Annotated in this window: 49 protein-coding genes and 1 pseudogene (2 of these 50 running past the window's edge); 27 read left to right on the forward strand and 23 right to left on the reverse strand. The window is 71.5% G+C overall.

Annotation, left to right across the window (positions count from 1 at the left end):
• On the forward strand, positions 1–71 hold the final stretch of the coding sequence (locus ACFYZQ_RS05210) for a glycosyltransferase (RefSeq protein ID WP_389141722.1). It extends 1,084 nt beyond the left edge of the window; the window shows 71 of its 1,155 coding nt (coding positions 1,085–1,155); the start codon falls outside the window, past its left edge; the stop codon is at positions 69–71.
• The gene (locus ACFYZQ_RS05215; RefSeq protein ID WP_389141724.1) at positions 68–724 is read left to right on the forward strand and encodes a lipopolysaccharide biosynthesis protein; all 657 of its coding nucleotides are present in this window, start codon (positions 68–70) and stop codon (positions 722–724) included. The genes ACFYZQ_RS05210 and ACFYZQ_RS05215 overlap by 4 nt, the downstream gene beginning before the upstream one ends.
• Positions 725–771: 47 nt before the next feature.
• Here ACFYZQ_RS05215 and ACFYZQ_RS05220 read toward each other — a convergent pair whose 3' ends face one another.
• Positions 772–2,055, reverse strand: a complete 1,284-nt coding sequence (locus ACFYZQ_RS05220) for a glycoside hydrolase family 26 protein (RefSeq protein ID WP_389141726.1) — start codon at positions 2,053–2,055, stop codon at positions 772–774.
• 176 nt (positions 2,056–2,231) lie between these two features.
• On the opposite strand from ACFYZQ_RS05220, the gene ACFYZQ_RS05225 reads away from it, so the two are divergent.
• Together ACFYZQ_RS05225 and ACFYZQ_RS05230 are read left to right on the forward strand one after the other, a co-directional pair.
• Positions 2,232–3,485, forward strand: a complete 1,254-nt coding sequence (locus tag ACFYZQ_RS05225) for an ATP-grasp domain-containing protein (protein ID WP_389141728.1) — start codon at positions 2,232–2,234, stop codon at positions 3,483–3,485.
• 2 nt (positions 3,486–3,487) lie between these two features.
• Positions 3,488–4,753 carry an NAD(P)-binding domain-containing protein gene (locus ACFYZQ_RS05230; RefSeq protein WP_389141911.1) on the forward strand — a complete coding sequence of 422 codons (1,266 nt, stop codon included), beginning with the start codon at positions 3,488–3,490 and terminating at the stop codon, positions 4,751–4,753.
• Positions 4,754–5,058: 305 nt separating this feature from the next.
• Here ACFYZQ_RS05230 and ACFYZQ_RS05235 read toward each other — a convergent pair whose 3' ends face one another.
• From ACFYZQ_RS05235 to ACFYZQ_RS05245, 3 genes are all read right to left on the reverse strand, one after another.
• A complete protein-coding gene (locus ACFYZQ_RS05235) occupies positions 5,059–5,652 on the reverse strand; it encodes a chaplin (RefSeq protein ID WP_389141730.1) in 594 nt (197 codons plus the stop codon).
• A gap of 346 nt (positions 5,653–5,998) precedes the next feature.
• On the reverse strand, positions 5,999–6,889 hold the full coding sequence (locus tag ACFYZQ_RS05240) for an ABC transporter permease (RefSeq protein ID WP_389141732.1): 891 nt from the start codon (positions 6,887–6,889) through the stop codon (positions 5,999–6,001).
• Positions 6,886–9,537: a CocE/NonD family hydrolase gene (locus ACFYZQ_RS05245; RefSeq protein WP_389141734.1), complete on the reverse strand. Its 2,652-nt coding sequence runs from the start codon at positions 9,535–9,537 to the stop codon at positions 6,886–6,888. Before ACFYZQ_RS05245 ends, ACFYZQ_RS05240 begins: the two co-directional genes overlap by 4 nt.
• A 116-nt stretch (positions 9,538–9,653) precedes the next feature.
• Between ACFYZQ_RS05245 and ACFYZQ_RS05250 the strand changes: the two genes are divergently transcribed.
• Together ACFYZQ_RS05250 and ACFYZQ_RS05255 are read left to right on the forward strand one after the other, a co-directional pair.
• The gene (locus ACFYZQ_RS05250) at positions 9,654–10,070 is read left to right on the forward strand and encodes a GNAT family N-acetyltransferase (RefSeq protein ID WP_389141736.1); all 417 of its coding nucleotides are present in this window, start codon (positions 9,654–9,656) and stop codon (positions 10,068–10,070) included.
• Between the two features lie 223 nt (positions 10,071–10,293).
• On the forward strand, positions 10,294–11,112 hold the full coding sequence (locus ACFYZQ_RS05255; RefSeq protein WP_389141738.1) for a hypothetical protein: 819 nt from the start codon (positions 10,294–10,296) through the stop codon (positions 11,110–11,112).
• A 47-nt stretch (positions 11,113–11,159) separates the two neighbouring features.
• On the opposite strand, the gene mmsA is transcribed toward ACFYZQ_RS05255, so the two are convergent.
• The 5 genes from mmsA to iolC are packed head-to-tail and all read right to left on the reverse strand — an operon-like array spanning position 11,160 to position 17,289.
• Positions 11,160–12,671, reverse strand: a complete 1,512-nt coding sequence (gene mmsA, locus ACFYZQ_RS05260) for a CoA-acylating methylmalonate-semialdehyde dehydrogenase (RefSeq protein WP_389141740.1) — start codon at positions 12,669–12,671, stop codon at positions 11,160–11,162.
• A gap of 14 nt (positions 12,672–12,685) precedes the next feature.
• Positions 12,686–14,578, reverse strand: coding sequence for a 3D-(3,5/4)-trihydroxycyclohexane-1,2-dione acylhydrolase (decyclizing) (gene iolD, locus ACFYZQ_RS05265; protein ID WP_389141742.1), 1,893 nt, complete (start codon positions 14,576–14,578; stop codon positions 12,686–12,688).
• Entirely contained in the window at positions 14,575–15,399 is an 825-nt protein-coding gene (gene iolB / locus ACFYZQ_RS05270) for a 5-deoxy-glucuronate isomerase (protein ID WP_389141744.1), read from the reverse strand. The genes iolD and iolB overlap by 4 nt, the downstream gene beginning before the upstream one ends.
• 7 nt (positions 15,400–15,406) lie before the next feature.
• Positions 15,407–16,324: a deoxyribose-phosphate aldolase gene (locus tag ACFYZQ_RS05275; RefSeq protein ID WP_389141913.1), complete on the reverse strand. Its 918-nt coding sequence runs from the start codon at positions 16,322–16,324 to the stop codon at positions 15,407–15,409.
• A gap of 14 nt (positions 16,325–16,338) precedes the next feature.
• Entirely contained in the window at positions 16,339–17,289 is a 951-nt protein-coding gene (gene iolC, locus ACFYZQ_RS05280; protein WP_389141915.1) for a 5-dehydro-2-deoxygluconokinase, read from the reverse strand.
• A 125-nt stretch (positions 17,290–17,414) separates the two neighbouring features.
• On the opposite strand from iolC, the gene ACFYZQ_RS05285 reads away from it, so the two are divergent.
• The gene (locus ACFYZQ_RS05285) at positions 17,415–18,332 is read left to right on the forward strand and encodes a sugar phosphate isomerase/epimerase family protein (protein WP_389141746.1); all 918 of its coding nucleotides are present in this window, start codon (positions 17,415–17,417) and stop codon (positions 18,330–18,332) included.
• Positions 18,333–18,815: 483 nt separating this feature from the next.
• Positions 18,816–19,016 carry a helix-turn-helix transcriptional regulator gene (locus ACFYZQ_RS05290; protein WP_389141748.1) on the forward strand — a complete coding sequence of 67 codons (201 nt, stop codon included), beginning with the start codon at positions 18,816–18,818 and terminating at the stop codon, positions 19,014–19,016.
• Positions 19,017–19,057: 41 nt separating this feature from the next.
• Here the strand turns inward: ACFYZQ_RS05290 and ACFYZQ_RS05295 are convergent, their stop codons facing one another.
• Positions 19,058–20,101, reverse strand: coding sequence for a zinc-dependent alcohol dehydrogenase family protein (locus ACFYZQ_RS05295; RefSeq protein WP_389141750.1), 1,044 nt, complete (start codon positions 20,099–20,101; stop codon positions 19,058–19,060).
• 160 nt (positions 20,102–20,261) lie between these two features.
• Here ACFYZQ_RS05295 and ACFYZQ_RS05300 point away from each other — a divergent pair, with 160 nt between their 5' ends.
• The 3 genes from ACFYZQ_RS05300 (at position 20,262) to ACFYZQ_RS05310 (ending at position 23,818) form a co-directional block, all read left to right on the forward strand.
• Complete coding sequence (locus ACFYZQ_RS05300) at positions 20,262–21,146, forward strand: PrsW family glutamic-type intramembrane protease (RefSeq protein ID WP_389141752.1); 885 nt, start codon at positions 20,262–20,264, stop codon at positions 21,144–21,146.
• Positions 21,147–21,219: 73 nt separating this feature from the next.
• Positions 21,220–21,456 (forward strand): heavy-metal-associated domain-containing protein, encoded by a 237-nt coding sequence (locus ACFYZQ_RS05305; protein ID WP_389141754.1) that lies wholly within the window; start codon positions 21,220–21,222, stop codon positions 21,454–21,456.
• Positions 21,457–21,538: 82 nt separating this feature from the next.
• A complete protein-coding gene (locus ACFYZQ_RS05310; RefSeq protein ID WP_389141756.1) occupies positions 21,539–23,818 on the forward strand; it encodes a heavy metal translocating P-type ATPase in 2,280 nt (759 codons plus the stop codon).
• A gap of 696 nt (positions 23,819–24,514) precedes the next feature.
• Here ACFYZQ_RS05310 and ACFYZQ_RS05315 read toward each other — a convergent pair.
• From ACFYZQ_RS05315 to ACFYZQ_RS05330, 4 genes and pseudogenes are all read right to left on the reverse strand, one after another.
• The gene (locus ACFYZQ_RS05315) at positions 24,515–25,804 is read right to left on the reverse strand and encodes a citrate synthase (protein ID WP_389141758.1); all 1,290 of its coding nucleotides are present in this window, start codon (positions 25,802–25,804) and stop codon (positions 24,515–24,517) included.
• 212 nt (positions 25,805–26,016) lie between these two features.
• Positions 26,017–28,296, reverse strand: a complete 2,280-nt coding sequence (locus ACFYZQ_RS05320) for an ATP-dependent RecD-like DNA helicase (RefSeq protein ID WP_389141760.1) — start codon at positions 28,294–28,296, stop codon at positions 26,017–26,019.
• 39 nt (positions 28,297–28,335) lie between these two features.
• On the reverse strand, positions 28,336–28,530 hold the full coding sequence (locus ACFYZQ_RS05325) for a DUF397 domain-containing protein (protein ID WP_389141762.1): 195 nt from the start codon (positions 28,528–28,530) through the stop codon (positions 28,336–28,338).
• 8 nt (positions 28,531–28,538) lie between these two features.
• Positions 28,539–29,390: pseudogene (locus ACFYZQ_RS05330) on the reverse strand (helix-turn-helix transcriptional regulator).
• A gap of 200 nt (positions 29,391–29,590) precedes the next feature.
• Here ACFYZQ_RS05330 and ACFYZQ_RS05335 point away from each other — a divergent pair.
• Entirely contained in the window at positions 29,591–29,998 is a 408-nt protein-coding gene (locus tag ACFYZQ_RS05335; RefSeq protein WP_389141764.1) for an ATP-binding protein, read from the forward strand.
• Between the two features lie 401 nt (positions 29,999–30,399).
• Here the strand turns inward: ACFYZQ_RS05335 and ACFYZQ_RS05340 are convergent, their stop codons facing one another.
• Positions 30,400–31,323 (reverse strand): oxidoreductase, encoded by a 924-nt coding sequence (locus ACFYZQ_RS05340; protein WP_389141766.1) that lies wholly within the window; start codon positions 31,321–31,323, stop codon positions 30,400–30,402.
• Between the two features lie 79 nt (positions 31,324–31,402).
• Between ACFYZQ_RS05340 and ACFYZQ_RS05345 the strand changes: the two genes are divergently transcribed.
• The 6 genes from ACFYZQ_RS05345 (at position 31,403) to rbsD (ending at position 38,587) form a co-directional block, all read left to right on the forward strand.
• Positions 31,403–31,996, forward strand: a complete 594-nt coding sequence (locus ACFYZQ_RS05345; protein ID WP_389141768.1) for a TetR/AcrR family transcriptional regulator — start codon at positions 31,403–31,405, stop codon at positions 31,994–31,996.
• Positions 31,997–32,700: 704 nt separating this feature from the next.
• Complete coding sequence (locus ACFYZQ_RS05350) at positions 32,701–33,780, forward strand: LacI family DNA-binding transcriptional regulator (RefSeq protein ID WP_389141770.1); 1,080 nt, start codon at positions 32,701–32,703, stop codon at positions 33,778–33,780.
• Positions 33,777–35,315, forward strand: coding sequence for a sugar ABC transporter ATP-binding protein (locus ACFYZQ_RS05355; RefSeq protein WP_389141772.1), 1,539 nt, complete (start codon positions 33,777–33,779; stop codon positions 35,313–35,315). The genes ACFYZQ_RS05350 and ACFYZQ_RS05355 overlap by 4 nt, the downstream gene beginning before the upstream one ends.
• Entirely contained in the window at positions 35,305–37,254 is a 1,950-nt protein-coding gene (locus tag ACFYZQ_RS05360; protein ID WP_389141774.1) for a substrate-binding domain-containing protein, read from the forward strand. The genes ACFYZQ_RS05355 and ACFYZQ_RS05360 overlap by 11 nt, the downstream gene beginning before the upstream one ends.
• A 44-nt stretch (positions 37,255–37,298) precedes the next feature.
• Entirely contained in the window at positions 37,299–38,201 is a 903-nt protein-coding gene (locus ACFYZQ_RS05365) for a ribokinase (RefSeq protein ID WP_389141776.1), read from the forward strand.
• The gene (gene rbsD, locus ACFYZQ_RS05370) at positions 38,198–38,587 is read left to right on the forward strand and encodes a D-ribose pyranase (protein ID WP_389141778.1); all 390 of its coding nucleotides are present in this window, start codon (positions 38,198–38,200) and stop codon (positions 38,585–38,587) included. The genes ACFYZQ_RS05365 and rbsD overlap by 4 nt, the downstream gene beginning before the upstream one ends.
• A 179-nt stretch (positions 38,588–38,766) precedes the next feature.
• Here the strand turns inward: rbsD and ACFYZQ_RS05375 are convergent, their stop codons facing one another.
• From ACFYZQ_RS05375 to ACFYZQ_RS05390, 4 genes are read right to left on the reverse strand one after another with little or no spacing between them, the layout of a single operon-like run.
• A complete protein-coding gene (locus tag ACFYZQ_RS05375; protein ID WP_389141780.1) occupies positions 38,767–39,627 on the reverse strand; it encodes an MOSC domain-containing protein in 861 nt (286 codons plus the stop codon).
• Between the two features lie 36 nt (positions 39,628–39,663).
• Positions 39,664–40,464, reverse strand: coding sequence for a sugar phosphate isomerase/epimerase family protein (locus tag ACFYZQ_RS05380; RefSeq protein ID WP_389141917.1), 801 nt, complete (start codon positions 40,462–40,464; stop codon positions 39,664–39,666).
• 32 nt (positions 40,465–40,496) lie between these two features.
• Positions 40,497–41,648: a dihydrodipicolinate synthase family protein gene (locus ACFYZQ_RS05385; protein ID WP_389141782.1), complete on the reverse strand. Its 1,152-nt coding sequence runs from the start codon at positions 41,646–41,648 to the stop codon at positions 40,497–40,499.
• On the reverse strand, positions 41,645–42,796 hold the full coding sequence (locus ACFYZQ_RS05390; protein ID WP_389141784.1) for a Gfo/Idh/MocA family protein: 1,152 nt from the start codon (positions 42,794–42,796) through the stop codon (positions 41,645–41,647). Before ACFYZQ_RS05390 ends, ACFYZQ_RS05385 begins: the two co-directional genes overlap by 4 nt.
• 247 nt (positions 42,797–43,043) lie before the next feature.
• Here ACFYZQ_RS05390 and ACFYZQ_RS05395 point away from each other — a divergent pair, with 247 nt between their 5' ends.
• From ACFYZQ_RS05395 to ACFYZQ_RS05415, 5 genes are all read left to right on the forward strand, one after another.
• Positions 43,044–44,090: a LacI family DNA-binding transcriptional regulator gene (locus ACFYZQ_RS05395; protein WP_389141786.1), complete on the forward strand. Its 1,047-nt coding sequence runs from the start codon at positions 43,044–43,046 to the stop codon at positions 44,088–44,090.
• Positions 44,091–44,106: 16 nt separating this feature from the next.
• Positions 44,107–44,556 (forward strand): hypothetical protein, encoded by a 450-nt coding sequence (locus ACFYZQ_RS05400; RefSeq protein WP_389141788.1) that lies wholly within the window; start codon positions 44,107–44,109, stop codon positions 44,554–44,556.
• Between the two features lie 39 nt (positions 44,557–44,595).
• Positions 44,596–45,189: a dihydrofolate reductase family protein gene (locus ACFYZQ_RS05405; RefSeq protein WP_389141790.1), complete on the forward strand. Its 594-nt coding sequence runs from the start codon at positions 44,596–44,598 to the stop codon at positions 45,187–45,189.
• Between the two features lie 77 nt (positions 45,190–45,266).
• Positions 45,267–46,067: a sugar phosphate isomerase/epimerase family protein gene (locus ACFYZQ_RS05410; protein WP_388786572.1), complete on the forward strand. Its 801-nt coding sequence runs from the start codon at positions 45,267–45,269 to the stop codon at positions 46,065–46,067.
• Between the two features lie 97 nt (positions 46,068–46,164).
• Positions 46,165–47,382, forward strand: coding sequence for an MFS transporter (locus ACFYZQ_RS05415; protein ID WP_389141792.1), 1,218 nt, complete (start codon positions 46,165–46,167; stop codon positions 47,380–47,382).
• A gap of 50 nt (positions 47,383–47,432) precedes the next feature.
• On the opposite strand, the gene coaD is transcribed toward ACFYZQ_RS05415, so the two are convergent.
• Positions 47,433–47,867, reverse strand: coding sequence for a pantetheine-phosphate adenylyltransferase (gene coaD / locus ACFYZQ_RS05420; protein ID WP_389141794.1), 435 nt, complete (start codon positions 47,865–47,867; stop codon positions 47,433–47,435).
• 57 nt (positions 47,868–47,924) lie between these two features.
• Complete coding sequence (locus ACFYZQ_RS05425; protein ID WP_389141796.1) at positions 47,925–48,902, reverse strand: helix-turn-helix transcriptional regulator; 978 nt, start codon at positions 48,900–48,902, stop codon at positions 47,925–47,927.
• A gap of 101 nt (positions 48,903–49,003) precedes the next feature.
• On the opposite strand from ACFYZQ_RS05425, the gene ACFYZQ_RS05430 reads away from it, so the two are divergent.
• From ACFYZQ_RS05430 to ACFYZQ_RS05440, 3 genes are all read left to right on the forward strand, one after another.
• The gene (locus ACFYZQ_RS05430) at positions 49,004–49,411 is read left to right on the forward strand and encodes a DUF3224 domain-containing protein (RefSeq protein WP_389141797.1); all 408 of its coding nucleotides are present in this window, start codon (positions 49,004–49,006) and stop codon (positions 49,409–49,411) included.
• Between the two features lie 159 nt (positions 49,412–49,570).
• Positions 49,571–51,400 (forward strand): glycoside hydrolase family 3 protein, encoded by a 1,830-nt coding sequence (locus ACFYZQ_RS05435; RefSeq protein WP_389141799.1) that lies wholly within the window; start codon positions 49,571–49,573, stop codon positions 51,398–51,400.
• A gap of 107 nt (positions 51,401–51,507) precedes the next feature.
• Positions 51,508–52,128 carry a hypothetical protein gene (locus ACFYZQ_RS05440; protein WP_389141801.1) on the forward strand — a complete coding sequence of 207 codons (621 nt, stop codon included), beginning with the start codon at positions 51,508–51,510 and terminating at the stop codon, positions 52,126–52,128.
• A 13-nt stretch (positions 52,129–52,141) separates the two neighbouring features.
• Here the strand turns inward: ACFYZQ_RS05440 and ACFYZQ_RS05445 are convergent, their stop codons facing one another.
• Positions 52,142–52,534: a hypothetical protein gene (locus ACFYZQ_RS05445; RefSeq protein WP_389141803.1), complete on the reverse strand. Its 393-nt coding sequence runs from the start codon at positions 52,532–52,534 to the stop codon at positions 52,142–52,144.
• Positions 52,535–52,629: 95 nt separating this feature from the next.
• Positions 52,630–56,373: an ABC transporter ATP-binding protein gene (locus tag ACFYZQ_RS05450; RefSeq protein ID WP_389141805.1), complete on the reverse strand. Its 3,744-nt coding sequence runs from the start codon at positions 56,371–56,373 to the stop codon at positions 52,630–52,632.
• A 186-nt stretch (positions 56,374–56,559) separates the two neighbouring features.
• Here ACFYZQ_RS05450 and ACFYZQ_RS05455 point away from each other — a divergent pair, with 186 nt between their 5' ends.
• A protein-coding gene (locus ACFYZQ_RS05455) for a PP2C family protein-serine/threonine phosphatase (RefSeq protein ID WP_389141807.1) crosses the window boundary here: on the forward strand, positions 56,560–56,808 show its 5' portion. 972 nt of this gene lie beyond the right edge of the window; 249 of the gene's 1,221 nt are visible here — the first part of the coding sequence; the start codon lies at positions 56,560–56,562; the stop codon falls past the right edge of the window.

A 56,808-nucleotide genomic window follows, 5' to 3' on the forward strand; every position in this document is an offset into this window, starting at 1 on the left:
TGGACGTGTATGCAGCAGCGGTCTCCAGCCCGTCGTCGTCCCTTTCACCTCTGGGAGCAAGCCCGTCATGACCGACACACCGAAGCGTCAGCGCCGTCTGTCCCTGGCCCGGGTCAGGAGGCTGCCGTCCTGGTCGCTGCTCGCGGCCGGCGCCCTCGTCGGCGGCCTGCTCGGCGGCGCGTACGGCAAGCTGACCCCTCCGAAGTACACGGCCACGAGCTACGTCATCGTCGTACCGACCGGGCAGTCCGAGGCCGGTTCGGCCCTCGGTTTCGCGCAGGCGTACGGCCGGGTCGCCACGCAGCTCGCGGTGCTGACGGACGCGCGGTACGGGGCGGGCGTCTCGGTGCGCACGTTGCAGCGCAGCGTGCAGGCGGCCACCTCGCCGGACGCGCCGATGGTCGCCGTGTCGGCCACCTCCTCGCGCCCGCAGCGGGCCAAGGACATGGCCAACGCCGTCTCCCGCTCGCTGACCCGGCAGGCGAACGCGGCCAAGCGCAGGACCCACGTCGAGCTCGTGCAGTTCTCCAGGGCGGGCAAGCCGACGGAACCCACGTCCGCGTCATCGACGGTGACCGCCCTGGTGGGCGCGAGCGCGGGCGGGCTGCTGGGCGGCCTGGTCCTGCTGGCACGGCCGAGGCGGCCCCTGCAGGGCGACGAACCCGCCCCCGCCGCGTCGGTGCCCGGTCCGGCGGCCGCCGCCGATGTGAAAGGCAAGCGGTGACGCCGGTGCGTCCGACCGGGCTCGTGGGTGGGCCGGCCGGTGTGCTCTCACCAGTGGAAGCTGATGCAGAGCCGTCCGCCGAGCCAGTCCTCCACCCAGTCACCGAGGTCCACCGACGCGCAGTCCGGCGGGGACGGCGGGGCGGGCGGGGTCGGCTGCGGTGTGGGGTGCGATGTGGGCGTGGGGTGCTGGTGCGGCTGGTCGGTGCGGCCGTAGAGGAACGCCCGGTAGACGCGGGAGGACCTCGGGTTGGCGTCGCACTGCCACACACCGTGCGGGCAGTAGTCGGTCAGCGTGTTGTAGAGCGGATGGTGCGCGTCCATCCACGCGAGCATGCGCCCCATGTACTGGGGGTTGTCGCCGTTCCGGAAAAGCCCCCATTCGGGGTAGGAGATGGGTTTGCGGTGGGCCTTCGCGAAATCCACGTGTGCCTGGAGTCCGTAGGGCTCCGTCACCTGCTGGTCGAACGACAGCCCGGCCGGCTGGTCGTAGGAATCCATGCCGATGATGTCGACGGCGTCGTCCCCCGGATAACACTGCGTCCACGGAACGGCGTCCCGGCCGCGGCTCGGTGCGAAATCGAACCGGAACCTCTGGCCCGGCACCGAACGCATGGTGGCGACGATCCTTCTCCAGTACCTCTTCCAGGACTCCGGGTCCGGCCCGCAGCGGTGGGTGTAGGTGACGCCGTTCATCTCCCAGCCGAGCACGAGGACGGTGTCGGGCACCTTCAGGCGCACCAGCCGCTCGGCCAGGGCGCGGAAGTGGTGGTCGAACTCTCCTGCGGCGCCCCGCCGCAGGAGTTGCCGGACCTCGACGTCGGAGACACCCGCCTCGTTGCGTTCCTGCAGGGGAACGTTGAGGACGAGCATCCGGTCGGCCCTCTCGTCCCGCCAGCGCGCCCAGGCGTCGAGGAAGCCGAGGGCGCCCTCGATGTCGCTCCAGCGGTTGCCGGGCAGGTAGGTGTGGCCGACCCGCAGGTCGGCGCCGCCCAGCCAGCGACTGAGCTCGCGCATCCGTGCGATGCCGCTGGCGTCGGAGCTGAGGAAGGCCCCGAAGGCCGGGCGCTCCACCAACGGCGGAAGCGACGGCGGCTTCGGCAACCCGGGGACGGCCGGCGGATGAGGGACCGGCGGTGTGACGGTGGGTGCGGGAACGGCCGGGACGCTCACCGCGGGTCTCGGCGGAGGCGGCACCGGAGCCGGGGCACGGTCGTCGTCCGGCACCTCCACCCTCGCCGAGAGACCGGAGGCCAGGACGGCGGACACGGCCACCGCCACCGCGCCCAAGGCCAGCAGGCCGCGCCGGTGCCGCCTGTGCTCTGGGGCCATGCCCGCACCTTTCTTCGCTGTCGTCCGGACTTGTCGTCAAGTGCGCGTTTTTGACGCCCTGTCATTTGAAGTGAGGCACAGGAAAGCCGGCGGCGCCACCGCCGTTACGGCTTTCGAGTACAGCGCTCGCCCATGCGGGTGAGCCGATCTGAAGAAACCTGAAGAAAAGAGAATTCATGTCGCTGCTCGACACCCGGGTCCCCGCAGTACTGCTGCGGACCGACCGCAATCCCTTTCACCACGGAACACTCGGGGCCGTACGTTCGCTCGGCAGGGCGGGCGTGGAGGTCCATGTCGTCGCCGACGCGGTGGGAAGTCCCGTCCGCAGGTCCCGTTACGTGAGCCGGATGCATCCCCCACCACCCCCGGACGCCTCCCCGGACGACATCCTCGCCGTGCTGCGCCGGGTGGCCGACCGGATCGCCCGTCCCGCCGTGCTGGTCCCGATGGACGACGCGTGCGCGATCGCCACGGCACGGATGCGGGACGCACTCGCGCCCTCCTACCTCCTGCCGGCGATGCCGGGCGCACTGGCCGAACGCGTCGCCGACAAGGCGGAACTGGCCGCCGTGTGCGCCACCGCGGACGTCCCGCACCCGGTGACCCTGGTCCCGGACGGCCCGGCGGCGGTCGACGACGCCGTGCGGCGGCTCGGGCTGCCGTTGGTGGCGAAGTGGAGCCGGCCCTGGCTGCTGCCCACCGGCAGCGGACTGCGCAGCACCGCGCTGGTGCACACCGCACAGCAGGCCCGGGAGCTGTACCTGCGCACCGAGGAGGCGGGCAGCGCTCTGCTGCTGCAGGCGTACCTGCCGCCCGGACCGGACCGGGACTGGTTCTTCCACGGCTACGCCGACCGGTCGGGCGCCGTCCGCGCGGGCGGGCCGGGCCGCAAACAGCTCGCCTGGCCACGTGGCGCGGGCCTTACCGCGGTGGGCTGCTGGACCCCCAACGCACAGGTGCAGACGTCGGCCGAGCGCCTCGTCGGCGAGCTGGGCTACCGCGGCGTCTTCGATCTCGACTTCCGCCGCTGCGGCACGACCGGCCGCTACCACCTCCTCGACTTCAACCCGCGCCCCGGCGCCCAGTTCCGGCTGTTCTCGGACAGCGCGGGGCTCGACGTCGTACGCGCCCTCCACCTGGACCTGACGGGCCGCCCGCTGCCGGACGGGATCCCGACGGCCGGGCGGGCGTTCGTGGTGGAGAACTACGCGCCGTTCGCCGCGCTGCGCCCGGCACCGGGCGGACGCGAACTGGCCTGGTACGCCCGGGACGACCGCGTTCCCGGATGGGCGATGTGGGCCCTGTGGTGCCGCCATGTGTCCCGCCGACTGCGGGAACGGCTGGGCGCGACGACACCGGCACCGGCGCAGCTTCCGACCCCCCGGGCGGCCTCCTCCGCCCTGACCGACGATGAGAAAGCGAGCAGTTGATGATGTACGACCTACTGGTGGTGGGGGCAGGCCCCTACGGCCTGTCGATCGCGTCCCATGCCGCGGCCGCCGGGCTGAACCTCCGCGTGTTCGGCCGGCCCATGGCCTCCTGGCGGGACAACATGCCCCGCGGCATGTTCCTGAAGTCGGAGCCGTGGGCCTCCAACCTCTCCGACCCGGCCGGGCGCTGGCGGCTGGAGGTGTACTGCGCCGAGCACGGCATGACGGCACGGCACGCCGAGCCGATCCCGGTCGAGGCGTTCGCGTCGTACGGCCTGTGGTTCGCGCGCCATGCCGTACCGGAGGTGGACGAGCGCATGGTGACCCGGGTGGCGTCCGTTCCCGGCGGATTCACCGTGGTGACCGAGGACGGGGAGGCGCTGCACGCGCGGACGGTCGCGCTCGCGGTCGGTGTGATGCCGTTCGTGGAGGTACCGCAGGCGCTGCGCGGACTGCACCCCGCGCTGGTGACGCACAGCAGCCACCACAGCGACCTGGACCGTTTCCGGGGTGGTGACGTCACGGTGATCGGCGGTGGCCAGGCGGCCCTGGAGACCGCGGCGCTGCTCGCCGAGCAGGGCACCCGGGTACGGGTGCTGGCACGGGCGGACCGGCTGGTGTGGAACGACGTGCCGCCGCCCTGGGAGCGCCCCCTGTGGCAGAACATCCGCTCCCCGCACAGCGGCCTCGGCCCCGGCTGGCGGAACTGGTTCTACTCCGAGCGCCCGGGCTACTTCCGGCACCTGCCGGAGCAGACCCGGCAGCGCATCGCGGCCACGGCGCTGGGGCCGGCGGGTGCGTGGTGGGTGCGCGACCGGGTGGAGGGCGCGGTGGAACTGCTGCCGGGCCACCAGGTCACCGCGGCCCGTGCGGTGCCCGGCGGGGTACGGCTGGACATGACGAGCCGCAACGGCGGACCGCGCACGCTGGAGACCGAACACGTCATCGCCGCCACGGGGTTCCGGGCACGCTGCGACCGGCTCGGGCTGCTCTCCGAGGAGTTGCGCGGAACGCTGGCGGCGCTGCCCGACGGCTCCCCCGCGGTCGGGCGTGAGTTCGAGTCCTCCCATCCCGGCCTGTTCATGGCGGGTCTGGTCACCGCCTCCGGCTTCGGGCCCGCCATGCGCTTCGTCCACGGCGCGACCTTCACGGCCTCGACCCTCGTACGAGGGGTACGCCGTCGGCTGCGGAAGACCCCGGCGGGCGGGACGATCCCCGTGCCGGGAGCCGGCAAGCGGGAATGGGCGCCGACGCCGGTTCGTCGCTGACCAGGCACCGTGCGCGGGCAATGCTGGGCCGCTGACGGTGAGCCGGCCGTCAGCGGCCCTGGCCCTGGGGGGTGCGGGTGCCGTGCGCCGGAGGCCGGAGTCCTGGTCCTGCCCGGAGCCGGCTCGCTGCCGGGCGGGCCGGCCTCGTCGCCGCCGGCCGAGCGGACGCAGGGGTGCGGTGCGGTCCCCGTCGCGGCCCGGACCCCGGCTGCGCCGCACCGGCTACGGCGCCGCCGTGGCGTTCCGGAGCATGCCCGGAGTGCTCGCCGTGGACTGCGGGACGGGGTCCGGCACCCCGGACCCTGCTAGCGCCGGGCGGCGGCGCGGCCGCGGCGGTACATCAGCACCCCGCCGGCGAGCAGTGCGGCGCTGGCGGCCGAGGTCGCCAGCATCGTCTTGCTGCCGGTCTCGGCCAGCTGGGGCGGTTCACCCTGCTGCTGCTCGTCGGCCGGAGGCGTCGCCGTCCTGGTCCGCGTGGGCGGGGTCGTCGGACGCGGCTTCTCGACGACGCGCGTGGGGGGCGGCGGAGTCGCGGTGGGGGTGGTGGACGGCGTGGGCGTCGGGCAGTCGTCATCGTCGTCGCCGGGCGAAGATGTCTCGCCCGTACCCGACGACGGCGGCGTGTGGGCGTCCTCGTCGGAGGATGCCGTCGACCGCGAGCCGTTGCCGCAGTCGTTGCCGAACGCCGCGTTGAGCGCCGCGAGCCCGCTGATGGTGTTGCCGCAGATGTTCACCGGCGCATGGATCGGAACCTGCACCACGTTCCCGGCCAGCACGCCACCGGAATCCTTGGTGCCGCCCGCCGCGTCCGCGTCGGCGATGGCGGCGCTGCAGGACAGGGACAGAATGCCCGTGGCGGCGGTCGCCGCGAACACTCCCCTGCTCAGGGTCTGTCGCAATGTGGTTATCTTCCTGCTTGAAGAACTGGGAAAGCCGGCCTCGGAACGGAGAACGACGTCCAAGGCCGGCCATGACACGGTGGGGGAGGTTGGACCGATCCGCCGTCAGGCCGACCGGAATACGGAAAGCCCGCCAAGAAAGCCCCTGTGACCGTGGCGGAGCAGCGAACCCGGCCCGTTATCGCCGCCGATGGCGAGCGCCGTGGGAGCGGCTGTCACCGGCATACCGAGGGCAGAAGCTCTTGAGCACTGCGCGTTCCTTTCTCGTGGCGTCGCATGCCCCACTGCTTCATCAACCCGGCGGCGGAGAATTGGTTGCGGGGATTCACCCGGTTGGCGGGCTCCGCTACGACACGATGTCTTTCCGGGCGAACCCGCGAAAGGCCAGGGCGAACAGCACCAGGGCGTAGGTGACGGATATCGCGGTGCCCTGGATCATGCCGGACCACTCGGGGCGTGACTGGACGGCGTCGGCCCAGGCGAACTGCCAGTGCGCGGGCAGGAAGTCGCGCCAGTGCCCGAGGGCGGTGACGGCGTCGAGGACGTTGCCGACGATGGTGAGTCCGACCGCGCCGCCGACCGCGCCCAGCGGGGCGTCCGTCTTCGTCGACAGCCAGAACGCGAGCCCGGCGGTGACCAGTTGGGACACGAAGAGGTACGCGACGACCACCAGCAGGCGCTGGGCCGCCGTCCCCGAGTCGAGCGCGCCGCCGGTGGGGATCTGCAGCGGCCCCCAGCCGTAGGCGGCCGTGCCGACGACCAGCGCCACCACCGGCAGCAGTACCATCGCGGCCAGGCTGAGCCCGAGCCCCACGACGAGCTTGGACCACAGCAGCCGGCCCCGGGGCACGGGCGCGGCGAGCAGATAGCGCAGCGAGGACCAGCTCGCCTCCGAGGCCACCGTGTCCCCGCAGAACAGGGCGACGGGGATGACCAGCAGGAAGCCCGCCGACACGAACAGGTTCACCGCGGCGAAGTTGGCGCCGGACGAGGTCGCCGTGTCCATCAGCGTGACCTGGTTGTTGCGGCCCCCGGGGTCGCCGCCGACGGCGAAGGCGATGACCAGGACGAAGGGCAGGACGGCGAGGATCCCGCCCATGATCAGCGTCCGGCGCCGCTTGAGCTGCCGGACCAGCTCCACCCTCAGGGGCAGGGTGCGGCCGGCCCGGTAGCCGGAGGCGGTCTCGACGGGCTCCGGGTGCGGGACGGGCTCCTGCTGCTCGGCGAGCGTGCTCATGCCGTGCCTCCGATCAGGGTGAGGAAGGCGTCCTCCAGCCGGCGGTGGGGGCCGACGGACTCCACCGGGATGTCGAGCCGGACGAGTTCGGCGACCAGCCGAGGGACGCTCGCCTCGGTTCCGAGGCGGACGAGGAGCCCGCCCTCGGCGCGGACGGCCGAGGCGACACCCGGGAGCGCGGCCACCTTCTCCACGACCGGCTCCTCCACGGGCGCGGCGGTGCCGACCAGCAGGGTGTCGCCGGAGCCGACGATCTCGGCCACCGGCCCGGCCTGGACGAGCCGGCCCCGGTCCATCACCACCAGGTGCGTGCAGGACTGTTCGACCTCCGCCAGCAGATGGCTGGAGACGATCACCGTGCGCCCGGCGGCCGCGTACCGGATCATCACCTCGCGCATCTCACGGATCTGGGGCGGGTCGAGGCCGTTGGTGGGTTCGTCGAGGATGAGCAGATCGGGCAGGCCGAGCATGGCCTGGGCGATGGCCAGGCGCTGGCGCATGCCCTGGGAGTAGGTGCGCACCGCGCGGGCGAGCGCGTCACCGAGGCCCGCGATCTCCAGGGCCTCCTCCAGGTGCGCGTCCTCGGCGGGACGGCCGGTGGCCCGCCAGTACAGCTCGAGGTTCTCCCGCCCGGACAGGTGCGGCAGGAAACCCGCACCCTCCACGAACGCGCCGACCCGGGACAGCACCGGCGCGCCCGGCCGGATCGCGTGCCCGAAGACGCGGATCTCGCCGCCGTCGGGCCGGATCAGGCCCATCAGCATGCGCAGGGTCGTCGTCTTGCCCGCGCCGTTCGGCCCGAGCAGGCCGAGGACCTGGCCCTTCTCCACCCGGAACGACAGCTCCCGCACCGCGTACCGGTCCGCGGACTTCGCGTACCGCTTGCTCAGATCCGTTATCTGCAGCGGGACTTCGGCCAGCTCGGCGTCCGGTCCCGGGGCGGCCGTGCGGCGACGGCCGGTCACCAGCAGGGCCAGCGCGGCCGCCGCGCCCGCCGCGGGCAGCCACCACACCCATGCGGGCAGCGGGGCCGCCGCCGTGTCCACCGCGGGGGCCGTCGGCACGCTCAGGTCGCCCTTCAGGGAGACGGTGTACGTGGCCGGGGCCGCCGGGGAGGCGTAGCCGAGGTCGGTGGAGGCGAGGACGAGGCGCAGCCGGTGGCCCTTCTGCACCTCGTGGTCGACCGCCGGGAGCGTGACGGTGACGTCCTTGCCGGACTTGGCGCCCGCGACCCGGACCGGGGCGACCAGTTGGGAGGGCAGCACCTGCCGGCTGCCGTCGGGCGAGACGTCGTACACCTTTCCGAAGAGCACGGCGTCGTCGCTCGTGGAGGTGACGTGGACGGTGGCGGTGGGCGAGCCGGTGATCTGCAGGTCGCTGCCCACCGGGGCGGAGTCGAAGGCGGCGTACTGGCCGGGGAAGTCGAGGGACACCCCGACGCCGAGGGAGGACAACTGGGCGAGGCCGCCCGAGCCGCCCAGGCCGGGCAGGGCGGAGACACCGGGCGGGTCGGCCCCCGGCGGGTTGGTGACGTGCTGCTCGCCGCCGCGCAGCGCCATCTCCCGCCGGCCGCTCTCCAGCCCCGGATAGGTGTCCGCGGTCGCGCCCCGCAGTTGGGCGGCGCCGTCGGTGGAGTCGACGCCTCCGGTGCGAGTGCTGCGGAAGGCGGGGCCGGTGTCGACGCCCTTGTCACCCTTGAGGTAGCGGTCGAACCAGGCCGTCACACGCCCCTGCACACGGCCGGTCTCCATGTCGCCGCCGTCGTGCCCGCCCGCGATCCAGTCGACGTCGACGGGGGCGCCGTTCGCGCGGATCGCCTTCTCGGCCGCGTCGGACTGGGCGAGCGTGAACAGGGAGTCGGTCTGCCCCTGGGCCAGCAGCGTCGGCACCTTGATGCGGTCGGCCACGGCTGACGGCGAGCGCTCCTCGAGCAGTTTCCGCGCCGCCGCGTCCGGCCTGCCCGACTCGGCGACCCGGTCGTACATCCGGCACAACGCGGGTTCGAACCTGGCGCAGCCGCCACCCTCGTTGAAGAAGATCCCGGCCCAGAGCTTCTTGTACACCCCGTTCGGGAACAGGGCGTCCGCGAGGTTCCAGTAGGTGATCGACGGGGCGATGGCGTCCACCCGGTGGTCGTACCCGGCGGCCAGCAGGGAGATGGCGCCGCCGTAGGAGGCGCCGGCCATGCCGACTCGCGGGTCGCCCGTTTTGTCGAGCCGGACCTGGGGCTGCTTCGCCAGCCAGTCGATGAGCCGGGAGACGTCGACGACCTCGCCCTTGGGGTCGTTGACGCCGATCTTCCCCGTCGAGTGCCCGAAGCCGCGCGCCGACCAGGTCAGCACCGCGTACCCGTCTCTGGCGAGCTCCTCCGCCTGCTGCCGTACGTCGTCCTTGCTGCCGCCGAAGCCGTGCGCCAGCAGGACGGCCGGGCGGCGGCCGGCGGGACCGGAGGTGAAGTACGAGGTGTCGATGCGCACCCCGTCACCCATGCTCATCACCCGGTCGGTCCGGCGCACCGGGGCCGTGTCGTCGGAGGCGACGGCGGTCCACGTACCGGCACCGGCGAGCACGACGACGGCGGCCGCGGCGGCCAGCATCCGCCGCGGCCCCCGAAGCAGCCCTCGCACACCGGGCACTCGAAGATCCATGCGTCAACGGTACGGGCCGCCACCGACAACCGATGCAACCCGGGGGCCGACCTCCCGGCCCTCCCTCGGGCGTACGGGCCTCTCACCGCGTACACCAGTCGTGGTACGAGAAACCCATGGAGATTCGCCGCGCAGGCTCCGTCGCCGAGGTCGCCGCCGCCGGGCACCTCTTCGACCACGCAGTGCGCACCGAGTGGGCCGAGTGCTTCCTGACTGCTGCCGGGCACCATCTGTTCCTGGCCCACGAGGACGGCGTGGACGTCCCCGTGGGCTTCGTCAGCGGCGTCGAGACGCTCCACCCCGACAAGGGCGCCGAGATGTTCCTGTACGAGCTCGCGGTCGCGGAGCCCTACCGGCGGCGGGGCGTCGGGCGGGCGCTGGTCCTGCGCCTCGCGGCACTGGGGCGCGAGCTGGGCTGCTACGGGATGTGGGTCCTGGTCGACACCGGGAACGACGTCGCCCTCGCCGCGTATCGCAGTGCGGGCGGCAAGGGCGACGGTACGTGCTCGGTGGTGACGTGGGACTTCGCGTGAGCGTCAGAAACCGACACGTCAATGGGTGATTACCTACGGAATCCGTAGGTCCGGAGCGTCATTGATCGCGTATACAGCAGTTTCCGTAATAGCCGCCTTGTTTTTGCCCTGTGCGGGAACCGCAGGGGCGTCGTCGAAAAAGTCGCGCGTAATCCAGTCGCGCCGGTGTCAGGGGGCCCCGCTAGAGTCACCGCTCACAACCGATACACAGGGGTGGGGACCGATGAAGCTGGGGAAGAGCGCTGCCTGGGTGGCGTGTACGGCGGCGCTGCTGGCAGCCTCCGCGTGCGGCACGGAGGGGGCGAGGTCTGCCGCCAAGACGGTCGACAGCGCCGGCAAGGCGATGGCGGCGTTGGCACGGGCGACGGACCGGACGGAGGGCCTGGGATCCGCCCAGGTCAAGATAACGACGGCCATCGGCACCGACACACCGACCACCATGGACGGCACGTACTCCTGGGCCAACGGGTACGCCTTCGACGTCGAGACGGACACCAAGGCCGCGAACATGCAGGCCCTCCAGCACTCCGCCAAGATTCGCTTCCTGTTCGTCGACGGTGCCTACTACTACAACGTCGACTCGCCTCGCACCGGCCGGTACAAGGGCAAGAACTGGATCAAGGTCGACGGCTCGGCCATCTTCGGGGCGAAGGGCGCGCAGGCCCTCAGGGGGAGCAACGGCAGTCCTTCGGCGTCCATGAAGGGGCTGAAGTACGCCAACGACGTCGATAACCTCGGCGCGGAGACGGTGGACGGGCAGCGTACGACCCATTACCGGGCCGTGATCGACCAGGCGCACTTGGGCAAGTTCAAGGACGCGTACGGTAAGGACACCCCGATGGGCACGGCGCTCGGCATCACCTCGATCACCATGGACGTCTGGGTCGGTTCCGGTGACCTTCCGGTGCGCATGAAGGAGAAGATGGGCACCATGACGGTGACCATGGACTTCGAGAAGTTCGGCAAGACGGCCACCGTGAAGGCCCCACCCGCCTCGAAGACCGCCGACCTCACCTACGTGATGAAGCGGAAGCAGAGCTGAACACACCGGTGCCCTGCCCCCTCGGAGAGGCAGGGCACCGTACGGCGTCAGTGGTTGCGCGGGAAGCCCAGGTCCACGCCCGCCGGGGCGTCGGCCGGGTCCGGCCAGCGGGTGGTGACGACCTTGCCGCGGGTGTAGAAGTGCGTGCCGTCGTTGCCGTAGATGTGGTGGTCGCCGAAGAGCGAGTCCTTCCAGCCGCCGAAGCTGTGGTAGCCGACGGGGACCGGGATCGGCACGTTCACACCGACCATGCCGGCCTCGACCTCCAGCTGGAAGCGGCGGGCCGCGCCGCCGTCCCGGGTGAAGATCGCGGTGCCGTTGCCGAAGGGGGACGCGTTGATCAGCGCAACGCCCTCCTCGTAGGTGTCGGCGCGCAGCACGCACAGGACCGGTCCGAAGATCTCGTCCTGGTAGGCCTTGGCGGACGTGGGCACCTTGTCGAGCAGCGAGATGCCGATCCAGTGGCCGTCCTCGAAGCCGTCCACCGTGAAGCCCGTGCCGTCCAGCACGACCTCGGCGCCCTCGGCCGCCGCGCCCTCGACGTACGAGGCCACCTTGTCGCGGTGGACCTTGGTGATCAGCGGGCCCATCTCGGAGGACGGGTCGTTGCCGGGGCCGATCTTGATCTTCTCGGCGCGCTCGCGGATCTTCTCCACCAGTTCGTCGCCGATCGCGCCGACCGCCACGACCGCGGAGATCGCCATGCAGCGCTCGCCCGCGGAACCGTAGGCCGCCGAGACCGCCGCGTCGGCAGCCGCGTCCAGGTCGGCGTCCGGCAGCACCAGCATGTGGTTCTTGGCGCCGCCCAGCGCCTGTACGCGCTTGCCGTTGGCGGAGGCGGTGGTGTGGATGTAGCGGGCGATCGGGGTGGAGCCGACGAAGGAGACCGCCTTGACGTCCGGGTGCTCCAGCAGACGGTCGACGGCCACCTTGTCGCCGTGGACGACGTTGAAGACACCGTCCGGCAGACCGGCTTCCGCCAGCAGCTCGGCGATCTTGATCGACGCGGACGGGTCCTTCTCGCTCGGCTTCAGCACGAACGTGTTGCCGCACGCGATGGCGATCGGGAACATCCACATCGGGACCATCGCCGGGAAGTTGAACGGCGTGATGCCCGCGACGACACCCAGCGGCTGCCGGATCGAGGAGACGTCCACCCGGCTGGCGACCTGCGTCGACAGCTCGCCCTTGAGCTGCACGGTGATGCCGCACGCGAGGTCCACGATCTCCAGACCGCGGGCCACCTCACCGAGCGCGTCGGAGTGCACCTTGCCGTGCTCGGCGGTGATCAGTTCGGCGATCGCGTCGCGGTTGGCGTCCAGCAGCGCCCGGAACTTGAACAGGATGGACGTCCGCTGGGCCAGCGAGGACTGGCCCCAGGTCGCGTAGGCGTCCTTGGCGGCGGCGACGGCCGCGTCCACGTCGTCGACCGTCGCGAACGCGACCTTCGTGGTGACCGCACCGGTCGCCGGGTCCGTGACCGGCCCGAACGTACCCGAGGCGCCCGCGGCGCTTTCAACGGGCTTGCCGCCGATCCAGTGGTTGACGATCTTCGTCATGACCGAGTACTCCTTCACAGATGGCGGCGTCGGGTCGAGACGTGCCGTTCGTACAGCTCACGTGCCTTGACCGCGGACGATCGGGTCGCGGTCTCGGCCACAGGAACATCCCACCAGGCCTGCGCCGGGGGCGCGCCCGACACTGTGTCTGCGGTTTCGGTCTCCACGTAGACACATGTGGGAGTGTCGGCGGCCCGCGCCTCGGCGAGCGCCGCGCGCAGGTCCCGTACGGTCTTCGCGCGCAGCACCCGCATGCCGAGGCTGGCCACGTTGGCGGCGAGATCGACGGGCAGCGGGGCGCCGGTGAAGGTGCCGTCGTCGGCGGTGTAGCGGTAGGCGGTGCCGAACCGTTCGCCACCGACCGACTCCGACAGGCCGCCGATCGAGGCGTACCCGTGGTTCTGCACGAGCAGGATCTTGATCGCGATCCCCTCCTGCACCGCCGTGACGATCTCCGTCGGCATCATCAGGTACGTCCCGTCACCGACCAGCGCCCAGACCGGCCGGTCCGGGGCGGCCATCTTCACACCGATCGCGGCCGGGATCTCGTAGCCCATGCAGGAGTAGCCGTACTCCAGGTGGTACTGGTCACGCGACCGGGCGCGCCACAGCTTGTGCAGGTCACCGGGGAGTGAGCCGGCCGCGTTGATGATCACGTCCGTCTCGTCGACGATCGCGTCCAGCGCGCCCAGCACCTGCGGCTGCGTCGGCCGTACGTCGGGCTCGTCGGCCTCGTAGCAGGCGTCGACGCGCTGCTCCCAGCGTTCCTTGTCCTCGCCGTACTCGGTGGCGTACTGGTCGGCGACCCGGTGGTCGTGCATCGCCAGCGCCTCGGTCAGCTCCTGCAGTCCGCTGCGGGCGTCCGCGACCAGCGGGAGCCCGGCGAGCTTGTGGCCGTCGTAGGGCGCGATGTTGAGGTTGAGGAAACGGACGTCCGGGTTCTCGAAGAGGGTGCCGGAGGCGGTGGTGAAGTCCGTGTACCGGGTGCCGACGCCGATCACCAGGTCCGCGGTGCGGGCGAGTTCGTCGGCGGTGGCGGTGCCGGTGTGGCCGACGCCGCCGACGTCCTGCGGGTGGTCGTGGTCGAGCGAGCCCTTGCCGGCCTGGGTGGACGCGACCGGTATGCGGGTCGCCGCCGCAAACTCGGCGAGGGCCTCCTCGGCGCGGCTGTGGTGGACTCCGCCGCCCGCGATGACGAGCGGCCGCTTCGCGGCCCGGATCGCTCGTACGGCCTCGGCGAGTTCCGCCGGGTCCGCGCCCGGCCGCCGTACGGTCCACACCCGCTCGGCGAAGAACTCCTCGGGCCAGTCGTACGCCTCGGCCTGCACGTCCTGCGGCAGCGCGAGGGTGACCGCGCCCGTCTCCACGGGGTCGGCGAGGACGCGCATCGCCTGCAGGGCGGCCGGGATCAGGGCCTCCGGCCGGGTGATCCGGTCGAAGTAGCGCGACACCGGGCGCAGGCAGTCGTTGACCGACACGTCCCCCGCGTACGGCACCTCGAGCTGCTGCAGCACCGGGTCCGCCGGGCGTGTCGCGAAAGTGTCGCCGGGCAGCAGCAGGACCGGGAGGTGGTTGACGGTGGCGAGGGCGGCGCCGGTGACCAGGTTGGTCGCGCCGGGGCCGATGGAGGTCGTCACCGCGTGCGTGGACAGGCGGTTCGACTGACGCGCGTAGCCGACCGCCGCGTGCACCATGGACTGCTCGTTGCGGCCCTGGTGGTACGGCATGTCGCCGGCGTACTCGACGAGCGCCTGCCCGATGCCCGCCACGTTGCCGTGGCCGAAGATGCCCCAGGTGGCGCCGATCAGCCGCTGCCGTACCCCGTCCCGCTCGGTGTACTGGGCGGCCAGGAAGCGGACGAGCGCCTGCGCGACCGTGAGCCTCGTCGTTGAGGTCTGCGCCGTCATCGGTAACCCCCAGTGCTTTCGACGTGGTCCGGGTGGAAGCAGATCCGCCACTCCCGAGTCTCGCCCGGACCGGCCATGACGTTCAGGTAGTACATGGCGTGGCCGGGCTGGGCGATGGCCGGGCCGTGCCATCCGTCGGGGACGAGGACGGCGTCGCCGGTGCGGACCTCCGCGAGGACGTCCGATCCGCCCTCACGAGAGGGGAATACGCGCTGGTATCCGAAACCGTTCGGGCCGTCGATCTCGAAGTAGTAGATCTCCTCGAGCTCCGCTTCCTCGCCGGGCCGGTGCTCGTCGTGCTTGTGCGGCGGGTACGAGGACCAGTTCCCGCCAGGGGTGATCACCTCGACGGCGATCAGCCGGTCGCAGTCGAACGAGTCCGCGGAGGCGAAGTTGCGCACCTGGCGGGCGCAGGTGCCGCTGCCGCGGTCTTCGACGGGGACCTCCGGCGCGGGGCCGTAGCGGGCGGGGAGTCGTCGCTCGCACTTCGCTCCTGCCAGGGCGAAGCGGCCTCCCGCGCCGGAGGCGATCTGGACCCGGGCGTCGCGGGGCGCGTACACGAAGTCGGAGACCCCGTCGAACACGCTGTCCCTGCCCAGGACTTGGAACTCTTCGTCCTCCACGTGCACCGTACAACCGCCGCTCAGCGGAAGCACGATCCATTCGCTGTCGCCGGTGGTGAACGTGTGGGTGCCGCCCGGCTCCAGTTCGACCACGCGCAGGCTGCTGTAGGTCCAGCCGGCCCGCTTGGGGTCGATGTCGAGCACATACTGGGCGCCCGCGGTCGCGCCCTGGCGGAGGTAGAGGTCGTTGCTGGTCATGCGGCCCTCACAGCAGTCCTACGGCGGTGTCCACGGCGGCGGCCACATCGCCGTCCGCCGGGTACAGCAGCGAGCGGCCGACCACCAGGCCGCGTACGGTCGGGAGTTGGAGCGCGCCCCGCCACTTCTCGTAGGCGGCGACCTGGTCCTCGGGCGAGTCGCCGATGTCGCCGCCGAGCAGTACGGCGGGCAGCGTGGAGGTCTCCATGACCTGGGCCATGTCGTCGGGGTTCTCGGTGACCGGGACCTTGAGCCAGGTGTAGGCCGAACTGCCACCGAGGCCCGAGGCGATGGCGATGGACTTGGTGACCGCGTCCGCGCTCAGGTCGTTGCGCAGCCGCCCGTCGTCGCCACGGCGGCTGATGAACGGCTCGACGAAGACCGGGAGCCGGCGCGCGGCCATGTCGTCGATGGCGCGGGCCGTGGACTCCAGGGTGGTCAGGGAGCCCGGGTCGTCGTAGTCGATACGCAGCAGCAGTTTGCCCGCGTCGAAACCGAGGCGCTGGATGTCCTCGGGACGGTGGCCGGTGAAGCGGTCGTCGAGTTCGAAGGAGGCGCCCTGCAGGCCGCCGCGGTTCATCGAGCCCATGACCACCTTGCGGTCGAGGGCGCCGAGCAGCAGCAGGTCGTCGAGTATGTCGGCGGTGGCCAGGACGCCGTCGACGCCGGGGCGGGACAGGGCCAGGCAGAGGCGTTCGAGGAGTTCGGCACGGTTGGCCATGGCCAGCTTGCGGTCGCCGACACCGAGGGCGCCGCGGGCCGGGTGGTCGGCGGCGACGATCATCAGCCGGTCGCTCGTGCCCAGCAGCGGCCTGCGGACCCGGCGGGCGGCGGCCTCGGCGATGGCCTCGGGGTGGTGGGTGCGGGTGTGGACCAGCGCGGAGACGTCGACCTTCGGTGAGCTCAGGCCGCTCTCGGCGCTCACGGCGTGGCGGGCGCTCACCGGACCGCTCCGGCCTCGAGTGCGGCGGCCACCTCGTCCTGGGTGGGCATCGCGGAGGAGCACTCCAGGCGGGAGGCGACGATGGCGCCGGCCGCGTTGGCGTGCCGCATGATCCTCTCCAGGTCCCAGCCGGCCAGCAGGCCGTGGCAGAGGGAGCCGCCGAAGGCGTCGCCGGCGCCGAGTCCGTTGAGGACGTTCACCGGGAGCGGGGGGACCTCGGCGGTGTCGCCGTCGCGGTTCACCGCGAGGACACCCTTCGGGCCCTGCTTGACGACCGCCAGTTCCACCCCGGCGTCCAGGAGGGCACGGGCCGCGGCGTGCGGTTCGCGGACTCCGGTGGCGACCTCCACCTCGTCGAGGTTGCCGACGGCGACGGTGGTGTGGCGCAGGGCCTCGGTGTAGAAGGGGCGGGCCGCGTCCGGGTCCGTCCAGAACATGGGGCGCCAGTCGAGGTCGAAGACCGTCGTACCGGACTTGGCGCGGTGGGCGAGGGCCGCCAGGGTCGCCGTGCGGCTGGGCTCCTCGCTCAGGCCGGTGCCGGTGACCCAGAAGATCCCCGCGTCACGGATCGCGTCGAGGTCGAGCTCGTGGGCGTCGATCTCCAGGTCGGGCGCCTTGGGCTGCCGGTAGAAGTACAGCGGGAAGTCGTCCGGCGGGAAGACCTCGCAGAAGGTGACCGGCGTGGGCAGCCCGGGGACCGGGGTGACCCACAGGTCGTCGACGCCGAAGCCGCGCAGGGCCTCGTGCAGATAGGCGCCGAACGCGTCGTCACCGGTGCGGGTGATCACGGCGGTGCTCCGGCCGAGGCGGGCCGCGGCGACCGCGACGTTGGTCGCCGACCCGCCGAGGAACTTGCCGAAGGACGACACCTGGGCGAGCGGGACTCCCGTCTGCAACGGGTAGAGGTCCACACCGATCCGCCCCATGGTGATCAGGTCGTACGCCATCCGGCTTCCCTTCGTCACGGCTCTCCCCCGGTTTGTAGCCCCGCACCCGGGAGCCTGTCAATGTTTTGTCCAGACATTCGGACCAGACCTTGACACGCGCTTTCGGTGCCCGCACGCTGACGGCCATGACGTCGTTGTCACCACAAGCCCCACTGTCCCGCATCCGGATCGGGTCGGCGCCCGACTCCTGGGGCGTCTGGTTCCCGGACGACCCCGCCCAGGTGCCCTGGCAGCGCTTTCTCGACGAGGTCGCCGACTCCGGCTACGAGTGGATCGAGCTGGGCCCGTACGGCTACCTGCCGACCGACCCCGCCCTGCTCGCCGAGGAGACGGCGCGGCGTGGCCTGAAAGTGTCGGCCGGCACGGTCTTCACCGGCCTGCACCACGGCGAGGCCGTGTGGGAGAAGACCTGGGCGCACGTCGCGGACAACGCCGCGCTCGCCCAGGCGATGGGCGCCCGGCACCTCGTCGTGATCCCCTCCTTCTGGCGGGACGACAAGACCGGCGAGGTGCTGGAGCCGGACACCCTCACCGCCGAGCAGTGGCGCAACCTGACCTCGCTGACCGAGCGGCTGGGACGCGAGGTGCGGGAGCGGTACGGGCTGACGATCGTCGTCCACCCGCACGCCGACACCCACATCGACAGCGAGGACAACGTCACCCGCTTCCTCGACGGCACCGACTCCTCGCTGGTCTCGCTGTGCCTCGACACCGGGCACTACGCCTACTGCGGCGGCGACAGCGTCAAGCTGATCGAGACCTACGGCGAACGCATCGGCTACCTGCACCTCAAGCAGGTGGACCCGGAGATCCTCGCTGACGTCCGGGCGAACGGGACCCCGTTCGGCCCCGCGGTCGCCCAGGGCGTGATGTGCGAGCCGCCGTCCGGGGTGCCCGCGCTCGGCCCGGTCCTGGAGGCGGCGCAGAAGCTCGACGTCGACCTGTTCGCGATCGTCGAGCAGGACATGTACCCGTGCGATCCGGACAAGCCCCTCCCCATCGCCCGGCGGACCCGCGCGTTCCTGAGGTCCTGCGGGGCGTAGGCCTCCGGCGGTCGGGCCGGAGTCGGGCACGCGGCGGTCGTGCGTGACGCAGGTGTCCGACCGCGCGCGGGGCGCGGGCTTCCGGGCAGCCGTCGGCCGCGGCCAGTCGTGCCGACGGGGTCGTGGCCCGGCCGCGCGAGCAGGCGGCGGGGCCGACTCGCCAAGGGCACGGAACGGCGGACACGGGCGCGGGGAGACCTGCGGCCGAACAGCGTCGGGCCCGGTCCGCCCCCGGCGCGTCCGTCAAGGCGCCACGCCCACGCACCCTGGCACGACTTCTGCTGCACCTCTGTCACGAACTCGCCCGCCCCGTCACACATGTCCCGAGTGCGCGGCCCCCTCGTCACACCCGGCCGACAGACACTTCCCGTGGTCACTCTGCGTCGTTGACCAGGCACAGGCTTGGTGATCACCAGCGCAGCGCCCGGCTCCCCGACGGCCTCCCCCGGCCTCCGCCGCGGCGCACGCAGGGAGGTGCAGCTCATGACCGACCGAAGGCTCTGGTCGTACAAGGAGATCGCGGCGCACATCCGGGTGCAGCCGGACACCGTACGGTCCTACCGCAAGCACGGGCTGCTGCCGCCGCCCGACCACGTGGAGGGCGGCAAGCCCTACTGGTACGCCGACACCGTCCGCACCTGGGTCGCCTCCAGACCCGGCAACCGCGGCCGGAAGGAGACCTGAGCGGTCGGGCACGCGGGTGTCGGTTCCCGGAGTTCCGGGTGTCAGTTCCAGGGTTGGATGACGACGACTCCCGCGCCGGGTGCCGTACCCATCGCGGCGAGCCCGTCCGGAGCCGCGTCCAGCGGGATCGTCGACGTCACCAGCAGGTCGGGCCGCAGTACGCCCGCGCGGACCAGTTCCAGCATGCCCGGATAGGCGTGCGCGGCCATGCCGTGACTGCCGAGGAGTTCGAGCTCCAGGGCGATGGCGCGGGCCATGGGCACGGGGGTCGTGCCGTCCGGCGAGGGCAGCAGGCCCACCTGGACGTGCCGGCCGCGACGGCGCAGCGACTCCACGGAGGCCGCACAGGTGGCGGGCGAACCGAGCGCGTCGAGGGAGAGATGGGCGCCGCCACCGGTCACGTCACGGATCGCGGCGGCCGTGTCCCGCGTCCGCGCGGCGTCCACACAGTGCGCCGCGCCGAACCCGCGCGCCAGGTCCAGCGCCGCCGGTGACACGTCCACGGCGACCACGCGCGCCCCCGCGGCCGCCGCGATCATCACGGCCGACAGGCCCACTCCCCCGCAGCCGTGCACCGCGACCCACTCCCCCGCGGCCACCCGCCCCTGCTGCACGACCGCACGGAAGGCCGTCGCGAACCGGCAGCCGAGCGAGGCCGCCGTCGCGAAGGACAGTTCCTCGGGGACGGCGACGAGGTTCACGTCGGCGTGGTCCAGCGCGACGTACTGGGCGAACGAGCCCCAGTGGTGGAAGCCGGGCTGGGTCTGCCGCTCGCACACCTGATGGTCACCGGCCGCACAGGCGGGACAGGCGCCGCAGGCGCAGACGAAGGGCACGGTGACCCGGTCGCCGGGGCGCCATGCGGTGACCCGGTCGCCGACCGCCTCGACGGTCCCGGCGAGTTCGTGGCCCGGCACGTGCGGCAGCGTGATGTCCGAATCGTGGCCCATCCAGCCGTGCCAGTCGCTGCGGCACAGGCCGGTGGCCTCGACGCGCACCACGACACCGTGCTCGGCGGGCCGCGGATCCGGCACCTCCCGCACCTCGGCCGGCTCCCCGTACCGCTCGAACACCACAGCCCGCATGTGCCCTCGCCCTCACCTTCCGCACCGCCGCAGAGATCAACGCGAACACTACGAGCGACTCCACCGCACGGACCACACCGGCCTCCCTCGGACTGCGACACAGGGGACACCTGCATAGGGTTCGGGTAAATCACCCAGCAGGAGCCCGAGGGGATCTGCCGTGACCCATCCTCCGCCGCCCGGCGCGCCCCGCGCCCGCATCCCCGGCCCGCAGCAACCCCCTCCCCCGTATCCGCGCATCCGAGCGGGCCTGTGGCGGCGCTGGCTGGGCGGCGGTCTGGCCCTGTGGGCGCTGACCACGCTGGTGACCTACACGACAGCGGACACCACGTTGCTGCCGACCCTGATCCCGCTCGGCGGCTTCCTCCTCCCCGTCACCTTCGTGCTGTGGGCCTACGAGCGGCACGCGCGCGACCTGGGGGTCAGCGCGGTCCTCGGCTGCGCCCTGGCCGGCGGCGCGCTCGGCGTCCTGGGAGCGTCGGCGGCGGAGTACCACCTGATCAACCCCTCGCCGTGGACGTTCGCCACCGTCGGCCCGGTCGAGGAGACGCTGAAGCTCGGCGCGCTGATGTTCGCGCTGCGCCGGCTGAGCGGGATCCGCGGCATGCGGGCCGGGCTCGCGCTGGGCGCGGCCGTCGGCTTCGGTTTCGCGGCACTGGAGAGCTGGGGCCACACCCTCGAAGCGGCCGTCGTCCCGGGTGACGCCGGGCTGCGGGCGCTGCTGGGGGCCGAACTCCTGCGCGGGGTGCTGGCACCCCTGGGGCAGGGCCTGTGGACGGCCGTCGCGGGCGGGGTGCTGCTCGCGCACCGCCGCCCGAACGGCCGCTTCCGCCTCGGCGGACCGGTCCTCGGCGCCTGGCTCGGAGTGTGCCTGCTGCACGCGCTGTGGGACTCCGCCCACGGGTACCTCCCCCGGCCGGCGGCCGCGGTGGAGCACCTCTTCACGGTGTTCTCCGTCGGCGGACCGGTACTCGTCCCCCTGCTGGGCATCGCCTGGGTCTGTTCACCGGCACGCCGGGGCACCTCTTGGAGAAATACCCCCTAGGGGTATACCCTCGGGAGTGCGGGCCCCACCGTGGGCCTCGTCGGCCCCACCCGCAACGACGAGGAGTAACGACATGAGCGCCCCGACCGACACCCCGTCCGTCACCACCGTCTACAAGGTGAGCGGGATGAGCTGTGGACACTGCGAGGGCTCCGTCTCCGCCGAGATCTCCGAGATCCCCGGCGTGACCTCGGTGAAGGCCGTCGCGTCGACCGGCGAGGTCACCGTCGTCTCCACCGCCCCGCTCGACGAGGAGGCCGTTCGCGCGGCCGTCGACGAGGCCGGCTTCGAGCTCTCGGGCCGCGCCTGATCCGACGTTCACCCTCGACCGGGCCGTACCGCCCAGCTGATACTGGCTCCGTGCGGTCCGGTCCGTCGTCTGGAGTCCGGACATGACCAGTACCACCAGCGCAGAGACAGCCATAGGCACGACCTCCGGTACGCAGCCGGACCCGGCGCCGGGTGAGAGCGCCGAGGTCGAGCTGCTCATCGGCGGGATGACCTGTGCCTCCTGCGCCGCTCGCGTCGAGAAGAAGCTCAACCGCATGGAGGGCGTGAGAGCCACGGTGAACTTCGCCACCGAGAAGGCGAAGGTCAGCTACCCCGAAGGCGTCCAGGTCGCCGACCTGATCGCCACCGTGGTGAAGACCGGGTACACCGCCGAGGAACCCGCGCCGCCGGAGCCCGCCCCCGAGGAGCAGCCCGCCGGGACCGAGCAGGACCCCGAGCTCGCCGCCCTGCGCCAGCGGCTCACCGCCTCCGCGGTACTGGCCCTTCCCGTGGTCCTGCTCGCCATGATCCCCGCCCTGCAGTTCGACAACTGGCAGTGGCTCTCGCTCACCCTCGCCTCGCCGGTCGTCGTCTGGGGCGCGTGGCCGTTCCACCGGGCCGCCTGGATCAACGCCCGCCACGGCGCCGCCACCATGGACACACTCGTCTCGGTCGGCACGCTGGCCGCGTACGGCTGGTCGCTGTGGGCACTGTTCTTCGGCGACGCGGGCATGACGGGGATGCACGACGAGTTCCGGTTCACCGTCTCGCGGATGGACGGCGCGTCCACGATCTACCTGGAGGTGGCCGCCGGAGTCGTCGCCCTGATCCTCCTCGGCCGCTTCCTGGAGTCCCGCTCCAAGCGCCGCGCTGGAGCGGCCCTGCGGGCGCTGATGGAACTCGGCGCCAAGGACGTCGCCGTCCTGAGGGACGGCCGTGAGGTACGCGTCCCGGTGAGCTCCCTGGCCGTCGGCGACCGGTTCGTGGTCCGCCCGGGAGAGAAGATCGCCACCGACGGCACGGTGGTCGAGGGCGTCTCCGCCGTCGACGCCTCGATGCTGACCGGCGAGTCGGTACCGGTGGACGTAGCGCCCGGGTCCACCGTGACCGGCGCGACCGTGAACGCCGGCGGCCGGCTGGTCGTGGCGGCCACCCGGGTCGGCGCCGACACCCAGCTCGCCCGGATGGCGAAGCTGGTGGAGGACGCGCAGAACGGCAAGGCCGAGGTGCAGCGCCTGGCGGACCGGGTCTCGGCGGTCTTCGTGCCCGTCGTCATCCTCATCGCACTCGGCACCTTCGCCGTCTGGCTGGCCGTCACCGGCGACACCGTCGCCGCCTTCACGGCCGCCGTCGCCGTACTGATCATCGCCTGCCCGTGTGCGCTCGGCCTCGCGACGCCGACCGCGCTGATGGTCGGCACCGGGCGCGGCGCCCAGCTCGGCATCCTCATCAAGGGCCCGGAGGTACTGGAGTCCACCCGCCGCGTGGACACCGTCGTCCTGGACAAGACCGGCACGGTCACCACCGGCCGGATGACCCTCCAAGAGGTGTACGTCGCCGAGGGCACCGACGTGGAAGAGGTATTGCGGCTGGCGGGCGCCCTGGAGCACGCCTCCGAGCACCCGGTCGCCCGGGCGGTCGCCGCCGGCGCCGAGGAGCGGGTCGGACCGCTGCCGGCGGCCGAGCACTTCGAGAACGTCCCGGGGCGGGGCGTACGCGGACGCGTGGCGGGCCGTGACGTGGCCGTGGGACGGCTCTTCCACGAGCTGCCCGAGGAGTTGGCCGCCGCCCGCGCCCGGGCCGAGCGGGAGGGCCGTACGGCCGTCGTGGTCGGCTGGGACGGAGCCGCCCGCGGTGTCCTCGCCGTCGCCGACGCGGTCAAGGAGACCAGCGCCGAGGCGGTGCGCGAGCTGCGCGCGCTGGGGCTGACGCCGGTGCTGCTGACCGGGGACAACCGGGTGGTGGCCGAGGCCGTGGCACGGGCCGTGGGCATCGAGGAGGTCGTCGCCGAGGTGCTGCCCGAGGACAAGGTCGACGTCGTGCGCAAGCTCCAGGGCGAGGGACGGACCGTCGCCATGGTCGGCGACGGGGTCAACGACGCCGCCGCGCTCGCCGCCGCCGACCTGGGCCTGGCGATGGGCACCGGCACGGACGCGGCGATCGAGGCGGGCGATCTGACGCTGGTGCGCGGGGACCTGCGGGTGGCGGCCGACGCCATCCGGCTGGCACGGCGTACGCTGGGCACGATCAAGGGCAACCTGGTGTGGGCCTTCGGTTACAACGTGGCCGCGCTGCCGCTGGCGGCGGCGGGGCTGCTGAACCCGATGATCGCGGGGGCCGCGATGGCCTTCTCGTCGGTGTTCGTGGTGACCAACAGTCTGCGGCTGCGGACGTTCCGCTGAGGTTCCACCGGGGTTCCGGTGAGGGGCCGGTGAGGTTCCGGTTGGAGGGGCTCGCAAGTTACTCCGGGGTTCCGGAAGTCGATGTCAGAGTCCCCCTGGAGTCCGGGGCATACCTCACATAAGCTCTTCACGAGGCTCTCGCATCATCCTTACGCTTGAGTCCCGATCGCCATATCGGGGCCCTTGCGCATCTAACGGACATATGCAAGAGACACAGATCACAGTGATGCGAACGTAACCATCGAAGGGATTCGAGGGTCTAAGTTGGCGATGTCAGATCGGCGTCTTGGGGGGCGCTGACTGGCATCTGGGGATGTCTTGGGGGACTTCCTCAGAGATGCGTTGCCGGGACACGTACACCGGGAAGCTTTGAGCGGCCCTCCCTGCGTGCGCTGTCCCGGCAGACCGCACCGCATCACTGGAGTGCGACGGGTTTTGCTCGTTGTGCTCAGACAGCGATTCAGGCGCTGTCCTCTCCGAGCGCCCGGCCGGATCCCGTGGGGGGAATCCGCACCGGGACATGGGAAGGCGCCCTGGTCGCCGGCCCGTGGGGGGACCGGCGCTCCGGGGCGCCTTCTGCTTTGCGTCTGTGCGCGATCATGCCGCTGAGCGCCTGCGCGCGACCAAGCCGCCATGCGCCTGAGCGCGATCAGGCGTCCGAGGGGCTCACGCACCCCGGACGCCCTGGAAAGAGACTCAGCGCTCCTCGACCGGGACGAAGTCCCGCTCCACCACGCCGGTGTAGATCTGGCGCGGACGGCCGATGCGGGAGCCCGGCTCCTTGATCATCTCGTGCCACTGGGCGATCCAGCCCGGCAGACGGCCCAGGGCGAACAGGACCGTGAACATCTCGGTCGGGAAGCCCATGGCCCGGTAGATCAGACCGGTGTAGAAGTCCACGTTCGGGTAGAGCTTGCGCTCGACGAAGTAGTCGTCGGACAGCGCGTGCTCCTCCAGCTTCAGGGCGATGTCGAGGAGCTCGTCCTCCTTGCCCAGCGCGGAGAGCACATCGTGTGCGGCGGCCTTGATGATCCGGGCGCGCGGGTCGAAGTTCTTGTAGACCCGGTGGCCGAAGCCCATCAGGCGGACGCCGTCCTCCTTGTTCTTCACCTTGCGGATGAAGGTGTCGACGTCGCCGCCGGAGTCGCGGATGCCCTCGAGCATCTCCAGCACCGACTGGTTGGCGCCGCCGTGCAGCGGGCCCCACAGGGCGTTGATGCCGGCCGAGATCGACGCGAACATGTTGGCCTGCGAGGAGCCGACCAGGCGGACCGTGGAGGTCGAACAGTTCTGCTCGTGGTCGGCGTGCAGGATCAGCAGCTTGTCGAGCGCGGAGACCACGACCGGGTCCAGGTCGTACTCCTGCGCCGGGACCGAGAACGTCATGCGCAGGAAGTTCTCGACGTAGCCGAGGTCGTTGCGCGGGTAGACGAACGGGTGACCGATCGACTTCTTGTACGCGTACGCCGCGATCGTCGGAAGCTTGGCGAGCAGGCGGATGGTCGAGAGGTTGCGCTGCTTCTCGTCGAACGGGTTGTGGCTGTCCTGGTAGAACGTGGACAGCGCCGAGACGACCGAGGACAGCATGGCCATCGGGTGGGCGTCGCGCGGGAAGCCCCGGTAGAAGTTCTTGACGTCCTCGTGCAGCAGGGTGTGCCGCGTGATGTCGTTCTGGAACGTGGTGAGCTCGTCGACGGTCGGCAGCTCACCGTTGATCAGCAGGTAGGCCACCTCCAGGAAGGTGGAGCGCTCGGCCAGCTGCTCGATCGGGTAGCCCCGGTACCGCAGGATGCCCGCCTCGCCGTCGAGGTAGGTGACGGCGGATTTGTATGCGGCCGTGTTGCCGTAACCGCTGTCCAGAGTCACCAGACCGGTCTGGGCGCGGAGCTTCCCGATGTCGAAGCCCTTGTCGCCGACGGTGCTGTCGATCACCGGGTAGGTGTACTCGCCGTCGCCGTACCGCAGTACTACTGAGTTGTCGCTCACGTCTTCCCTCACCGACGTAGTGCCTCTTCTTCGAGGTGCCCTGACTGTCTCTACCATCCCCCATTTGGCTCAGGAGAGTGCACTCGGGGTCGACCATTGGGCCTACTGACGGCACTCAGTGCCGCCAACCTGCCCATCCTCCACCCTCGATCCGACATCTGGAAGTGCTGTGTGACCTTCCCGACTCGTTTGATCGATCATTTTTGGTGATGTCAGGTCCGTCCGGTCCCTTGGAGCCTGAAGTCGAGTGCCGTACAGCGCCGTCCGGCCGACATCGTGCGCACCGCCTGGCCGATCGCCTTGCGCGAACCGACAAGGACGACGAGCTCCTTGGCCCGGGTGACCGCCGTGTAGAGGAGATTGCGCTGGAGCATCATCCACGCACCGGTGGTGACCGGGACCACCACGGCCGGATACTCACTGCCCTGTGACCGGTGGATGGTCACCGCGTACGCGTGGGCCAGCTCGTCCAGTTCGTCGAAATCGTACGGAACCTCCTCGTCCTCGTCCGTCAGCACCGTCAGACGCTGGTCGACCGGGTCGAGCGAGGTGACCACGCCCACGGTGCCGTTGAAGACTCCGTTCTTGCCCTTCTCATAATTGTTGCGGATCTGGGTGACCTTGTCGCCGACACGGAAGACCCGGCCGCCGAACCGCTTCTCGGGCAGGTCGGGGCGGCCCGGGGTGATGGCCTGCTGGAGCAGGCCGTTCAGGGCGCCCGCGCCGGCCGGGCCCCGGTGCATGGGGGCGAGGACCTGGACGTCCCGGCGCGGGTCGAGGCCGAACTTGGCGGGAATGCGGCGGGCGGCGACATCCACCGTCAACCGCCCGGCCTCCTCCGTGTCGTCCTCGACGAAGAGGAAGAAGTCCTTCATGCCGTCCGTGACCGGATGCTGCCCGGAGTTGATCCGGTGCGCGTTCGTCACCACCCCCGACTGCTGGGCCTGGCGGAAGACCCTGGTGAGGCGGACGGCGGGGATCGGGCTGCCGTCGGCGAGCAGATCGCGCAGCACCTCGCCCGCGCCCACGCTGGGCAGCTGGTCGACATCCCCGACGAAGAGGAGGTGGGCGCCGGGTGGGACCGCCTTGACCAGCTTGTTGGCGAGAAGCAGGTCCAGCATGGAGGCCTCGTCGACGACCACCAGATCTGCGTCGAGTGGACGGTCCCTGTCGTACGCCGCGTCACCGCCCGGCTTCAGCTCCAGCAGCCGGTGCACGGTGGAGGCCTCGGCCCCGGTCAGCTCGGCCAGCCGCTTGGCGGCCCGTCCGGTGGGCGCGGCGAGCACGACCTTCGCCTTCTTCGCACGGGCCAGCTCCACGATCGAGCGTACGGTGAAGGACTTGCCACACCCGGGGCCACCGGTCAGCACGGCCACCTTCTCGGTCAGCGCGAGCTTCACGGCGGCCTCCTGCTCGGGCGCGAGGTCGGCGCCGGTGCGTGCCGTCAACCACGCCAGCGCCTTGTCCCAGGCGACGTCCCGGAAGCCGGGCATCCGGTCCTCGTCCGTGCGCAGCAGACGCAACAGCTGGGCGGAGAGGGACAGTTCCGCGCGGTGGAAGGGGACGAGGTAGACGGCGGTGACCGGTTCCGAGTCGCCGTCGGGACCCGGCACCTTCTCCCGTACGACCCCGGGCTCCTCACCCTCCTCCGCGGGCTCGGCCAACTCGGCCAGGCACTCGATGACGAGCCCGGTGTCGACCTGCAGGAGCTTGACGGCGTCGGCGATCAGCCGCTCCTCCGGCAGGTAGCAGTGCCCCTGGTCGGTCGACTGCGACAGCGCGTACTGCAGCCCCGCCTTCACCCGCTCCGGGCTGTCGTGCGGGATGCCCACGGACTGGGCGATCTTGTCGGCGGTCAGGAAGCCGATGCCCCACACGTCGGCGGCGAGCCGGTAGGGGTGGTTCTTGACGACGGAGATGGACGCGTCCCCGTACTTCTTGTAGATCCGCACCGCGATGGAGGTGGACACCTCGACGGTCTGGAGGAAGAGCATGACCTCCTTGATCGCCTTCTGCTCCTCCCAGGCGTCGGCGATCTTCTTGGTCCGCTTGGGCCCGAGGCCGGGGACTTCGATGAGGCGTTTGGGCTCTTCTTCGATGATCCGGAGCGTGTCCATCCCGAAGTGCTGCGTGATCCGGTCGGCGAAGACCGGTCCGATGCCCTTGACCAGGCCCGACCCGAGGTAACGCCGGATGCCCTGGACGGTGGCGGGGAGGACGGTGGTGTAGTTCTCGACGTGAAATTGCTTCCCGTACTGCGGGTGCGAGCCCCAGCGGCCCTCCATGCGCAGGGATTCCCCGACCTGGGCACCGAGCAGCGCCCCGACGACCGTGAGGAGGTCACCGGCGCCTCTCCCGGTGTCGACCCGGGCGACGGTGTAGCCGTTCTCCTCGTTGGCGTACGTGATCCTTTCGAGGACGCCTTCGAGCACGGCGAGCCGCCGTTCGCCGGTGGGGTTCGCGGGGGACCCCGATTGTTGCGCCTGAGCCATGATCCGACGGTACCGGTGGGGTGTGACAGAGGTGAGGGATCAGGGGTGACGGTGGTTTTTCAGGGCTTCGAGGAAGGTGGTGAAGGTGGGGGTGGGGAAGGTGAGGGTGGCTCGGGCGGGGGTCTTGGAGTCGCGGATGGATATGTGGGTGGGGGCGTTTGCGATCTCTACGCAGTTGTTGCCGTCGCCGCCGCCGGAATAGGACGACTTCCGCCAGTGATGGGGAGGGGTCACGGTGGGTCTCACAGTTCCTTGGCCAGTCGGTGGATGAAGTCACGCGAGCAACTGGGATCGAGTGACACAGCTTCTACCTTATGAAAGAGCGTTCGAAAGACGCCGAGTTGAGCCTCGGAATCGATGAAACCGGTGCCGTGGGGCGCGTCGCGAACAGCCGTGTCCAGCTTGGGCACAGCACCGCCCGCCAGCATCATGGGGCTCCAAGCCCCGCCGAAGCCGTCCAAGTCGAACGGGATGACGCGCACGCTGATGTGGTCCGCTCCCGAGAGCTCTAGGACGCGGAAAAGTTGGTCTCGGCAGGCGGCACGGTCGCCCACTCTGATACGCAGTGCCGCTTCGTGAATGACCGCCTCGTACGGAGTGGGGTCGGGCCCCAAAAGGATCACCTTGCGCTGCATGCGGTGACGGACTCGCAGTTCAAGCTCGTCCGGAGGCAGTTCGGGGATCCTGGAGGCGAAGGCGGCGTGGGCGTATTCAGGGGTCTGAAGCAGACCTGGAATGAAGAGGAACTCCACATCACGCCTGTACGTTGCGTGGTGTTCCAGCTCGGAGAGGTCGAGAAAGGACGTGGGGAGCAGCTCCCGGTACTCCTCCCACCAGCCGCGCGTCCGATCGGTGGCCATGGCAACGAGGCCGTCGACGAACTCCTGGTCGGTGCAGGCGTAATGAGAGGCCAGACGGCGGAGCCGCTACTCACTCACGCCGGCGATACCGGACTCGATCTGACTTACGACCGGAGCGGTGACCCCGAGTAGCGCTGCCGCCTCCCGCGCTGTGAGTCCTGCAGCCTCGCGGAGCCTGCGCAGTTCGACAGCCAGCCGCAACTGACGTGCTGTCGGCTCGCTTCTCAATGCCATCGACCAGTCCTCCCAACGCGCCCACAGGCGCGACTCTTTCGGGTGCCACGTTACGCGATCAGGTTGCGGAATTTAAAGCTTTAGCCCTACCGTCAGTGACGCAACAGACACGCAGCGGAAGTGCACCGCTCCGCCCTGCCATGAAGGCCGCGGCAACGCCACCGCGCGTGAAATCCCCTTCTACTGAACGGAGTTGCCCCATGCCCGAAACCTGGGACTACACCCTCCACATCCCGAACGACCTCAGAGCCGTCACCATCTGTCGCCGCACCCTGCGCCTGATCCTGACGATGCACGGCTTGATCGGCCTCGTTGACACCGCGGAGCTGCTCGCGACGGAGCTCGTCTCCAACGCCGTACGCCACACGAAGGGGCCGGCCGCACTCAGAGTCCGCCGCTCCCCGGAGGGCGTCGTCTGGATCGGCGCATGGGACACGGACCCGGCGCCACCGGAGCCCCCGCAACCACTCGGCGACATCGCGGAGTCGGAGGAGGGGCGAGGGCTCGGCCTGGTGATGGCGTGCGCGGAGTACTGGGGTTGGCAGCCGTCGGCTCGGTTCGGCAGCCAGGGGAAGTACGTGTGGTGCGAGCTGGGGGCGGCGGCGTGACGGTCGGCTCGGAGCACGTACACGCGGCGGGTGCGGCCGGACCCTGCTGGAGAGTGACCGTGGGGCCGCCCGCTTCTTCTGCAGTGTCGTGCTTCCGCGAGCCGAGTAAAGGGCGCTGCGCGTCGCCTGCGGCGATCGACCTGCGGCCGACCCTTGACTCGGCTCACGGAATCACGGGAGAGAAGCGAGCGGGCAGCCCGGGGAAAGCGGGGCCCGGGTAGGGCGGTCCCTGCCGTCGGCTGGGCTGTCGGGCGGGGTCGGGGGCGCGGTCGCGCCTCGCATGCACGCCGGGAGGGCTTGGCGGCGATCGGTGAGTGGGGGTGACGGTGGGCGCGCTGGGTGGGTGGCGGCACGCCGGGCGGGCTGGGCGCCCTGCGGTCGACAACCGAGCTCCCGGAGGCTCAGGACTGAACTGCCGCGGTCGGCTCCGGGAAGGTGACGCCGGTCAGCTCTTCGGAGACGGTCCACAGGCGGCGTGCGGTGGCCGGGTCGCTGGCCGCCGCCGAGCGGCCGGCCAGGGCGGGGGTGCCGCGCATCTCGAACATGCCGTCGGGGCCGACGAAGCTGCCGCCGGGCAGGTCCTGGACGGCCGCGTAGAGGGGATTGAGCGCGCCCGCCTGGCCGTCCTGGGCGATGAACTTGTTGCCGAGGAGGAAGAACAGGCGCCGCAGGGTGCTGGCGTCGTTGCCCTGGAGGTTGGTGGCGGACCAGCCGGGGTGGGCGGCCAGCGCGCGGACGGGCGAGCCGGCTGCGGCGAGCCGTCGCTGGAGTTCCAGGGTGAAGAGCAGGTTGGCGAGCTTGGACTGGCTGTAGGCGGTCATCGGGTTGTACTCGCCGGTCAGGTCGAGGTTGTCGAAGTGGATGCGGGGGCTGCCCGGGGCCTTGTGCGCGGTGGACGACAGGGACACCACGCGGTCGGTGATGTGTGGCAGCAGCAGGTTGGTCAGGGCGAAGTGTCCCAGGTGGTTGGTGCCGAACTGGGTCTCGAAGCCGTCCTTGGTGCGGCCCTCGGGGACGTTCATGACGCCGGCGTTGTTGATGAGCAGGTCCAGGTCGCCGTGCCAGCCGTCGGCGAACTCGCGCACGGAGGAGAGGTCGGCCAGGTCGAGTCGGCGGACCTCCACGCTGCCGTTCACCGTCGCGGCGGCGGTCTCGCCGCGCTGGGTGTCCCGTACGGCGAGGACGACATGGGCGCCCGCGTCGGCCAGTGCCTGTGCGGTGGCGAGGCCGAGGCCGCTGTTGGCGCCGGTCACGACGGCGGTGCGGCCGGTCTGGTCGGGGATGCCGGTGGTGTTCCAGGGCTGGGTGTGCGTGTTCTTTGCCATGACTCCAATGTATGCACTGATCACAATGTATGCAACATTAACAATGTGGGCGTCGCTCACACCCGGCTAGGCTGAGGGCATGACGAACCGCCCCTACCACCACGGAGACCTCCCCGCCGCGCTACTCGCACGGGCCGAGCAGACGTTGCGCGAGAAGGGATCGGGCGCACTGTCCCTGCGGGAGCTGGCCCGCGAAATCGGGGTGAGCCCCGCCGCACCGAGTCGCCACTTCAAGTCCAAGCAGGCACTGCTGGACGCCCTGGCACTGACCGGATTCGAGCGGCTCGCCGAGGCCATCGCAGCCTCACAGGAAGGCACTGGTGAGGCGTTCGCCGACCGGCTGGATGCCGCAGCCCGCGCCTACGTGGGCTTCGCCGTGGCCAACGCCGCACTGCTCGACCTGATGTTCTCGGTCAAGCACAGCCCGGAGGCGTCGGAGGCACTCGGGGCGACCGCCCACCGGTGGTCCGATCAACTCCTGGAGCTGATCGGCGACGGGCAACGCCGCGGCGAAGTGCGCGAGGGGCAGCCGGAGCGTGTTGCGCTACCGGTCTTCGCGGCGCTGCACGGCTACGCCGGCCTGACGGTAAGCGGCGTGCTACCGCCGGAGGCGGCTGAGCACGGCCTGAACGACCTGATCGCGTCCATCCTGCGCGGCTGTGAGCCGCGATAGAGCCGCGCAGGATGATCAGAGGGGTCAGTTTTCAGGAACTGGCTGAGGGGCATTTTTCAGAGACTGGCGACAAGGGGCCCACCGGGCACAATTGGAGGGTATGTACCACACCCAAGCTCAGTGACCTGCGGTTTCTCCACCCCACGCTGAGACATATCCTCCAATTACCGAGTGCCCGTGGCTGATGAGGCCAGTGTGGGACTCTGAAGTGACCAGGAGCCGACGCGGCATCCCGCCACCCACCCAGCGTGCACGCCCCCATCACCCACTCACCGATCGCCGCTTGGCCCACCCGGCGTGCAGGCGAGGCGCGATCGCGCCCCCGGCCCCGCCCCACAGCCCAGCCGACGGCAGGGACCGCCCTACCGGGGCCCCCGCTTTCCTCGGGCTGCCCGCTCGCTTCTTCCCCGTGCTTCCGTGAGCCGAGTCAAGGGTCGGCCGCAGGTCGATCGCCGCAGGCGACGCGCAGCGCCCTTTACTCGGCTCGCGGAAGCACGACACTGCAGAAGAAGCGGGCGGCCCCACGGTCACTTACCAGCAGGCGCTGCGCGCACCCCCACCCCCACCCCCACCCCGGTCACGATTGGATTTCGGCCACCCCTTCCCCCTTGCCTCACCTCCGTGTAATCGATTCCATTACCCCTACCTCAAGGATGTAATCGATTCCACGAAGCCGCAGGACCCACAAGGAGGTGGAGCCGGCGATGGCGAGCATCAAGGACGTCGCCGCCGAGGCGGGCGTCTCCGTCGCGACGGTGTCGCGGGTGCTGAACGACCACCCGTCGGTCAGCGCCGACGCCCGCACGCGCGTGCGGGCCGCCGTCGAGACGCTGGGCTATCGCCCGAACGCCGTCGCCCGTTCGCTGCGCACCGACCAGACCCGCACCCTCGGCCTGGTCATCAGCGATGTGATGAACCCCTACTTCACCGAGCTGGCCCGCTCGGTCGAGGAGGAGGCCCGGGCGCTCGGCTACAGCGTGATCATCGGCAACGCCGACGAGCGTCCGGATCTGCAGGACCACCACGTACGGACACTCCTCGACCGGCGGATCGACGGTCTCCTCGTCTCCCCCACCGACGGCGGCTCCCCGCTGATGCTGGACGCCGTGCGGGCGGGGACGCCGATGGTCTTCGTGGACCGGTGGATCCCGGGCGTGGAGGTGCCCGTCGTACGGGCCGACGGGCAGGCGGCCATCCGGGATCTCGTCGCGCATCTGCACGGGCTGGGGCACTGCAGGCTGGCGATCATCGCGGGCCCGGCAGCCACCACCACCGGCAGTGAGCGCGTCGACGCCTTCCGGGCGGCGATGGCCGAGTACGGGCTCCCCCTGCCGGACGCCTACATAGGCCAGGGCGACTTCCAGGCGGAGAGCGGGCGGCGGGTCACCGAGGGTTTCCTCGACCTGCCCGAGCCGCCCGAGGTCGTCTTCGCCGCCGACAACCTGATGGCCCTCGGTGCGCTGGACGCGGTACGCGCGCGTGGGCTGCGCGTGCCGGACGACATCGCGCTGGCCGCGTTCGACGACATCCCGTGGTTCGTGCACACCGATCCGCCGGTCACGGCGATCGCCCAGCCGACGGGCGAGCTGGGCCGGGCCGCCGTTCGGGCCCTGGTCGACCGCATCGAGGGACGTCCCCCCACGTCCGTCACCCTCCCCGCCCGTCTCGTCGTACGCCGCTCGTGCGGCGAGCCGCCACCGCGGGTCCAACCCCGACCCCCGGTCCAACCCCCATCCCCTCCCCCCACCCAGTCCCCCTCCCCAGTGCAAAGGAGCACGTCGTGAGCAACCCGGACGAGTTGCTGCGCATCGAGGGCATACGGAAGACCTTCCCGGGCGTGGTCGCGCTGGACGGCGTCGACTTCGACCTGCGCCGGGGCGAGGTGCATGTGCTGCTCGGTGAGAACGGCGCGGGCAAGAGCACCCTCATCAAGATGCTCTCCGGCGCCTACACGCCCGACGCCGGGCGGATCCTGGTCGGCGGTGAGGAGGTGCGCATCCACGGTGCGCAGGACTCCGAACGCCTCGGGATCGCCACTATCTACCAGGAGTTCAATCTCGTTCCCGATCTGACGGTCGCCGAGAACATCTTCCTGGGGCGGCAGCCGCGCCGGCTCGGGATGATCGACCGGAAGCGGATGGAGGCCGACGCGGCCGTCCTCCTGGAGCGCGTCGGCGTCAGCGTCTCCCCACGCGCGCGTGTCCGCGAACTAGGCATCGCCCGGCTGCAGATGGTCGAGATCGCCAAGGCCCTCAGCCTGGACGCGCGCGTGCTCATCATGGACGAGCCGACCGCCGTGCTCACCTCCGAGGAGGTGGAGCGGCTGTTCGCCATCGTGCGCAGGCTGCGCGAGGACGGCGTCGGGGTCGTCTTCATCACCCACCACCTGGAGGAGATCGCCGCCCTGGGAGATCGGGTCACTGTGATCCGGGACGGCAGGTCCGTCGGGCAGGTCCCGGCCTCCACCCCCGAGGACGAGCTCGTACGGCTGATGGTCGGGCGGTCCATCGAGCAGCAGTACCCGCGCGAACGCGCCGACACCGGTGCCGCGTTGCTCACCGTCGAGGGGCTCACCCGGGACGGCGTCTTCCACGACGTGAGCTTCGAGGTACGCGCCGGTGAGGTCGTCGGCATCGCGGGGCTCGTCGGGGCCGGCCGTACCGAGGTCGTACGGGCGGTGTTCGGCGCCGACCCCTACGACAAGGGGGCCGTAAGGGTTTCCGGTACGGAGCTCAGGCGGCACGACGTCACCGCGGCCATGGCGGCCGGGATCGGGCTCGTCCCCGAGGACCGCAAGGGCCAGGGGCTGGTGCTGGACGCCTCCGTCGAGGAGAACCTGGGCCTGGTGACCATGCGGGCGGCGACCCGGGCCGGGCTCGTCGACCTCAAGGCGCAGCTCACGGCGGCCGAGCGGATCGCCGGGCAGCTGGGTGTGCGGATGGCGGGCCTCGGCCAGCATGTGCGCACGCTGTCCGGCGGCAACCAGCAGAAGGTCGTCATCGGCAAATGGCTGCTCGCCGACACCAGGGTGCTGATCCTCGACGAGCCGACGCGCGGCATCGACGTCGGCGCCAAGGTCGAGATCTACCAGCTCATCAACGAGCTGACGGCCGCCGGTGCCGCCGTTCTCATGATCTCCAGCGATCTGCCCGAGGTGCTCGGCATGAGCGACCGGGTGCTGGTGATGGCCCAGGGCCGGATCGCGGGCGAGCTCGCGGCCGAGGAGGCCACCCAGGACGCCGTGATGGCGCTCGCCGTGAGCACTCCCACAACCGACAGCACGTCTCCCACCGAACTGGAGGCCCCCCGTGGCCACTGACACGCTCAAGAGCACTACGGGCGCCGGTGGCGCCGCGGCGGTCCGCCGTCTCCTGCTCGACAACGGCGCGCTCACCGCGCTGATCGTCCTCCTCGTCGCCCTCTCGGCGCTGTCCGGGGACTTCCTGACCACCGACAACCTCCTGAACGTGGGTGTGCAGGCGGCCGTGACGGCCGTCCTCGCCTTCGGCGTCACGTTCGTGATCGTCTCGGCGGGCATCGACCTGTCGGTCGGCTCGGTGGCCGCGCTGTCCGCCACCGTGCTGGCGTGGAGCGCGACAGCGCACGGTGTGCCGGTGTTCATAGCCGTTCTGCTGGCCGTCGCCACCGGTGTCGCGGCCGGTCTGGTCAACGGTTTCCTGATCGCCTACGGGAAGCTGCCGCCGTTCATCGCGACGCTCGCGATGCTGTCGGTGGCCCGCGGTCTGGCGCTGGTCATCTCGGAGGGGTCCCCGATCCCCTTCCCCGGCTCCGTGTCGCACCTCGGTGACACGCTGGGCGGCTGGCTGCCGGTGCCGGTGCTGGTCATGGTCGTCATGGGGCTCGTCGCGGCGTTCGTGCTGGGGCGGACGTACATCGGCCGGTCGATGTACGCGATCGGCGGCAACGAGGAGGCGGCCCGGCTGTCGGGGCTGCGGGTGCAACGGCAGAAGCTCGCCATCTACGCCCTGTCCGGTGTGTTCGCCGCCGCCGCGGGCGTCGTGCTGGCCGCCCGGCTGTCCTCCGCGCAGCCGCAGGCGGCCGACGGCTACGAGCTGGACGCGATCGCCGCGGTCGTCATCGGCGGGGCCTCGCTGGCGGGCGGCACCGGCAAGGCGTCGGGGACACTGATCGGCGCGCTGATCCTGGCGGTGCTGCGCAACGGCCTGAACCTGCTGTCGGTCTCCGCGTTCTGGCAGCAGGTCGTGATCGGTGTCGTGATCGCGCTGGCGGTGCTGCTCGACACGCTGCGCCGCAAGGCCGGGGCCACCCCGGTGGCCGCGGGCACGGGCGGTGGCGGCAAGGGCAGGCAGGCGGGGACGTACGCGCTCGCGGCGGTGGTCACCGTGGCGATCGTGGGCGCGACCTCGTTCCTGCACGGCGGTTCCTCCGCCACGGCCGACCCGAGGATGGGCCTGTCCCTGTCCACCCTGAACAACCCGTTCTTCGTGCAGATCCGGGCGGGCGCCCAGGCCGAGGCGAAGAAGCTGGGCGTGGACCTGACCGTCACGGACGCCCAGAACGACGCCTCGCAACAGGCCAACCAGCTGCAGAACTTCACCAGTTCCAAGTTCGACGCGGTCATCGTCAACCCGGTGGACTCGGACGCCGCGGGCCCGTCCGTGCGCGCCGCCGACAAGGCGAACACCCCCGTCATCGCGGTGGACCGGGGCGTCAACAAGGCCTCGGTGGACGCCCTGGTGGCCTCCGACAACGTGGCCGGCGGTGAGCTCGCGGCGAAGACGATCGCCGAGAAGCTCGGCGGCAAGGGCAGGATCGTGATCCTGCAGGGCCAGGCGGGCACCTCGGCGGCCCGGGAGCGGGCGGAAGGTTTCGCCAAGGGGCTGAAGGCCTACCCGGGCATCCAGGTGCTGGCCCAGCAGCCCGCCGACTTCGACCGCACCAAGGGCCTCGACGTGATGTCGAACCTGCTCCAGGCCCACCCCGACGTCCAGGGCGTCATCGCCGCCAACGACGAGATGGCCCTCGGCGCCGTCAAGGCGCTGGGTTCCAAGGCCGGCAAGTCGGTCCAGGTCGTCGGCTTCGACGGCACCCCGGACGGCCTGACCGCTGTGAAGAACGGCACTTTGTACGCGTCCGTGGCCCAGCAGCCCACCCAGCTCGGGAGGATCGCGGTGGACAACGCGCTGCGGGCGATCCAGGGCAAGAAGGTGGCGACGACGGTGAAGGTGCCGGTGAAGGTGGTCACGGAGGAGAACGTGGCCGGGTTCACCGGCTGACCGGCAAGGGCGAACGGGCCTTATCTCTCAGGGGAGTTCCATTCATGTACGACTACGACCTCCTGGTCGTGGGATCGGCCAACGCCGACCTGGTGATCGGCGTCGAGCGGCGCCCGGGCGCCGGTGAGACGGTGCTCGGCGGCGATCTGGCCGTCCACCCGGGCGGCAAGGGCGCCAACCAGGCGGTCGCGGCCGCCCGGCTCGGGGCCCGTACGGCCCTGCTGGCGCGGGTCGGCGACGACGCGCACGGCCGGCTGCTGCTCGACTCGCAGCGGGCGGCCGGGGTGGACACGGTGGGCGTGCTGGTGGGCGGCGCGCCGACGGGCGTCGCGCTCATCACCGTCGATCCGTCCGGTGACAACAGCATCGTCGTCTCACCGGGCGCCAACGGCCGGCTGACGCCGACGGACGTCCGGGCCGCGAGCTGCCTCCTGCACGCCTCCCGGGTGGTGTCGGCGCAGCTGGAGATCCCGCTGGAGACGGTCGTGGAGGTCGTACGGAACCTGCCGGAGGGCAGCCGGTTCGTCCTGAACCCCTCCCCGCCGCGTCCGCTCCCGGCGGAGGTGCTGGCGGCGTGCGACCCGCTGATCGTCAACGAGCACGAGGCGAGGGTGATCCTGGGCGACGTCCCGGCCGGGGACCGTCCCGAGAACTGGGCGGGAATCCTGCTCGCCAAGGGCCCGCGTTCGGTGGTCGTCACGCTGGGCGCTGAGGGTGCGCTGGTGGCGTCCGTGGAAGGCGTCACGCGGGTCCCGTCGGTGAAGGTGGACGCCGTGGACACCACGGGCGCCGGCGACGCGTTCACGGCGGCGCTGGCCTGGCGGCTCGGCTCGGGTTCCTCGCTCGCCGAGGCGGCGGCCTACGCGGCCCGGGTGGGTGCGGCGGCCGTGACGAAGCGGGGCGCGCAGGAGTCGTTCCCTACGGCGGCGGAGGTGGACGCCCTGTGAGGAAAGCAGGCATCCTCAACCGTCACCTCTCCGGCGCCCTGGCCGAACTGGGTCACGGGCACGGCGTCCTCGTGTGCGACGCGGGCATGCCGATCCCCGACGTCCCCCGGGTCGTGGACCTCGCCTTCCGCGCCGGGGTGCCGTCCTTCGCCGAGGTGCTGGACGGTCTGCTGGCCGAGCTGGTGGTGGAGGGCGCGACGGCGGCGACGGAGGTGCGCGAGGCCAATCCGGCGGCGGCGTCCCTGCTGGACGGGCACTTCCCCGACCTCGCCCTGGTGCCGCACGAGCGGCTGAAGGAACTGTCGGCGGGGGCGCGTCTGGTCGTACGCACGGGAGAGGCCCGGCCGTACGCGAACGTGCTGCTGCGGTGCGGGGTGTTCTTCTGACCCGAAGTCTTCGAGGGACCCGGTAAAAGCTTCGAGGGGCCCGGTCCGACGACCGGGCCCCTCGGCGTTTCCCCTCCGTATCAGAACCCCGTAATCCCCCCGGATCCCCCTCCAGAAGCCCTGATGCCACGTACGACCCACCGGGTGCGGGAAGGGTTGCACGGGATTCCGGATTTTTTTCAGGCGACCGTGACCGCGTCCCCCTCCCGGACCAGCCCGCCCCGCACCACCTGCGCGTACACGCCCACGCACGGCTCCGGTGCCCGCCCCGGGAGGGCGGGGACACGGTGGTGGGCGGCGGGCAGGCGGAGGGCGTCAGGGTCGCGGGGCAGGTCGCCGTGGGCGAGGGTGGGCACCGCGCAGCGGGGGGTCGATGCGACGACGCGGAGGACGAGGCGGTCGCCGATGTGCAGCTCCCGGTCGCGCCAGGTGTGCTCCACGAAGTCCTCGCCGGGTGTGTCGACGACCAGGTTGGGCCGGTAGCGCCGCCCGTCGACGGCTCCGGCTCCGGCCGGGTGCAGGGCGGCGAGCCGCCGCAGCGTCGCGGTGGTGATCAGGTGGACCGGTGCGAAGTCGAAGAAGGTGCCGGGCGGCGCCCCGGAACCGAACCGCACGTCGATGTACGGCACTTCGGCGTCCGGTCCCGCCTCAAGGACGTCCTCGGGCACGGCCCGGTCCAGGGAGGCCTCGGGTGGAGGTGCGTCGGTGAGGGTGACGGGGCGGCCGACGAGTGCGGAGAGTGCCTCGTCGGTACCGGCGTCGCCGGGCGACCAGATCCGGCCGTCGGGGGTGGTGATGCGCACCCCGGTCGCGGTGACCGCCGCCCGGCAGGTGAGCAGGGCCCGCCACAGCCTCGGCTGCTTGGCGCTGGCCACCTTGCCGGTCTCCCGGTCCACCAGCGCGTACCGGCGGTCGCCCGCCAGGCCGCGGCCCGTCAGCTCGGCGGCGTCGATCCGCTCGCCGAGCATCGACTTGACGGGGTGGCGCCAGAGGGCGCCGACCCTGCCCGTCATGCCATGGCGGGCGGCTCGGTCGGCCATGGCCCTGTCACCGCCCCCATCAGGTCATCCACGCGCTCATTGGATCACGTGTTCCGCGAACCGCTCCGCGGTCTCGGCGAGCACCTCTCGCCCGTCCCGCGCCCACAGCGCGTCGTTGAAGAGTTCCACCTCGATGGGACCGGTGTAGCCGGCCGCCTCCACGTAGTCCTTCCACTCCCGCATGTCGATCGCGCCGTCGCCGATCTGGCCGCGCCCGTTGAGCACGCCCTCGGGCAGGGGGGTGGTCCAGTCGGCGAGCTGGAAGGTGTGGATGCGGCCGCTCGCTCCCGCGCGGGCGATCTGGGCGGGGGCCTGGTCGTCCCACCAGATGTGGTACGTGTCGACGGTGACGCCGACCTGGTGGGCGGGGAAGCGCTCGGCGAGGTCGAGGGCCTGGGTGAGGGTGGAGACGACGCAGCGGTCCGCGGCGTACATGGGGTGGAGGGGCTCGATGGCCAGTTTCACCCCGTGGTCCTCGGCGTACGGCCCCAGCTCGGCGAGGGCGTCGGTGATGCGCTCGCGGGCGCCGTGCAGGTCCTTGGAGCCGGCGGGCAGGCCGCCGGAGACGAGGACCAGCACCTCGGTGCCGAGGGTGGCGGCCTCGTCGACGGCACGTCGGTTGTCGGCCAGGGCCGCCGACCGCGCCTCCGGGTCGATCGCCGTGAGGAAGCCGCCCCGGCAGAGGGTCGTGACGGTGAGGCCCGCGTCGCGGACCAGTTTCGCCGTCGCCTCCAGGCCGTAGGTCTGCACCGGCTCGCGCCACAGGCCGACGTTCGTGACGCCCAGGTCGCGGCAGGCGTCGACGAGTTCGGGCATCGAGAGCTGCTTCACCGTCATCTGGTTGATGGAGAAGCGTCTCAGAGCAGCGGTCACTGGGTCACCCCGTACATGGCGAGCAGGTTCTTCATGCGTTCCTCGGCCAGCTTGGGGTCGGGGAACAGGCCCAGTCCGTCGGCGAGTTCGTAGGCGCGGGCGAAGTGCGGGAGGGAGCGGGCGGACTGCAGGCCGCCGACCATCGTGAAGTGTGCCTGGTGTCCCGCGAGCCAGGCCAGGAAGACCACGCCCGTCTTGTAGTAGCGGGTGGGGGTCTGGAAGAGGTGGCGGGACAGCTCCACGGTGGGGTCGAGGAGGGCGCGGAAGCCGGCGGTGTCCCCGGTGTCCAGGACCCGTACCGCCTCGGCCGCCAGCGGGCCCAGCGGGTCGAAGATGCCGAGCAGGGCGTGACTGAAGCCCCGCTCGTCGCCCGCGATCAGCTCGGGGTAGTTGAAGTCGTCGCCGGTGTAGCAGCGCACGCCCTGCGGAAGGCGGCGGCGCAGGTCGATCTCACGCTGGGCGTCCAGGAGGGAGACCTTGATGCCGTCGACCTTGTCGGGGTGGGCGGCGATGACCTCGAGGAAGGTGTCGGTGGCCGCGTCCAGGTCGGAGGAGCCCCAGTAACCCTCCAGGGCCGGGTCGAACATCGGGCCGAGCCAGTGCAGGATCACCGGTTCGGCGGACTGGCGCAGGAGGTGGCCGTAGATCTCCAGGTAGTCCTCGGGGCCCCGGGCGGCGGCCGCGAGGGCCCTGGAGGCCATCAGGATCGCCTGGGCGCCGGACTCCTCGACGAGCGCGAGCTGCTCCTCGTACGCCGCGCGGATCTCCACGAGAGATCCGCCGGTGATCTGGTCGGTGCCGACCCCGCAGGCGATCCGGCCGCCCACGCTGCGGGCCTCCGCGGCGGACCGGCGGATCAGCTCGGCCGCGCCCGCCCAGTCCAGGCCCATGCCGCGCTGGGCGGTGTCCATCGCCTCGGCGACGCCGAGCCCGTGGGACCACAGGTGGCGGCGGAAGGCGAGGGTGGCGTCCCAGTCGACGGCGGCGGGCGAGTCGGGGGACACGTCGGCGTACGGGTCGGCGACGACGTGCGCCGCCGAGAAGACCGTACGGGAGGTGAGGGGGGTGCCGGGGGTGGCGGCGAGCGGCTCGGTGCGGGGTTCGTAGGTCCGCAGCGCGCCGTGCGCGTCGGGCAGTTGGATGGTCACAGCGCGATCTCCGGTACGTCGATGCGGCGGCCCTCGGCCGACGACTTCAGGCCCAGCTCGGCGAGCTGGACGCCGCGGGCGCCGGCGAGGAGGTCCCAGTGGTAGGGAGCGTCGGCGTAGACGTGCTTGAGGAACAGCTCCCACTGGGCTTTGAAGCCGTTGTCGAACTCGGTGTTGTCCGGGACCTCCTGCCACTGGTCCCGGAAGACCTCGGTGGCGGGGATGTCGGGGTTCCAGACCGGCTTGGGGGTCGCGCTCCTGTGCTGTGCACGGCACTTGCGCAGTCCGGCGACCGCCGAGCCCTCCGTGCCGTCCACCTGGAACTCCACCAGCTCGTCGCGGTTGACGCGGACCGCCCAGGAGGAGTTGATCTGGGCGATGGCGCCGCCCTCCAGCTCGAAGATGCCGTACGCGGCGTCGTCGGCGGTGGCGTCGTAGGGCTTGCCGTTCTCGTCCCAGCGCTGCGGGATGTGGGTGGCGGCCAGGGCCTGGACGGACTTGACGCGGCCGAACAGCTCGTGGAGGACGTACTCCCAGTGCGGGAACATGTCGACGACGATGCCGCCGCCGTCCTCGGTGCGGTAGTTCCAGGAGGGGCGCTGGGCGGGCTGCCAGTCGCCCTCGAAGACCCAGTAGCCGAACTCGCCGCGGACGGACAGGATGCGGCCGAAGAAGCCGCCGTCGATGAGGCGCTTCAGCTTCAGCAGGCCGGGGAGGAAGATCTTGTCCTGGACGACGCCGTGCTTGATGCCGGCGGCGTGCGCGAGCCGGGCGAGTTCGAGGGCGCCGTCGAGGCCGGTGGCGGTGGGCTTCTCGGTGTAGACGTGCTTGCCCGCGGCGATCGCCTTCTTGATCGACTCCTCGCGGGCGGAGGTGACCTGGGAGTCGAAGTAGATGTCGACCTCCGGGTCGGCGAGCACCGCGTCCACGTCCGTCGCGATGTGCTCGAGACCGTGGCGGTCCGCGATCTCCCTCAGGGCGTGTTCACGGCGGCCGACCAGGACCGGTTCCGGCCACAGCACGGTGCCGTCGCCGAGGTCGAGGCCACCCTGCTCGCGCAGGGCGAGGATCGACCGGACGAGGTGCTGTCGGTAGCCCATGCGCCCGGTGACGCCGTTCATGGCGATACGCACCGTCTTGCGTGTCACGTCAGTCCCCATTCATCAGCATTGCGACCATAAGTCATACAGCAAGCGCTTTCTATATCATGAGAAGCTAGCCTCTGACCGGCGCTCCGGACAAGGCCTGGTCCAAGTGGAATTGTTCGAGGGGTCGAACAGTAGGGGTGGTTGGCCTTAGGGTCTGCTCGACACCGCACGGAACCGTGGCAGTGACTGGCCTGTCTACGAGGACGTACGAGACGTACGACGACATGCGCGACCGGAGGACTACGAGATGACGGTGACCCTGGCGGACGTGGCGGCCCGCGCCCAGGTCTCGCCCGCGACGGTGTCGCGCGTGCTGAACGGCAACTACCCCGTCGCCGCCTCCACCAAAGAACGGGTCCTGCGGGCCGTGGACGAGCTGGACTACGTCCTCAACGGCCCGGCGAGCGCACTGGCGGCAGCAACCTCCGACCTCGTGGGCATCCTCGTCAACGACATCGCCGACCCCTTCTTCGGCATCATGGCCGGTGCCATCCAGGGCGAGATCGGCGGGCCCGGCGGACGGGCCGGCGGGGAAAGACTGGCCGTCGTCTGCAACACCGGCGGCTCACCGGAACGCGAACTGACCTACCTGACGCTGCTGCAGCGGCAGCGGGCCGCGGCCGTGGTGCTCACCGGCGGCGCGGTGGAGGAGGCGCCGCACGCGGCGGCGGTGGCCGCGAAACTGCGCAAGCTCACGGAAGCCGGAACCCGGGTGGTGCTGTGCGGGCGGCCGCCGGCCCCCGACACCCAGGCCATCGCGCTCGCCTTCGACAACCGCGGCGGCGCCCGGCAGCTCACCGAACACCTCATCGGCCTCGGCCACCGGCGGCTCGGCTACATCGCCGGCCCCGAGGAGCGGACCACCACCCGGCACCGGCTCGAAGGCCACCGCGACGCGCTCGCCGCCGCCGGCATCGAGGAGGAGGACCGCTGGACGGTGCACGGCCGCTACGACCGGCGCTCCGGCTACGAGGCCACCCTGGAACTGCTCCGCCGGGACCCCTCCCTCACCGCCGTCGTCGCCGCCAACGACTCCGTCGCCCTCGGCGCCTGCGCCGCCCTGCGCGACTCCGGACTGCGCATCCCGCAGGACGTGTCGGTCGCCGGCTTCGACGACCTGCCGTTCAGCATCGACGCGGTGCCCTCCCTCACGACGGTACGACTGCCCCTCGCGGAGGCCGGGGCACGGGCCGGCCGCATCGCCATGGGCCGCGAGGACCCGCCGCCCGGGGGGATCGCGACGGTCCGGGGGGAGCTCATGGTGCGGGGGTCTTCCGGGGTGCCGCGGGACTGAACCCGGGACCTGCCGCATGATCTTCGAGTCGCTGGAAGCCTCCGTCCCCTGCGAGGGCTGCGGAGGCGTGGCCGAGTGGCACGGCGTGCAGGCGCTGGTGGACGACTCGTTGCGGTGGGACACCGAGGTGAGCTGCCGGACCTGCGGGCACGCCCTGGCCGTGTGCGGCGGCGAGTTGCCTGCGTCACTGCGCGAGCGGATGCTCGGCGAGCACGGACGGACGGTGCTCCGGCTGGGCGCGCCGGTGCGACGGGTGGTGGTCATGCGGGTGCTGCGGAAGACGCTCGGCGTCGGACTCGCCGAAGCCGGGGACGTCCTCGATCGCGTCCTGGCCGGACGGTACGGCGCGACCCTGCCCGAGACGGAGTTGCTGGCGCGTCGGCTGCGGTCGGCAGGAGTCGAGGCCGAGGCCGTCGGACCCGCGAGCGATGAGTTCGGAACTCCACAGGGGTCTCCCCTGCTGTAACCGCCCGGTCAGGGCGACAGGCCAGAAGGAGTGGTTCCCATGCGTGTCACAGTCACCGAGTTCATGAGCCTGGACGGCGTCGTGCAGGCGCCCGGTGGGGCCGAGGAGGACACCGACGGGGGGTTCGCGCACGGGGGCTGGTCGCATCCGTTCTTCGATCCCGAGGTGGTCGGCGGGGCCTTCGCCGCGGGGCTGGAGAAGGCGGAGGCGCTGCTGTTCGGGCGGCGCACGTGGCAGTCGATGGCGGCGGCCTGGCCGGAGCGGGCCGGGGACCCCTTCGCCGACCGGATGAACTCGATCCGGAAGTACGTCGTCTCGGACACCCTCGGAGACGACGAGCTGACCTGGGACAACACGGTCCGGATCCCCGTCGCCGAGGCCCTCGGCCGGGTCCGTGAGCTGCGTGCGGCCGACGGTGGCGACCTGGCCATGATGGGCAGCCCGACCCTGGTCCGGGCCCTGCTCGCGGAAGGACTGGTCGACGAGCTGCAGCTCGTCGTCATGCCGGTGATCCTCGGCGGCGGCAAGTCGGTCTTCCCGGCCGACGGCGGCAAGCGGACGCTGGAGCTGGTGTCGACGACCACCGCGAAGACGGGCGCGCTGGTGAACGTGTACCGGCCCGTCGCCGAATAGGGGGCGCGGGGCGGGCCGAGGAGCTTGATCCGCGCGAATCAGGTGAGTGACGCGCGGTCCCGGGTAGTGTCCGCCCCATGAAGCTGGCGTTCTCCACCCTCGGTGTCCCAGGCCTGCCCGTGCCGGAGGTACTGGCCCTCGCGGCCGAACACGGCTACCACGGCGTCGAGCTGCGCGCCCACCCGGAGGAACCGGTGCACCCGGGCCTCGGCCCCGCCGAACGGGCCGACGTCGCCGCCGCGTTCAAGGCGTCCGGGATCCGGCTGCTCGGGCTCGCCGGGTACGCACGCGTCGCCGCACCCGGCCCGGACGAACCCGTACTCGGCGAAATCCGGCAGCTCCTCGACCTCGCCCACGACCTCGGCGCCCCCTTCGTACGTGTCTTCCCGGGAGCCGAACCCGGCCAGTCCCGGGCCGACGCCGACGCCACGGCCGCCCGGCGGCTGGGCACGGCCGCCGAGGACGCCGCCGCACTCGGCGTCCGGATCCTGCTGGAGACCCACGACTCCCACCGCACCGGAGCCGACGCGATCCGCATCCTCGGCCCCGTGGGCCACCGCCACGTCGGCGCGCTGTGGGACGTGATGCACACCTGGCTGGGCGGCGAGCAGCCGAGCGAGACGTTCGCGGCGCTCTCCCCGCACCTCGGATACGTCCAGGTGAAGGACATCGCCTCCGCCGAGGACACCACCCCGCTGCCGCTCGGCGCCGGCGTGCTGCCGCTCACCGAGTGCCTGGAGGTGCTCTCCCGGCACGGCTGGGACGGCTGGCTGTGCTGGGAGTACGAGAAACGGTGGTACGAGGCCGCCGCCCCGCTGCCCGGACTGCTCGACGCGGGCCGCGAGCACCTGGTGCGGCTGCTGAGCGACTCGGCGTAGGAGCAGGGGAGCTAATTGAGTGGCAGGGGCGGCGGGCGGGTGGTTAGCCTCCGCCGGTGATTCCGCAGCCGCCGCCGCGCCATCCCGTGCCGCTCTCATGAGCCTGACGCGGACCCTCCTCGACACCCGTCCCCTGCACACCTCCCCCGCCTTCCGGCGGCTGCTGATCGGCCGGACCGTGTCCGTGCTGGGCGGCTTCATGACCATGGTGACGGTCATGTACCAGGTGTGGGCCATGACCGCGAGCACGGCCTGGACCGGCGCGGTCGGACTGGCGCAGGCGCTCCCGCTGGTCGTCTTCGGCCTGTTCGCCGGGTCCTGGGTGGACCGGGGCGACCGGCGGCGGATCTTCCTGACCGCCACCGTCGGACAGGCGGCCTGCTCGGTGCTTCTGGCCGTACAGGGCTTCACCGGCCACGTCCCCGTGGCGGCCGTCCTCGCCCTGGTCGCCGTGCAGTCGGCGTTCGGCGCGCTCGGCGCACCCGCGCAGGGGGTGTTCGTACCGCGGCTGCTGCCCAAGGAACAGGTGGCCGCGGGACTGGCCCTGAACCAGGTCGCCGGCCAGTCGATGATGCTGCTCGGCCCGGCCGTGGCCGGCGTGCTGCTGGGCTGGCTGGGCATCGGCGTCTGCTACCTGCTGGACGCTCTCAGCTTCGGCGTCGGCTTCTACGGCGCCTTCGGCCTCCCGGCGCTCCCGCCCGAGGGGGAGCCGTCACGGGCTGGACTGCACGGCGTGCTGGACGGTCTGCGTTTCCTGGCCGGGCACCGGGTGGTGCGCGGGGCGCTGATCACCGATCTGGCGGCGACCGTGCTCTCCTTCCCGGTCAGTCTCTTCCCCCTGGTCAACGCTGAACGCTTCGGTGACGACCCGCGCACGCTGGGACTGTTCCTGTCGGCCCTCGCGGTCGGCGGGATCGCCGCGACGGCCCTGTCCGGGCCGGTCACCCGGCTCGCGCGGCCGGGGCTGGTGATGCTGTGCGGCGCCGGAACCTGGGGCGGCGCGCTGGTTCTCTTCGGCATGTCGACCGACCCTTGGGTCGGGCTGGGGCTGCTGGTCGTTGCGGGGGCGGGCGACGCGGTTTCCGTCTTCTCCCGCTCCACCATCGTCCAGACCCGGACCCCGGACGCCCTCCTGGGCCGGGTCACGGCGGCGGAGACGATAGTCGGCCAGGCCGGTCCCAGCCTGGGCAACGTACGCGGCGGCCTGCTGGCCGGCTGGACCTCCGGTACCGCCTCCCTGATCATCGGCGGCCTGCTGTGCCTGCTGGCGGTGGGGGCGGTGGGCGCGACCACGCCGGAGCTGCGCGAACCGTGATCCCCCGGGCATCCTGAACGGCACGTCGGCCTCACCGCGCGGGACGGGGCTCAGGAACCCTGGCCGCCGCCCCCACCCGCTGCGGGAAGCTCGCTCACGAGGGTGGAGGAGATGTGGGCCAGGGCGGGATCGGCGGCGATGAAGAACGTCTCGACTCCGGCCAGTTCGTGGTTCATACGGGCCATCGGCATTTCGTGGTCCAGGTCGCGAACGCCACGGACCCCGCGGACGACGACGTCGATCGCGGCTCGGCGGCAGTAGTCGACCAGCAGGCCGCCGGTGTGGGAGTCGACCGTGACGTTGCTCAGGTCGGTCGCTGCCGCGCGAAGCCTGTCCAGCCGTTCCGCGACGGGTAAGCGGCCGGTCTTGTTCGCATTGGACATCACGCACACGACGACCTCGTCGAACAGGCGGGCAGCGCGCCGGAGTACGTCCTGGTGCCCTTGAGTGACCGGGTCGAAGGATCCTGGGAAGAGGGCTCGCATGATCGGAGAGAGTAACAAGTGGCCATCCTCGGAAGGGTGTTGCCAGGCACGTCGTCGTCAGCCGCCTCCGCCCAGTCCGTAGCGGCTCGCCAGTGCGGCTACGGCCTCGGTGACCGCCTGCCGCAGCTCGGCCGGGCCGAGTACCTCCGCCTCCGGGCCCAGTCGGAGCAGGTCGGTGACCGCGACGGGCTGGGATTCCACCGGCATGTCCACCTCGACCCAGCCCTTGTCGTCCGGTGGTCCGGCGTCGGCCAGGGCTTGTGTGCCGGGCGTGCCGAACTGCATCGGCAGCAGGCGCTGGGCCCGGGGGGAGATGCGCAGGCGGGCGGTGTCCTGGTGGAGTGCCTGTTCCAGGTGCCGGGAGGACTCCGCCCAGTGGGCGGCGAGGTCGAAGCCGGCGGGGCGTTCGAAGGTGTCCTCCGTGAGGTCCACGGTCACGAAGCGGGACATGCGGTACGTGCGTACGGTGCCGTCGGCGAGCGCCAGCAGGTACCAGTTGCCGCCCTTGAGGACCAGGCCCAGAGGGCGTAGCTCGCGGTGCACCTCGCCGCGCCAGCGCCGGTAGTGCGTGCGCAGCACCCGTTGGTCCCACACCGCTCGCGCGACCGGCTCGAGACACGGCACCGGGTCGGCGTCCCGGAACCAGGCGGGGGTGTCGAGGTGGAAGCGTTCCTGGATGCGGCGGGTGCGGTCGGCGAGTTCGGCCGGGAGGGCTGCGCGCAGTTTCAGCTGGGCGGTGGCCAGGACGGCGCCCAGGCCCAGGTCCTGGGCGGGGCCTGGTGCCCCGGCGAGGAAGAGGGCGTCGGCCTCGGCGTCGGTGAGGCCGGTCAGCCGGGTGCGGTAGCCCTCCATCAGGCGGTAGCCGCCGGCGGGGCCGCGGTCGGCGCACACGGGGACGCCAGAGGCGCCCAGTGCCTCGATGTCCCGGTAGACGGTACGCACCGACACCTCCAGCTCCGCCGCGAGTTCGGGGGCGGTCATCCGGCCGCGGTTCTGCAGGAGGAGGAGCAGGGAGAGGAGGCGGTCGGCGCGCATGCCGTCATTCTGCCGATCGGGTGCCGTACCTGACAGAAGGTGTCAGGTACGGGCGGCAGGGTGGCGGTACAGGCGCACACCGCTTCGTCGAAGGGAACCGCATGCCCACGCACACCGCCGGTCACATCTCCTACGCCAACTGGGAGGAGCGCACGGTCAGTCCGGAGGGGACGAGTCCGAAGCTCACCCGTGCCTCGGTCGTCAACGCCTTCACCGGCGGCATCGAGGCGGCCCGCACGACGTGTGAGTACACCATCGTCTACGTCACCGAGAAGACGGGGACGTTCACCGGCATGGAGCTGCTCGCCGGGCGGCTGGACGGCCGGGAGGGGAGCTTCGCGGTGGAGGAGCGCGGGTCGTTCGAGGAGGACGGTTCCGTTCTCTGTTCCTTCGAGGTGGTGCCCGGGTCGGGCACCGGGGAGCTGGCCGGGCTGCGCGGCTCGGGCACCTTCACGTACCGCCCCGGTGAGTCGCCTTTCCCGTACTCCTTCGACTACGAGCTGGGCTGACGCACCGCCATCGGCGCGCCCCTCTCCGCCTGCGCCGGTGGCGGCACCTTTCTGGTTACTGTGCTTTCCCTTGACTGGCAGAAACTTCCCGGATATGGGTGAGTTCTCGGAAGTTTCCTTCAGCGGACCTCCAGCGGATCCTTTCCGGAAGGAGTGCACGTGCACCAGACCGGCACGGGAAGCACGGGAAACACCGCACGGCCCTCCAGACGTACCGTCCTCGCCGCGACGGCGGGGGTCACCGCGACGGTGACGGTCGGCGGTACCGCGCACGCCGCACCCGGCGACAAGAAGCTCCGCGCCCTCATCTCCGGCATGACGCTGGAGGAGAAGGTCGGTCAGCTGTTCGTGATGCGGGTGTACGGGCACTCGGCCACCGCCCCCGACCAGGCCGACATCGACGCCAACCTGAAGGAGATCGGCGTACGCACGGCCGCCGAGCTGGTCGCCAGGTACCGGGTCGGCGGCATCATCTACTTCACCTGGGCGCACAACACCCGGGATCCGCGGCAGATCGCGGAACTGTCCAACGGGATCCAGCGGGCGTCGCTCCAGCAGCCCCGCGGTCTGCCCGTGCTCATCGCCACCGACCAGGAGCACGGCGCCGTGTGCCGCGTCGGCAAGCCCGCGACCCTGTTCCCCGGCGCGATGGCGATCGGGGCGGGCCGCTCCCGCACCGACGCCCGCACCCTCGGCCGGATCTCCGGTGCGGAGCTGCGCGCCATGGGCATCCGCCAGGACTACTCCCCCGACGCGGACGTGAACGTCAACCCGGCCAACCCGGTCATCGGCGTACGCTCCTTCGGGGCGGACCCGCAGGCCGTGGCCGGGCTGGTGGCGGCCGAGGTGAAGGGGTATCAGGCGGCCGGGGTCGCGGCGACCGCCAAGCACTTCCCGGGGCACGGGGACACCGCCGTCGACAGCCACTTCGGCTTCCCCGTCATCACGCACAGCCGGGAGCTGTGGGAGAAGCTGGACGCGGTGCCGTTCCGGGCGGCGATCAGCGCGGGCATCGACTCGGTCATGACCGCGCACATCCAGTTCCCGGCCCTCGACGACTCCGGCGACCCGGCCACCCTCTCCCGGCCCGTCCTCACCGGCATCCTGCGCGGGGAGCTCGGCTACGACGGTGTCGTGGTCACCGACTCCCTCGGCATGCAGGGCGTCCGTACGAAGTACGGGGACGACCGGGTGCCGGTGCTCGCGCTGAAGGCGGGTGTCGACCAACTGCTCAACCCGCCGAGTCTGGACGTGGCCTGGAACGCCGTACTGCGCGCGGTGAAGGAGGGGGAGCTGACGGAGGCTCGGCTCGACGAGTCGATCCTGCGGATTCTGCGGCTGAAGTCGAGGCTGGGGCTGCTGGAGCGGCCGTACGTCGACGCGGCCGGTGTGCACCGGACGGTCGGCATCCCCCAGCACCTGGACACCGCCGACCGCATCGCCGAGCGCACGACCACCCTGCTGGTCAACGAGGGCCGGCTGCTCCCGCTCTCCCGCCGCACGCACCCCCGGCTGCTGGTGGTCGGCGCCGACCCGGCCTCGCCCTCCGGGACCACGGGGCCGCCCACCGGTGTCCTGGCCGCCGCCCTCACCGAACTCGGCTTCACGGCCACCGCCCTGCCGACCGGAACGGCCCCCTCCGATGCGACCGTCGCCAAGGCGGTCACGGCGGCGCGGGACATGGACGCGGTGGTCGTGGCGACGTACAACGTCACGGCGGGCAGCGGCCAGCAGATGCTGGTGGAACGGCTGGTCGGCACGGGCAGACCGGTGGTGGCGATCGCCGTCCGCAATCCGTACGACGTCGCGGTGCTGCCTTCCGTGAAGTCCTGCCTGGCTACCTACTCCTGGACCGACGTCGAACTTCGCGCCGCCGCGCGGGTGGTCGCCGGGCGGGTCGGACCGCGCGGAAGGCTGCCGGTGCCGGTGCAGCGGGCGGACGATCCGGCGCAGGTGCTGTATCCCATCGGCCATGGGCTGACGTACTAGACGTACGTCACGCATGGGGCGTAACCCCCACACGGGTCGGAAAGCCTCCGAAACGTCTGACGTGGCCCATCACCACGGGTCACGCTGGACAGGGGGTGTCCGAGGGGATGGGGTTGCGCGTGAGACGTTCTGTGGGGCTGGTGTGCGGGCTGCTCGCGCTGCCCCTCGCCCTGCTGACGGGCTGCCAGCGCGCGCCCGCCGCGCACGGCACACCGGCCGGGGCGGCCACCCCGGCCACCGGCTACGGCGCCCGGTTCCTCGCGGTCGGCGAGTGCAGCTCCTTCGGCACCGCCGGCTTCACCGAGGTGCCGTGCTCCGGTGAACGGGCGGCGGCCCGGGTCGTCGCCCGCCACGACGGCACCGCGAGCCACGGCCCGCTGTGCCCGCCCACCACCGACTTCGTCCTGCACATCGGCGCGCGGAGCCCGTCCTCGCCGAAGGGCGGGGACGGCACCGTCCCCCAGGGCTACGCCTGTATGCGCAACCTGGAACCCCCGCACCCCGGCGATCCCGGCCACGGTGGCGGCCCTCGCACCGTCCAGGGCGACTGCGTCTACGACTCAGGCGGCGGCCGGGTGCGCGAGACGGCGTGCGACGGCTCGGGCACCCGGAAACCCCGGTACAGGATCACGAAGGCGGTGCCGGCCCGCCGTCAGTGCCCGCCGTCGACGGCCCTGTACGTCCAGCTCGGCGGGCGTGATCCGGTGGGCTGCGCGCGCCGGTTGTGAGTACCCCGGAGAGTCAGCACAGGATCCAGCCCGAGCTCACCGAGCCGCGGCCCACCGAGCCTTTGATCCACACGCAGCGGTGGCCTGCGTGCACCGTCACCGGGCCGGCGTGGTGGGCGTAGCGGCCCTTGTCGACGACGGGACGGTTTCCGCGCGCCTGGACGCTGACCGACATCGCACGCTTGCCGCCGTTCTTCTTCGGGGTGGTGAGCGCGCACACGTAGCCGTTGCGCTTGTAGACGTGCACGGCTCCGGTGGAGAAGGGCAGGGTCTTCACCTCGCGCCCGGCGCAGGACGTCATCGCCGCCGCCTGGGCGCCGCCCGGCGCCACGAGGCCGAACACCCCGGACGCGGCCAGCACGGCCGCGCCGAGCGCCAGGCGCCGGCGTATCGCACCACTGTCCACTGTCGTTCCTCCGTACATAGGTCATGTACCAGCCATGAACGTACTGATGTACGGACGCACGACATATGTCGAATGGTTGCACGACGACCGCCTTCTCAGCGGGGCGCCCCCACCGGCTCCTCCGGTTCCGCCTGGCCGATGAACGTCCGCCACAGTTCGGCGTACCGGCCGTCCAGGGCGAGCAGTTCCTCGTGGGTGCCGTCCTCGGCGACGCGGCCGTGGTCCATCACCACGACCCGGTCGGCGCGGGCGGCCGTGGTCAGGCGGTGGGCGACGACGAGCGTGGTCCGACGGCCCGTCAGCCGGTCCGTCGCCTGGTTGACCTGGGCCTCCGTGGCCAGGTCGAGGGCCGCCGTGGCCTCGTCGAGAAGCAGGACGTCGGGGTCGACGAGTTCGGCACGGGCGAGGGCGATGAGCTGGCGCTGGCCCGCCGAGAGGTTGCGGCCGCGTTCGGCGACCTCGTGCAGGTAGCCGCCGTCGAGCGTGGCGATCATGTCGTGGGCGCCGACCGCCCGGGCCGCGGCCTCCACCTCGGCGTCGGTGGCGTCGGGGCGGCCGTAGGCGATGGCGTCGCGGACGGTGCCCTGGAAGAGGTACGCCTCCTGGGGAACCACCCCGAGGCGGTGCCGGTACGAGGTGAGGTCCAGGGCGCGCAGGTCGGTGCCGTCGACCGTGACCCGGCCGGCGGTGGGGTCGTAGAACCGGGCCACCAGCTTCACCAGGGTCGACTTGCCCGCGCCGGTCTCACCGACGAAGGCGACCGTCTGACCGGCGGGGATCGTCAGGTCGATGCCGGTCAGCGCCTGTTCGTCGGCGCCGTCCGCCGAGTCGTGGTCCTGGCCGTACGCGAAGTGCACGTTCTCGAAGGCGACGTCGCCCCGGAGCGAACGCACCCGCTGCGGCTGTCCGGTGGACTCGGTGGACGTCGGTTCCCGGAGCAGTTCCTGGATGCGGCCCAGCGACACCGTCGCCTGCTGGTAGCCGTCGAAGACCTGGGAGAGCTGCTGGACGGGGGCGAAGAACAGGTCGATGTAGAGCAGATAGGCGACCAGCGCGCCCGTCGTCAGCGTGGCCGCCTCGATCCGGCCCGCGCCCGCGATCAGTACGGAGGCCGCGGCGACCGAGGACAGCAGCTGGACGAAGGGGAAGTAGATCGATATCAGCCACTGGCCGCGTATGCGTGCGCGCCGGTAGCTGTCGCTGCGTTCGGCGAAACGGCGCCCGCCGTCCCGCTCGCGCCGGAAGGCCTGCACGATCCGCAGCCCGGACACCGACTCCTGGAGGTCGGCGTTGACCGCCGACACGCGCTCGCGGGCGAGTTCGTACGCCTTCACGCTGGCCCGGCGGAAGAAGTACGTGGCGACGATCAGCGGGGGCAGGGTCGCGAAGACGACCAGCGCGAGCTGGACGTCGATCACCAGCAGGGCGACCATGATCCCGAAGAAGGTGACGACCGAGACGAAGGCGGTGACCAGGCCCGTCTGGAGGAAGGTGGACAGCGCGTCGACGTCCGTCGTCATCCGGGTCATGATCCGGCCGGTCAGCTCGCGCTCGTAGTAGTCGAGGCCGAGCCGCTGGAGCTGGGCGAAGATCTTCAGGCGCAGGGAGTACAGGACGCGTTCGCCGGTGCGGCCGGTCATCCGGGTCTCGCCGACCTGCGCGGCCCACTGCAGGGTCACGGCGAGCAGGGCGAGCAGCGAGGCCGACCAGACGGCGCCGAGGGCCATCCGGGTGACGCCCTGGTCGATGCCGTGCCGGATCAGGATCGGCAGCAGCAGGCCCATGCCGGCGTCGACGGCGACGAGCAGCAGGCTGACGAGGAGGGGCCGGCCGAAGCCGTGGAGCAGGCGCCTGAGGCCGTAGGAGTCCTCCGGGCGCACCGCGCGCGCCTCGTCGATGTCCGGGGTGTCCGTGGCCGGGGGCAGCGCCTCCACCTGGGCGAGGAGCTCGGGGGTGGCCGGGGTTCCGGCGAGGGCGGTGTCCTTCGGCTCGCGGTCGCCGGTCCACAGGTGGGGGGTCACGCCCCGCTCGGCGTCGAACTCGGCGTCGAGTTCGTCCCGGACGGAGGTGTCCTCGTCGGGCGCGGCGGGCTGGGCGTGGCCCGGGGAGACGCCGCCGAGCTCGTCGGGGTCGGTGAGCAGGCGGCGGTAGAGGGCGGAGCGTTCCTGCAGTTCCTCGTGGGTGCCGATGTCGGCGAGGCGGCCGGCGTCGAGGACGGCGATACGGTCGGCGAGGTTGAGGATGGAGCGGCGGTGGGCGATGAGCAGGGTGGTGCGGCCCCGCATGACCTGCTTCAGCGCCTCGTGGATCTCATGCTCGACGCGGGCGTCCACGGCGGAGGTGGCGTCGTCCAGGACCAGCAGCCGGGGGTCGGTGAGCAGGGCGCGGGCGAGCGCGACGCGCTGGCGCTGGCCGCCGGAGAGGGTGAGGCCGTGCTCGCCGACCTTGGTGTCGTAGCCCTCGGGCAGCTCGGCGATGAAACGGTCCGCCTGGGCGGCGCGGGCGGCGGCCTCGATCTCCTCCTGGGTGGCGTCGGGGCGGCCGTAGGCGATGTTGGCCCGGACGGTGTCGGAGAACAGGAAGGAGTCCTCGGGGACCAGGCCGATCGCGGCGCGCAGTGAGTCGAGGGTCAGCTCGCGGACGTCGTGGCCGCCGACCAGGACGGCGCCGTGGGTGACGTCGTAGAAGCGCGGCAGGAGGAGGGAGACGGTGGACTTGCCGGAGCCGGAGGAGCCGACGACGGCGAGGGTCTCGCCGGGGCGGATCTCGAAGCTCAGGCCCTGGAGCACAGGGTGCTCATCCGCGTATCCGAAGGACACGTCGTCGAACTCGACGGTCGCGGGGGCGTCCGCGGGGAGGGCCTTGGTGCCGTCCTTCATGGAGGGCTCGGTGTCGATGAGCTCCAGCACGCGTTCGGTGCCGGCACGGGCCTGCTGGCCGACGGTGAGGACCACGGCGAGCATGCGGACCGGGCCGACGAGCTGGGCGAGGTAGGTGGAGAAGGCGACGAAGGTGCCGAGGGTGATGTGGCCGCCCACGGCCAGCCAGCCGCCGAGTGCCAGCATGGCGGCCTGGCCGAGCGCGGGCACGGCCTGGAGGGCGGGGGTGTACCTGCTGTTCAGCCGGATGGTGCGCAGGCGTCCCGCGAAGAGGCGGCGGCCGACCTCGCGGAGTTTTCCTGTCTCCTGCTCCTCCTGCCCGAAGCCCTTGACCACGCGTACGCCGCTGACGGCCCCGTCGACCACTCCCGCGACGGCGGCGGCCTGGGCCTGGGCGTACCAGGTGGCGGGGTGCAGCCTGGAGCGGCTGCGCTTGGCGATCCAGTACAGCGCGGGGGCGACCGCGAGGGCGACCAGGGTCAGCGGCAGCGACAGCCAGGCCATGATGACCAGGGAGATCAGGAAGAGCAGGACGTTGCCGATGGTCATCGGCAGCATGAAGAGCAGGCCCTGGATGAGCTGGAGGTCGCTGGTGGCCCGGCCGACCACCTGCCCGGTGGACAACTCGTCCTGGCGGCGGCCGTCGAGGCGGGTGATCGTCCCGTACATCTCGGTGCGCAGGTCGTGCTGGACGTCGAGGGCGAGACGGCCGCCGTAGTAGCGGCGGACGTAGGCCGAGGCGTAGACGAGGAGTGCGGCCGCGACGAGGGCGCCCGCCCAGGGGGCCATGTCCCGGCTGTGGTCGCCGATCACGTCGTCGATGATCACCTTGGTGATCAGCGGGACGAGCGCCATGACGGCCATGCCGGCGAGCGAGGCGCCGAGGGCCAGGACGACGTCCTTCGGATAGCGCCACGCGTATCCGGCCAGTCGCCGTGCCCATCCCCGTTGCGGTGTCACGCGGTGCCCTCCGGTTTTCGTCCTGGTCTACCGGAAGGCATCAACGCCCACGGAAGCGGATTTCATCCCTCCGCAACAATCGGGGGCGGTGCGCGGCGCGAGCGGTTGCGCTGTTGGGGTGCTCAGTGGCCGGTGTCTGGTGTGCTGGGCGCGGCGGAGAGGGCGGCGGCCAGGGAGAATTTCGCCGTGACGAACAGTGCGGTGGACCGGTCGGAGGGTTTCGGTGAGCGGCTTCTGGGGTTGTTGCTGGACCAGTCCCACCTGGTGCCGCCGCATCTGATGGCTCCGCTGATCGCGGAGCGGGTGGCCAGGATCGGCGGGCGCGAGGTCTCGGTGCTGCTGCAGGACTACGCACAGGAACTGCTGGTGCCGTTGCCGGGCCGGAAACTGGTCATCGGCGCGCCTGAGGCGATCAGTGATTCGATCGCCGGACAG

Origin of the sequence: Streptomyces sp. NPDC001843 (assembly GCF_042891955.1) — a bacterium.
Classification (GTDB): Bacteria; Actinomycetota; Actinomycetes; order Streptomycetales; family Streptomycetaceae; genus Streptomyces.

Coding starts and splice junctions, on each gene's coding strand:
- ACFYZQ_RS05215 (WP_389141724.1), top strand. CDS start 68: ATGACCGACACACCGAAGCGTCAGCGCCGTCTGTCCCTGGCCCGGGTC.
- ACFYZQ_RS05220 (WP_389141726.1), bottom strand. CDS start 2,055: ATGGCCCCAGAGCACAGGCGGCACCGGCGCGGCCTGCTGGCCTTGGGC.
- ACFYZQ_RS05225 (WP_389141728.1), top strand. CDS start 2,232: ATGTCGCTGCTCGACACCCGGGTCCCCGCAGTACTGCTGCGGACCGAC.
- ACFYZQ_RS05230 (WP_389141911.1), top strand. CDS start 3,488: ATGTACGACCTACTGGTGGTGGGGGCAGGCCCCTACGGCCTGTCGATC.
- ACFYZQ_RS05240 (WP_389141732.1), bottom strand. CDS start 6,889: ATGAGCACGCTCGCCGAGCAGCAGGAGCCCGTCCCGCACCCGGAGCCC.
- ACFYZQ_RS05245 (WP_389141734.1), bottom strand. CDS start 9,537: ATGGATCTTCGAGTGCCCGGTGTGCGAGGGCTGCTTCGGGGGCCGCGG.
- ACFYZQ_RS05250 (WP_389141736.1), top strand. CDS start 9,654: ATGGAGATTCGCCGCGCAGGCTCCGTCGCCGAGGTCGCCGCCGCCGGG.
- ACFYZQ_RS05255 (WP_389141738.1), top strand. CDS start 10,294: ATGAAGCTGGGGAAGAGCGCTGCCTGGGTGGCGTGTACGGCGGCGCTG.
- mmsA (WP_389141740.1), bottom strand. CDS start 12,671: ATGACGAAGATCGTCAACCACTGGATCGGCGGCAAGCCCGTTGAAAGC.
- iolD (WP_389141742.1), bottom strand. CDS start 14,578: ATGACGGCGCAGACCTCAACGACGAGGCTCACGGTCGCGCAGGCGCTC.
- iolB (WP_389141744.1), bottom strand. CDS start 15,399: ATGACCAGCAACGACCTCTACCTCCGCCAGGGCGCGACCGCGGGCGCC.
- iolC (WP_389141915.1), bottom strand. CDS start 17,289: ATGGCGTACGACCTGATCACCATGGGGCGGATCGGTGTGGACCTCTAC.
- ACFYZQ_RS05285 (WP_389141746.1), top strand. CDS start 17,415: ATGACGTCGTTGTCACCACAAGCCCCACTGTCCCGCATCCGGATCGGG.
- ACFYZQ_RS05290 (WP_389141748.1), top strand. CDS start 18,816: ATGACCGACCGAAGGCTCTGGTCGTACAAGGAGATCGCGGCGCACATC.
- ACFYZQ_RS05295 (WP_389141750.1), bottom strand. CDS start 20,101: ATGCGGGCTGTGGTGTTCGAGCGGTACGGGGAGCCGGCCGAGGTGCGG.
- ACFYZQ_RS05305 (WP_389141754.1), top strand. CDS start 21,220: ATGAGCGCCCCGACCGACACCCCGTCCGTCACCACCGTCTACAAGGTG.
- ACFYZQ_RS05310 (WP_389141756.1), top strand. CDS start 21,539: ATGACCAGTACCACCAGCGCAGAGACAGCCATAGGCACGACCTCCGGT.
- ACFYZQ_RS05320 (WP_389141760.1), bottom strand. CDS start 28,296: ATGGCTCAGGCGCAACAATCGGGGTCCCCCGCGAACCCCACCGGCGAA.
- ACFYZQ_RS05335 (WP_389141764.1), top strand. CDS start 29,591: ATGCCCGAAACCTGGGACTACACCCTCCACATCCCGAACGACCTCAGA.
- ACFYZQ_RS05340 (WP_389141766.1), bottom strand. CDS start 31,323: ATGGCAAAGAACACGCACACCCAGCCCTGGAACACCACCGGCATCCCC.
- ACFYZQ_RS05345 (WP_389141768.1), top strand. CDS start 31,403: ATGACGAACCGCCCCTACCACCACGGAGACCTCCCCGCCGCGCTACTC.
- ACFYZQ_RS05350 (WP_389141770.1), top strand. CDS start 32,701: ATGGCGAGCATCAAGGACGTCGCCGCCGAGGCGGGCGTCTCCGTCGCG.
- ACFYZQ_RS05365 (WP_389141776.1), top strand. CDS start 37,299: ATGTACGACTACGACCTCCTGGTCGTGGGATCGGCCAACGCCGACCTG.
- ACFYZQ_RS05375 (WP_389141780.1), bottom strand. CDS start 39,627: ATGGCCGACCGAGCCGCCCGCCATGGCATGACGGGCAGGGTCGGCGCC.
- ACFYZQ_RS05380 (WP_389141917.1), bottom strand. CDS start 40,464: ATGACGGTGAAGCAGCTCTCGATGCCCGAACTCGTCGACGCCTGCCGC.
- ACFYZQ_RS05395 (WP_389141786.1), top strand. CDS start 43,044: ATGACGGTGACCCTGGCGGACGTGGCGGCCCGCGCCCAGGTCTCGCCC.
- ACFYZQ_RS05400 (WP_389141788.1), top strand. CDS start 44,107: ATGATCTTCGAGTCGCTGGAAGCCTCCGTCCCCTGCGAGGGCTGCGGA.
- ACFYZQ_RS05405 (WP_389141790.1), top strand. CDS start 44,596: ATGCGTGTCACAGTCACCGAGTTCATGAGCCTGGACGGCGTCGTGCAG.
- ACFYZQ_RS05410 (WP_388786572.1), top strand. CDS start 45,267: ATGAAGCTGGCGTTCTCCACCCTCGGTGTCCCAGGCCTGCCCGTGCCG.
- ACFYZQ_RS05415 (WP_389141792.1), top strand. CDS start 46,165: ATGAGCCTGACGCGGACCCTCCTCGACACCCGTCCCCTGCACACCTCC.
- coaD (WP_389141794.1), bottom strand. CDS start 47,867: ATGCGAGCCCTCTTCCCAGGATCCTTCGACCCGGTCACTCAAGGGCAC.
- ACFYZQ_RS05425 (WP_389141796.1), bottom strand. CDS start 48,902: ATGCGCGCCGACCGCCTCCTCTCCCTGCTCCTCCTCCTGCAGAACCGC.
- ACFYZQ_RS05430 (WP_389141797.1), top strand. CDS start 49,004: ATGCCCACGCACACCGCCGGTCACATCTCCTACGCCAACTGGGAGGAG.
- ACFYZQ_RS05440 (WP_389141801.1), top strand. CDS start 51,508: ATGGGGTTGCGCGTGAGACGTTCTGTGGGGCTGGTGTGCGGGCTGCTC.